Below are 56670 nucleotides of genomic sequence, written 5' to 3'. Positions count from 1 at the left end.
TTATTGAGCTGACCTTCTACTCCCATTTTCAACTCAGCAATATTCTTTGCGCCATTCTGTTTCACCACGACACCATCCATACGACTGGCAAAGTCATGGGTGTTATGCAGCCAGTTCACTTCCGCGAACGGTTGGAAGGTACTCTCCTTACCATCATCGATTTTTGTGGTATTGCTGATGTAAGTTTTCGCACCCAGACTGGTCTGGACATTACCATCCCCTTCTCCGGCGACTTCCGTACCGTTTAGCTCTGTGTGTTTATCGGCCTTCACGCCCATCCAGGTCAGCGCGGCTTTAGGCTGGATGAAGTACGACTGTAGGCCGTCTTCAGCCTGCCCCAAACGGAAGGTATAACCGCTTTCCACTGACGCGGTGAAACCCTGCGAGTCATAGGCTTCACTGCTCATCCCTTCACCAGTCACCCGGTTTTTAAACCAGCTGTACTGTGCCCAGGTGCCTACATACGCCCCGGTCTTGTCCGTTTTGTTGGCATACCAGGTACCGTACACGCCAGTGCTGTAGCCATTGATCGAACCATCTGCACGGTAGCCATTGGCATTCGATATCGTGTTACTTTTGCTGTTCGCATAGCCTGCCATAACCCCGAGATGGTAAAGGTCATCGCCGTTCGAGCTCCACTGGACAATCTCCCCTCCGATCTGCAGAACGTAGCGGTTAGCCTGCGTTTTCAGTTGACCACTGCTGTCCCGTGAACGGTTATGGCCTCCTTCATTGCGCAGCCACATGCTGGTCACTTTCTTCTCGCCAGTCAGGGCGTCGGTGTACTGCGTTTCCCCGATAAGGTCGTGAAGACGCGTGGTGAACAGGTTGTTGGCTGCCGCTAAATTGGCAGCATAGGCACCGGATTCCGGACGCAGCACCTGAGTAGTATTACCCTGATCTTGCCAGCTATTCAGGTACCAGTTGCTGGCGTTACTGCCCTTGCCGCGCACCAGTGAGTAATCGTAGGCCCCTGCTGCAATACGACCATCCTGGATAAAGACGCCGTCGGATTGACCATTGACCGAAATAATCTCGATACCATTCAGGGTCTGCGCTCCGCTGCCGCCGATATTGTTAAACAGGACAGAAGAGGTACCGGAGGTATTGCCGTTAACGATCAGCTTATCCGTTACCGAACTGTCGTCACCCAGTACGGTATCAAACGTCAGCGTGCCGCCATTGCCAACGTAGTTGCCGTTAATAACGGTGGTATCGCCGGCGCGTTCGTTCGCCATGGTCAGGCTACCGGAGTTAGTGAGCGTACCGACCTGGTTAAGCGTGGTGGTCTGCACGCCGTCACTGGAAGCGCCGCTGGCAGTCATCAGGATACCCGCGTTAACAAGGGCGTTAGCACCTGTACCGAAGTCGCTCGTGTCGCCTGACATGTCCCACGTACCTTCGATGGCATTGGTGACGGTATTTCCTTCGTTTCCGAGCTGAACTTTACCGGTAATGCGGCCAGCATTGGTGATGGTGCTGGTTCTACCCTGGGTAATAATGGCGTTGCCATAAGAGGGAGCTTCAATCTTGCCGGTGTTGGTGATGGAGGTCGGCCCGTCGCCATTGTTCTCAGCATAAATTCCGTTCCCCCAGCTTGCGATATCACCGCTGACGTTAATCGTCATATCCGTGGCGTTACTGCCATTAACGGCATAAATCCCATGCGCCCCGGAGACTGCGCCGGATGCGGTGATGTCGGTCATCCCGGTGCCATTATTCATGGTATTAATCCCGTCCCCTCCCACACCGATATTACCGCTGGCTTTAATCGTCATGTCCGTAGCGGTGGTATCGTTATTGGCATAAATCCCGTGCCTGCCGCTGCTGATATTGCCTAATGTGGTAATGGCGGTCACCCCGGTGCCATTGTTGGTGGCATTAATCCCGTCCGCCCCGACGCCGAACGTGGAATCAGCGGCAATCGTTAATCCCGTGGTGTTACTGCCATTAACGACATTAATCCCCACGTTTCCGCTGTTAATAGTGCCTGTTGTTGTAATGACGGTCGCCCCGGAGCCATTGTTCGCGGCATTAATCGCATCCTTCCCGACGCCGAACTCGTTATTGGTGGTAATCGTTAATCCCGTGGTGTTGCTGCCATTGACGACATTAAGCCCGACGTTTCCGCTGTTGATAGTGCCTGTTGTTGTGATGACGGTCGCCCCGGAGCCATTATTTTGGGCAGAAACCGCGTAGGACCCACCGTTGACATGACCACTGGTGCTAACCATCATGTTCGTGGCGCTATTATCATTAATGGCGCTAATCCCGATCTCACCGCCGACAATCTTCGACTGATTCTCATCCTTAAATATCAGGTCCCCCCCACTGTTGGTAAGCTCGAGAGCGTGCACATCCGTAGTATCGACACCAAATCCGGGCGTTGTGGAGACATTCAGCGATGACCCGGTCAGGTCTATACCATTCGCTTCACTCCCGGAGCAGACATAGGTCATCGCGTCGGCTGAATTACAGGGACCGGCTGCCTGAACGGAGGTAATAAGCCCGGTGATAATGACCGGCGTGGAGAGAATGGCAAGTCTTACAGAATTAGCTAATACGTTACGCTTCATAGGATAATCCACTCTGGTATGATTGTTATGGTCCAGGTTCCTGTAAATGCTGTGTTCATTGTTGTTGCGTCATGACGAGCTGAATATATCGCTCTCAATACCGCCACTTGCTCACAAATTGGTCCTGGTGTTTTTGGATAAAAAACAAATAAAAAAAATTAATAAACATTCATTCTTAACGGATAGTTTCCGGGATTAATCCATTACCAGCAGTGGCATTTTGTCGGTGTATTCCCCGCGGGAAATCTGTACACATACTTTTACCAGGCCGGAACGGCTATTCGCCAGAAGCACTTTAGCGGGCTATTATCCCAGCCATTTTGACACTGCCGCATGCTTTGCTTTATTGGGTAACGCCAGCTTGCGCGAATTTCACTGCGCACCTTTATTTGCACTGAGTTAATGGGATTGCAGCAGCTATACCAGTCGCGATATATCCTGCGATGTCGCACAAAAATTTTGCAGCGCATCGCAACCCGATGGCTACAGTTCATTTAGCAGATGCAAAGTCAGCATAATAACAATGACTGGAATTAAAACCGCAAAAGGCCTTGCAACTCCCTGAGGGCCTGCCCTGGTAGTTTTATCTTAAAAATCTTTTTCAGCCTGTGGCATCGTTCTTTCGCGTATATTAAGCAAATTAAAGCCGTGCTCCAGCCGAGATAAAGAGTACTGTTTGCCTTAGTTGGCGCCGGTGCCCACTGAAATAGATAGGGTTACCGGCCCTGAACTAATATTAAATGGCAGCATTCATGCTTCACGAAAACTTTCGTAAAATTCAGCCAGGTGCTGATAAATCGAAAAACCGTCTCGCCAGAAAATACCTTTCCTGAGGGATGACACCGCTACAACGATATCAAGTTTTTTTAACCTGCATACGTGTAAACACTCCGCCAGAACAGCAGGACATCATCTTGACCCTTTTACACGCACCTTCTTCCCTACTATTTGAAATAATATAAATCGATATCCCACCAAAGGAAATCGGTTTCACAAATAAAAATACATAATCGTGACGCGGATCACCATGATTATATTATATGTATAAATATCAATATCATATAAAAACAAGCGCACTGTATAGCAAGATAATTTCTACGATGAAATCGATTTCTTATGAATGCAACTAATACCGTACCGTGAAAGTGGCGCCGGCCTGCCACGTTCAATATGCACGTCACCGATACTCGGTAGCGCATAAGCTGGTTGGTCCGTGTCTGTTGCTAAAGGCAGGCCAGATGACGATCGCGCGCGGGCATCAGGGGCAGCATGTAACCCGGAAGCCATCAGTAAGATTTAAATGGCGCAGATCGTTTTTAATGAAGAGCGGATGGTTAGACAGGTTCTGAAGGCGTGGGCTGGCACTGAAGCCCGGCAGATTGAACGTTACCGACAAGGCTTTCACTACAGGGAGTATGGCGCCAGCGATCCCCAGGATCTGCGCGTTGTTTTAATCCCTGGAAAGCGGAATGAGCAGCAGAAGCCCTGCTACTCTCACCGCAGTATTGGTCGTAGATGGGAAGCCGCAGTAAAACGCGCTGGCATTCGGCGTCGGAATCCGTACCATACGCGACATACTTTTGCCTGTTGGTTGCTATCAGCCGGTGCTAACCCATCTTTTATTGCTAACCAGATGGGGCATGAAAACGCGAAAATGGTTTACGAAGTCTACAGTACATGAATTGAAGAAATGAATGGCGATCGGGTAACGATGCTCAACGCCAGGCTTGAACTGTGATTTAACCTTGCCCCTTATCTGCCCCTTTTTGTTTCAGAGAACGTTAATAATGCTTGATATTCAGCAAGTTACAAAGAAAGAGAAGTACAACATCGACAAGTTGCAGAAGCGCCTGCGCCGCAACGTCGGCGAAGCCATTGCCGATTTCAATATGATTGAAGACGGCGACCGGATTATGGTTTGCCTTTCCGGCGGGAAGGACAGCTACACCATGCTGGAAATCCTGCGCAGCTTACAAAAAAGCGCCCCCATCTCTTTCTCTCTGATCGCGGTAAACCTCGACCAGAAACAGCCCGGCTTCCCTGAGCACATTCTGCCTGAGTACCTGCAGCAGCTCGGCGTCGAGTATAAGATTGTCGAAGAGAACACCTACGGGATCGTCAAAGAGAAGATTCCTGAGGGCAAAACCACCTGTTCGCTCTGTTCGCGCCTGCGTCGCGGGATCCTCTATCGTACGGCCACCGAACTCGGCGCGACTAAAATCGCCCTCGGCCACCACCGCGACGACATCCTGCAGACGCTGTTCCTCAATATGTTCTACGGCGGCAAGATGAAAGGCATGCCGCCGAAGCTGATGAGCGACGACGGTAAGCATATCGTTATCCGCCCGCTGGCCTACTGCCGTGAAAAGGATATCGAGCGCTTCTCGCAGGCGAAGGGTTTCCCAATTATCCCATGCAACCTCTGCGGCTCTCAGCCTAACCTGCAGCGTCAGGTGATCGGCGACATGCTGCGCGACTGGGATAAACGCTATCCGGGGCGCATCGAGACCATGTTCAGCGCCATGCAGAACGTCGTGCCGTCGCACCTTAGCGACGTCAGCCTGTTTGACTTTAAAGGAATTACCCACGGTTCTGACGTGGTTGACGGCGGCGACCTCGCGTTCGATCGCGAAGAGATCCCGCTTCAGCCTGCCGGCTGGCAGCCGGAAGAGGATGATGCTCAGCTGGACGAGCTGCGGCTGAACGTGGTGGAAGTGAAGTAAACCGCCAACAGGCGTCTCAGCGCGGTGGCTGAGACGCTCTTGCCTACTCTATTTCAGCAAACGAACCCGGCAGTTCTTGCCCTTAATCTTGCCGTTCTGCAGCAGCTTAAACGCTTTGTTGGCCACGCCCTGGCGCAGCGCCACGTAGACGTGCGCCGGATGAACGTTGATCTTGCCGATATCGGCGCCATCGAATCCCAAATCTCCGGTCAGCGCACCCAGTACGTCCCCTGCGCGCATTTTGGCCTTCTTACCGCCGTCAATGCACAGGGTCGTCATTTCGGCTTCCAGCGGTACGATCGTGCCGCCGGTCGGCGCGTTCATCCAGTTCAGCTTCAGCTGCAGCATTTCCGCCAGAATATTGGCGCGCTGGGCCTCTTCCGGCGCGCAAAGGCTGATCGCCAGCCCGCTTGCGCCGGCGCGTGCGGTACGGCCGATGCGGTGAACGTGAACTTCCGGATCCCAGGCCAGCTCGTAGTTAATCACCAGCTCCAGGGATTTAATATCGAGACCGCGGGCCGCCACGTCGGTTGCGACCAGCACGCGCGAGCTGCCGTTCGCAAAGCGGATCAGGGTTTGGTCGCGATCGCGCTGCTCGAGATCGCCATGCAGCGACAGCGCGCTCTGCCCGGCAGCGTTGAGCGAATCGCAAACGGCCTGGCAATCCTTTTTGGTATTACAGAACACCACGCAGGAGGCCGGTTTGTGCTGGCTGAGCAGCTTTTGCAGCAGCGCGATTTTGCCTTTCTGCGAGGTTTCGAAGAACTGCTGTTCAATTGCCGGCAGCGCGTCAACGGAATCGATCTCGATGGTTTGCGGGTCGTTCTGCACGCGTCCGCTAATCGCCGCAATGGCCTCCGGCCAGGTCGCGGAGAACAGCAGCGTCTGCCGCTCGGCGGGCGCAAAGCGAATCGCTTCATCAATGGCGTCGCTGAAACCCATATCGAGCATTCGATCCGCTTCGTCCATCACCAGCGTCTGCAGCGCGTCCAGCGAGACGGTGCCCTTCTGCAGGTGATCGAGCAGGCGTCCCGGCGTGGCGACGATAATGTGCGGCGCGTGCTGGAGTGAATCACGCTGGGCGCCAAAGGGCTGGCCCCCGCAGAGGGTGAGAATTTTAATATTCGGCAGAAAGCGCGCCAGGCGACGCAGCTCACCGGCGACCTGATCCGCCAGCTCGCGCGTCGGGCACAGGACCAGAGACTGCGTCTTGTACAGCGTGGCGTCAACCTGCTGGAGCAGGCCGAGGCCGAATGCGGCCGTTTTTCCACTGCCGGTTTTTGCCTGCACGCGCACATCTTTACCGGCCAGAATCGCCGGCAAAGCCGCCGCCTGGACCGGGGTCATCGCAAGGTATCCCAGCTCGTTCAGGTTATCGAGCTGGGCGGCGGGCAAAACGTTCAGTGTTGAAAAAGCGGTCACAATTTTTTCTCGTGTTAAAGGGCGCGCAATTGGCAGGCGCGTATCCTCGCAGAATTGCGCCTCTGATGCGACAATTTAATCGGTTCGTCGTCCGGCGGCGGATCGGGTAAAGGATGCGGACGAGGCCGCGGGTCCGGCACCGGCGTCGGGTCGTTGGGTTCAGGTGAAATGGGTATTGAATTTAAAGGCTGGTATCGCATTTTGACTCTCCCGGTTATGAGCGGGTGTACCACCCATTAAGCGTAGAAGCTGGCCGCAGGAGAGCAAAAAAAAAGCCGACTCAATAAAGTCGGCATCGTACGAATCAATTGTGCTATGCAGTAATTCAAAAAAGGAAGTAAGACAATATGGAGCGCAACGCCCATCGCTTGACGTTGCATTCACCTGCGAGAGAGATATTGCCCCGAATGGGTAGATGGTTTATTGATTTCGCTCAAACATTGCCGGTTTTTCGCAATCGGACGCTGATAAAAGGCGATTATTTACAGCCATTTACTGCGATGTAACCACCACGCAACACCGCCAATCAGAACAACTAACATCACGCAAAAGATGGAGAAGCCCAGATGCCACTCATTGCCGGGGATCCCGCCGAGGTTGACGCCAAACAGGCCGGTCAGAAAGGTACTGGGCAGAAAGACCATTGCCATCAGCGACATGGTGTAGGTTCTGCGCGACATCGCCTCCTGCATAATTTGCGCGATCTCATCGCTCATTATCGCCGTGCGGGCAATGCAGCTATCGATCTCATCCAGGCCGCGGCCGAGGCGATCGGAGATATCCTGCATGCGCCGACGCTGGTCGTCATTCATCCACGGCAGACGTTCGCTGGCCAGCCGGGAGTAGGCATCGCGCTGCGGGGCCATATAGCGGCGCATCACTATCAGCTGCTTGCGCAGCAGGGCCAGGAAGCCGCGCGGAGGGACCTGCTGATCCAGCAGATTATCCTCAAGGTCGATTATCCGGTCGTGCAGCTGTTCGATAAATTCGCTGGCATGATCGGTCAGCGCGTCGCAGATATCCACCAGCCAGCTGCCGCAGTCCACCGGGCCGGTACCTTCGCGCAGGTCGCCGAGCACGTCGTCCAGCGCCAGCACCCGCCGCTGGCGAGTAGAAACGATTAAACGCTCGTCCATATATAAGCGCATCGCCACCAGCTGATCCGGCCGTTCGTCGGTGCTGCCGTTAATGCAGCGCAGCGTAATCAGCGTGCCGTCGCCGACCCGCGTCACCCGCGGCCGGGTGCTTTCGCCCGCCAGCGCATCCCGCACGCTGTTCGGCAGCAGCGGCGTTTCCGCCAGCCACTGTGCGCTATCGGCGTGGGTGTAGTTGAGATGCAGCCAGCAGGGATGCTCTTTATCGATAGTGTCGCTATCCGTCAGCGGTTTTACGCCGCCCTGTCCGTCAAACTGCCATGCAAAAACGGCATCCGGTACATTCAGTTCCGCACCTTTAATCGCCTCCACCAGACCTCCGTCAACTCAGGCTTAATTTTCGTAGTCTAGCCTGACGCCTCCGTTAAGCAAGGGCTAAAACAAGCAGGGTGCTGAATTCGCTGATAAAAGCCGCTGTCCGAGAATGCTGGCGCCGATAAGGCCGCCGTCGCTCGCGTGGCGGCCCGCAACGATCAGCGGCCGCGCTGTTTTCAGCAAAATCTTACGCCGCAGGGCCTCGTCAAGGCGGCTAATCAGCGCCGCCTCGCTCGCCATGCCCCCGCCGGCCACTATTCGGTGCGACCCGAGAATATTGACCGCATGGGCCAGCGGCTCGCTCACCACCTCCAGCCACGCGGCGAGGGTCAGTGCCTGGGGTTCGCGGCCCGCCAAACCCTGGGCAACAATCTCCCGACTGCTCAGCGCCTGGCCGCTCAGAATATGATGCAACCGCTCAATCCCCCTCGCCCCGCCTAAGGTGTCGAGGCACCCAGTCTGCCCGCAGCCGCAGGGCAGGCGCGGCAGGCTCAGGCTGTGCTCGCCGACCTTTAGCGCGGTCTGCACGATTGGCGCGTGGCCCCACTCGGCGCTGATCCCCTGATTACCGTAAAGAATATTGCCATGAATCGCGATGCCGCCGCCGATGCCGCTGCCGAGAATAATCCCCAGCACCACCGGGAACCCCTGCGCCGCGCCGCCGCTCGCTTCCGCGAGGGTAAAGCAGTCGGCGTCATTGGCCATCACCGCCGGACGCCGCAGCTCCGCGCTAAGGGTCCGGGTCACGCTGACGCCCTGAAAAGGCGGCACGTTGCTGGAGAGAATGCGATCGGTAGCGACATCCACCACCCCGGCGCAGGAGAGCGCCAGCGGGCTTTCTGCCGCTAGCCTGTCGCCGTAGCCGGCAATGATATCGCCAACGGCCGCCGAAAAATCGCCCCAGCTGCCGGTGGGAACGGGGCGCTGGCGGATATCGTCGATAGCGCCCGCGGTTTCGGAGATGGCGCTTTTGATAAACGAACCGCCAATATCGAGACAGAGCACCGGCGCGTTCACAGGCGAGTGTCCAGCAGGTCGCGCAGGCCGTCGCCGAGAATATTAAACCCGAGAACCGAAAGGACGATAGCCAGCCCCGGCCACAGCGAGATCCCAAGGCTGATCCCAAGGAAGTTGCGCCCATCGCTCATCATCGTGCCCCACTCCGGCATCGGCGGCTGCACCCCCATGCCCAAAAACGACAGCGAGGCGGCAGCCAGAATCACCGAACCGCCGGTCAGGGTGGCCTGCACGGTAATCGGCCCCAGCGTGTTGCGCAGAATATAGTGAATAATCTGCCGCCGGTAGCCGATCCCCAGCGCGCGCGCCGCTTCCATATACTCCATATTTTTAATACCCAGCGTCAGGTTGCGGCTCAGGCGGGCGTATACCGGCACCGAGAAAATGGCGATCGCCAGCAGCATGTTTATCAGCCCCGCCCCCAGTACGCTCACCAGCAAAATAGCCAGGACGATCCCGGGAAAGGCGAAAATTACATCCATAATCCACATAATGATGTGGTCGACGCTTTTGCCGCACAGCGCCGCCATAATCCCCAGCGGCAGCCCCATCGCCAGCGACAGCGCCACGCTGACCACCACCTCGATAAGGGAGATCCGCGCGCCGTATATGATGCGGGAAAAAATATCGCGCCCGTAGTCGTCGGTGCCCAGCCAGTGTTCCGCCGAAGGCGCAGAGAGAATATTGAGGAGATCCTGGTCATAGGGATCGTAGTGGCTCAGCCACGGCGCAAAGAGCGCGCCGAGAACAATTAAGGCCACGATAAAACCGCCAATGGCGATCGACGGATGGTCTATTCCCCAGCGCAGGCCGTTCATCAGGCCATTGCGCGATTTGGCGAGTGAGATTTCAGACATATTAATCAAACCTTATTTTCGGGTTGATCCTGGCGATAATCATTTCGCCCACCAGATTCATCACCACCACGCTGGCGACCGTTATCATCGTCACGCCCTGAATAACCGGATAATCGCGATAGCGCACGGAATCCACCAGGTAGCGCCCGATGCCCGGCCAGTTAAATACCGACTCCGTCACCACCGCTCCACCGATCAGGCTGCCAAAGTTGAGCGCAATAATGGTCACGATGGGGATGAGGGCATTGCGCAAGGCATGCTTAAAGTAGACGTAGAACGGCGCCAGCCCTTTGGCCCTGGCGGTGCGAATATAGTCTTCACCGAGCACGTCCACCATGCTCGAGCGGGTCATGCGCGACATCACCGCCATCGGGAAAATACCGAGGCACACCGAGGGCAGAATATAGCTTTTCCAGCCCTCGGCCCCCAGGAGCGGCAGCCAGCCCAGCTTCACCGAGAAGGTGTCCATCGCGATCAGGGCCAGCCAGAAGTTGGCGATTGAGGCGCCGGCAATAGCGATCAGCATCAGGGCGTGATCGGCGGCATGATTGCGATAAATCGCCGCGCACATCCCCATCGGAATGCCGAGCACCACCGCCATCAGCCACGCCAGCAGCGCGAGGCCGAGGGTATAGGGCGCCCGCTCGCCCAGCTCGGCGGAGACCGGCTGCCCCGATTTTAGCGAAATGCCGAAGTCGCCTTTGAGCATCCCAACCACAAAGTGCCCGTACTGCAGCGCCAGCGGATCGTCAAGCCCGAGGCGGGAGTGCATGCGGCTCACGTCGTCCTGGGTCGCCTGCGGGCCGGCCATCAGCCGCGCAGGATCGCCGGGGAGCATCCTGATCGCCAAAAAGACGATCAGCGATGCGCCGAGCAGGATAAGCGGCAAGGAAAGCAGTTTTTTGATGACGTAGGCTTTCATAACGACTCCAGTCAGGCCCCTGCTTTACGGCTTCTGGGCGTTGATAACGATAATTTCGCCGCCCGGCTCCATCCGCACGCCTTTGATATCCGCGCGGGTGGCGTAGAGATCGTCCTGGAAGTAGAGCATCACGTGCGGCGCATCCTGCATGATGACCTTCTGCGCCTGCACGTAATCGGCGATGCGCGCCTTGTCATCCATGGTGGTCGCCGCTTTGTCCAGCAGGTCGTCGAGAGTTGGGTTTTTATAGAAGCCGAGGTTGGCGCCAACCGGCGCGGCGCTCTGGGAGTAGTACAGCGGACGCAGCTGTAAATCGGATCCGTTGAGGCCGGAGGACCAGGAGGCAAGCACGGAATCGGTGCGGTTCGCCAGCTTTTCAGCCGCCGGTGCAAAGGCAGCCTTGCTCCAGACGCCGCTTTCCATCTGCTGAATATTCAGCTTAACCCCCACCTTGCCCCACATCGCCTGCAGGATTTGCGCGGTCCGGGCGTCTGGCCCCTGTACGGCGATATTGATGTCAAATCCCTGCGGATAGCCGGCATCCTTGAGCAGCGCTTTGGCTTTGTCGATGCTGTAAGCGTATTCGTTGAGCGACTTATCGTAGCCTTCATTCACCGGCGCCAGCGGCGAGTTAGCGGCGGAGGCGTAGCCAAACATCACCGCCTTCAGCAGCGCGTCTTTATCCGTCGCCAGATTCAGCGCCTGGCGCACGCGGACGTCGTTGAGCGGTTTCTGCTCAACGTTGAGCGCCACCCAGAATACCGACGCGCCCTCGCCCTGCTCCAGCTTCACCTGCGGATTGCTTTTCAGCTGCATACCGAACTGCGGCGGCACCGGGTTAATCACGTCAACCTGGCCGGAGAGCAGCGCCATATTCATCACCGAAGGCTCCGAGCTCCAGGTCCATTTGATTTGCTCCGGGCCGCCGTTTTCTCCCCAGTAATGCGGGTTCTTTTTCTCTAAAACATACTCCCCGGTTTTATATTCCTGCAGCATATAGGGGCCGGTGCCGTCCGCTTTGCGGCCAATGGTGCCGGCTTTGTCCGCCGCCGGACTGACCATTTTCGCCGCACCGCCGGTAAGTAAATTGAGGAACGAGGGGTAGACTTTTTTCAGCGTAATTTCGACGCTGCCGTCGTCAATTTTCTTCACCGACGCAATCACGTTGCGCATCCTCGAGCTGGCGGCCAGGCTGCCTTTGGGATCGATATGGCGCTGGATGTTCGCCACCACCGCGTCGGCGTTAAACGGCGTACCGTCATGGAAGGTGACGTTCTTGCGCAGCGTGAAGGTCCAGACCTTGCCGTCCTCGCTCACCTGCCAGGCCGTGGCCAGCGCGGGGGCGATTTTGTAATCGGGGGAGAGATCGACCAGCCCTTCATACATCGGCTTGAGGACCGTGTCGGTGAAGGTCGCCGTCTGGTCGCCGGGATCCATGCTGCGCGGCGCTTCATTTTGCATCACATTCAGCGTCGCCGCCTGCAGCGCCGTGATATTGCCTACCGCCAGAACGCCTGCCAGAACGGCAAGTCGATATTTGCTCATCAATACCTTCATCGCGTACCCCTGCCCGTATGTTATTTCGCCAGTTGTGGTCATTATGTTGCTATTAAGTTTTGTTTTTACACATAACAAAATTCTTTAAATGTGATATTAGCCACCATTAGCGCTTAATTAGGTAATAAATTTAACTTATATGCGATCAGTTAGTTATTTTTGTGAAGAAACTGATTGCTAAATCAGCAGGGCGCAATTATGTTCAGAAAAAAGCGAAGGGTCGGGGCACTATGCTGAACAAACTCCAACAACAACTGGTTCATCTGGTCTGCAGCGAAGAGGGGGCCAGCCGGGCCGACCTCGCCCGCCTGACCGGCATGAGCAAGCCGGCCATCGGCGCGCTGGTCAAAGAGCTGCTGGCCGCAGGCGTCCTGCAGGAGAGCGCGATGGCCGCCTCCAGCGGCCAGGGGCGGCCTTCGGTTACCCTGTCACTTTCCCCTGATGCCGCCTGTGCGATCGGCATCTCCCTGATCGACCATCAGCTGGTGGTGGTGCTGATGAACGGCATCGGCGAAAAGATGGTCGAGCGCCATCTCACTCCCGAGGTCGAGATCCCGGCGCTTATCCAGCAGCTGGCGGCGGAAATTGCCGACCTGCTCAGCAGCGCGGCCGTTAACCGCCAGCGCCTGGCCGGCATCGGCTTTGCGCTCTCCGCCTTCGTTGACGCCGCGCAGTCGGTTTGCGTACAGTCCGCGCTGATGGGCTGGCATCAGGTTCCGCTGGCAGAGCTGCTGAGCCGCGCCACCGGCGGGATCCCGGTGGTTATCGAAAACGATACCCGCGCCCTGGCGACCTACGAAAAGACCTTTGGCCATCTGCGCAAGTACCAAAGCGCGGTCGCTATCTCCCACGGCAGCGGCATCGGCAGCGCGGCGGTGATTTACGGGCGCATCTGGCGCGGCGCCCACGGCGGCGCCGGGGAAATCGCCCACTGCACAATCGTGCCGGCGGGTAAGCCCTGCCGCTGCGGGAAGCGCGGCTGCCTCGACACCGTGGCCTCCCTGACCGCCATCTTTGAACAGGCGCGCATGGAGGGCATCGAGGCCACCAGCCTCGCCGAGCTGGAGGCGCTGGCCCGCAAAGGACACTCCGGGGCGATCCATATTCTGCACCAGGCCGGCGACGCGCTCGGGATGGCTATCTCCCACCAAATTCAGACCCACGATCCGGCGGCGATCATGCTGGCGCATCAGCCCGATAGCTTTCAGGGGCTGCTCAATACCGTGATGCAGCAGGCCATCGAAACCTATCTGCTCCCCGGCATGGCGGGGAAAACGCCACTCATCTACCGGCCGCTCGAGCAGGACAGCTGGGCGCTTGCTGCCGCAAGCGTGGCCCTTACTCACGTTTTATTTCCTGAATATTAACGAGGTCCCTATGCGCATTGCCGTTGGCGGAATACACATTGAATGCAGCACCTTCAATCCCGTACTGACTCACGAGGACGAATTTCGCACGGTCGAAGGTGACGCGCTGCTGGCGGCGCCCTACTTTCAGTTTCTCAAGGACTATCCGGCGACCTTTCTGCCCACCCTGCACGCCCGCGCCATCCCCGGCGGCCCGGTCGCGCGTGCCGCCTATGAGAGCTTTAAGGCCGAGTTTCTGACCCGCCTGCAGGCGGCGCTGCCCGTTGACGGCCTCTATCTGGCGATGCACGGCGCGATGTACGTTGAAGGGCTGGAAGATGCCGAAGGCGACTGGATCGCCGCCGCCCGAGCCTGCGTCGGCGACGCCTGCCCGATAGCCGTTAGCTACGATCTGCACGGCAACGTGACCCAGCGCATTATTGACGCCATTGATATGTACTCAACCTACCGTACCGCGCCGCATATTGACGTTGAAGAGACCATGCGCCGCTCCGTCACCATGCTGGTCAACAGCATCACCACCGGCGTACGGCCCGGGGTGGTCTGGGCGCCGGTGCCGGTGATGCTCCCCGGCGAGCGCACCAGCACCGAAGATGAGCCGGCGAAAAGCCTCTACGCCACCCTGCCGGCAAGCGATCGCCTTCCCGGCGTGCTCGATAGCTCGCTGATGGTGGGCTACGTCTGGGCCGATGAACCGCGCGCCACCGCCGCCGCCATTTTTACCGGCACCGACCTGAAGGTGCTGAAACAGCAGGCGGAGAAGCTGGCGCAGTCCTACTGGGACGCGCGCGAGGCGTTTGCCTTCGGCTGCCGCACCGGCAGCGTGGCGGAGTGCGTGAAGGAGGCCATCGCCAGCCCGACGGCGCCGGTTATTCTGGCGGACTCCGGCGATAACCCCACCGGCGGCGGCGTGGGCGATCGCGGCGACGTGCTGGCCGAGCTTCTGCGCCAGCATGCCAGCAATACCCTGGTCGCCGGCATTGCCGATGCCCCGGCGACCCAGGCTGCCTTTCGCGCTGGCGTTGGCGCACAGCTTGAGCTGACCGTTGGCGCGCAGCTCGACCCGGCTGGCGAAAGCGTCAGCGCACGCTTTACCGTTAAGCATCTTCTGCCCGCGGGCGCGCACGGTAGCGCTAACCAGGCCGTGTTACAGGTCGCCGGCATCACCGTGGTGGTCGCCGACCGTCGTCGCCCCTATCACGATCTCGCTGATTTTAGCGCGCTCGGCTTAGATCCGCGCCGGGTGCAGATTCTGGTGGTCAAATCGGGCTACCTGTCGCCGGAGCTGGCGCCGCTGGCCAACCCCAACCTGATGGCCCTTTCCGAAGGGGTGGTCGATCAGGATATTGAGCGCGTGCCGCGCCGGCGGATGCTCACCCCGACCTGGCCGTTCACCGGCACGCTTGAGTTCACGCCGCGGGCGTTCGTTTCCGCCAGAGCCCCTTTTGCCGGGGAGTGCTGATTGATGAATACCCCGACGCCTTCTCCGGTGCTGAGTGTAGACAATCTGTCGGTCTCGTTTCGCCGCGGCGACAGCTGGCAGAAAGTGGTGCGTAATATCAGCTTTACCCTTAATCCGGGCGAAACGCTGGCCATTGTCGGCGAATCGGGTTCGGGGAAAAGTGTCACCGCGATGGCGATTATGCGCCTGCTGTCATCGCGCAATAGCCGCACGGAGGGCAGCGTGAGCCTCGGCGGCAGGTCGCTGCTGGCGCTGCCGGAGGAGGAGATGCGCCGCATCCGCGGCGCCGAGGTGGCGATGATTTTCCAGGAGCCGATGACCAGCCTCAATCCTGCCTTTACCATCGGGCATCAAATCGCTGAAGTCTTTATTCATCACCAGGGATTATCCAAACGCGAGGCGAAGCGCCAGGCCATTGCCCTGCTGGAGAAGGTCCGTATTCCCCACGCCGCGCAGCGCTATGACGAGTACCCGCATCAGTTTTCCGGCGGCATGCGCCAGCGCGCCATGATTGCGATGGCGCTGGCCCTCAGGCCTAAGCTGCTGATTGCCGACGAGCCCACCACCGCCCTCGACGTGACGATTCAGGGTCAGATTCTCGATCTGATTAAAACGCTGCAGGCGGAAAATAATACCGCGGTGCTGTTTATTACTCACGACATGGGCGTGGTGGCGGAAACCGCGGATCATACGCTGGTGATGTTCCGCGGCGATGCGGTGGAGTGCGCGCCAACGCCGGGGCTGTTTTCCGCCCCCCGGCAGCCCTACACCCGCGCGCTGCTGGCCTCGGTGCCGGCGGCCGGTGAAATGGCGGCCGTTAGCGCCCCGTGTCGGTTTCCGTCGGTGGATTTACAAACCGGCGAAACCCGGCGCTATCCGCCCGAGGCCGCGCTACCCGACCGCTCGCAGCCGCCTGTGCTGTCGGTAAAGAATCTGGTGACCCGCTTCCCGGTTAAGCGCGGTTTTTTCAATCAGCTAAGCGGCCATATTCACGCCGTGGAGAACGTCAGCTTCGATTTGTGGCCGGGAGAGACGCTCTCGCTGGTGGGCGAATCGGGCTGCGGAAAATCGACCACCGGGCGCAGCCTGATCCGCATGATTCAGGCGCAGTCCGGCGACGTGACGCTCAATGGCTACAGCGTCCTGCAGGCCGACCGCGCGCAGCAAAAGCGCCTGCGTCAGGATATGCAGATGATTTTTCAGGATCCCTTTGCCAGCCTCAACCCGCGGCTAAAGATCCAGGAAACGCTGATTGAGCCGCTGCTGGAAAACGGGCTGGCCACGCGCCAGCAGGCGCTCGCACGCTCGCAGGAGCTGATTGAAAAGGTTGGGATGAGCGTGTCGGTGCTGAACCGCTATCCGCACGAGTTCTCCGGCGGCCAGCGTCAGCGTATCTGCATCGCCCGGGCGCTGGCGATGAACCCGAAGGTGATTATTGCCGATGAGTCGGTGTCGGCGCTGGACGTATCGGTGAAGGCGCAGGTGGTCAACTTAATCATCGAACTGCAGCGCACCATGCAGATCGCCTTTCTGTTTATCTCGCACGACATGGCGGTTATCGAGCGCATCAGCCACCGGGTGGCGGTGATGTATCTCGGCGAAATCGTCGAGATTGGCCCGCGTCAGGCGATTTTCACCCACCCTCAGCACCCGTATACGCAAAAGCTGATCGCGGCAATTCCGAAGACCGATCCCGCGCGCCGCCATCTGCTGCGCGAAGGCAGTAACGACGAGCTGCCGACGCCGTTTCGCGATAAGGCCTGGCAGCCCCCCGCCCGCACCTATGAACAGGTTGGCCCCCAGCACTGGGTGATGCGCTAGCCTCCCCGCCCGCAGGCCCTCTTGCGAGGCGCCTGCGGGAGCGGTAATCAGAACCTGTAGTTCATGCTCAGCGAAACGCTGCGCGGCTCCCCGTACACTGCGGAATCATCGAGGCAGGAGTCATATTCACGATCGAAGAGGTTGTTGATATTGGCGTGAACAGGCTCACCAGCGGGTAGCTGCCCTGATACAGGCGCCGCGTTTCGCCGTCCGGCCCGCAGAGGTCTTTGTAGACCCGATTCTGCCAGGTTACCCCGCCGCCGACGGTTCGCACGGGCAGCGCCGGGATACGATAGCGCGTGAAGAGCTTGCGCTGGCGCGGGATTTCTTTTGCCGCAAAATGCTGTATTATGCGATTTATTGCAGCAATTTGCAGGATTGAAGACCGTGCACAAAACCGCCAGACAAAAATACCTCCTGGATATCATTAGCGAAAATGGCCAGGTCAGCATCAGCGAGCTGGTCGACAGGCTGCAGGTTTCCGCGGACACCGTTCGCCGCGACCTGACCGATCTGCAAAAGCAGGGGCTGGCGCAAAAGAATCACGGCGGCGCTATCGCCCTCGACCTGTCGGCGATGAACCGCCAGGGCAGAAACGCCCTGCTGCCGAAGACCAAACAGCGGCTGGGTAAAATGGTGGCGGAGAAAATTCCTGCCGGCTCGACGATCTTTTTAGATGCCGGCAGCACCGTGCTGGCCGTCGCCAGCCACATCAAAGAGCCGATGACCGTCATCACCCCCTCTTTAGACATCGCCCAGCACTTCAGCGACCGGGCGGATATTCAGCTGATCCTGCTCGGCGGCAGGTGGGATATGCAGCAGCGCCTGTTTGCCGGCAGCGCCACCCTCGCGCTGCTCGCGCGCTATCGGGCTGATATCGCTATTCTCGGCGCCTGCGCGCTGCATGCGCAGCTGGGCTTAAGCGCCAGCCAGGAGGCCGACGCCGAGATCAAGCGCGCCATGCTGGCGGCCAGCACCGAGTGCTGGCTGGTTGCCGACCATATGAAACTGAACCACTGCGAGCCCTATCTGGTCGCCGGATTAGCCGAAATTCATCAGCTATTTTTAGATACGGCCTGGGAAGAAGCCGGGGACGACATTTCAACGCACATCAACATTGCTGACGCTCAATAGCGTGGAGAGAATAATGAACAAAGTTATCGCCGGTGACGGTAAGAACATTAATATTGCGCTGATCGGTTATGGGTTCGTGGGCAAAACCTTCCATGCGCCGCTGATCCGCTCGATTGACGGCCTGAAGCTGGCCGTCGTCTCTTCTCGCGACGAGGAGAAAGTTAAGCGCGACATTCCCGATGTTACCGTCATCGCCTCACCCGAAGAGGCGATCCGGCATCCGGATATCGATCTCGTGGTGATCGCCTCCCCTAACGCCACCCACGCCCCGCTCGCCAAACTGGCGCTAAACGCCGGTAAGCACGTGGTGGTTGATAAACCTTTTACCCTCGATATGCAGGAAGCTCGCGAACTTATCGCCCTGGCGCAGGAGAAGCAGCTGCTGCTCTCGGTATTCCACAACCGCCGCTGGGACAGCGACTTCCTCGGGATCAAGCAGGTTATTGAGCAGGGGCTTATCGGCAACGTGAAGCACTTTGAGTCGCATTTCGACCGCTTCCGCCCGGAAGTTCGCGTGCGCTGGAGAGAACAGAACGTGCCGGGAAGCGGCCTGTGGTTTGATTTAGGCCCGCACCTGATCGATCAGGCCCTGCAGCTGTTTGGCCTGCCGCAGTCGGTGCAGGGCAACATCGCCACTCTGCGCCAGGGCGCGGAGATCAATGACTGGGCGCACGTGGTCTTAAATTACCCCCAGCACAAGGTCATTCTGCACTGCAGCATGCTGGTCGCCGGCGGCAGCGCACGCTTTACCGTTCACGGTGACCAGGGCAGCGCGGTCAAACAAAAAGCCGACCAGCAGGAGAGCCAGCTGCTGGCGGGCGTCATTCCCGGCAGCGCAGGCTGGGGCCAGGATGACGATAGCCTGAGCATTTTTGACGCGCAATCGCAGGTTCAGGAAGTGGGCGCGCCGCAGGGCGATCAGCGTCAGTACTACATCAACGTGCGCGATGCGCTCACCGGCAAGATTGAAAACCCGGTGCAGCCGCTGCAGGCGCTCGCCGTCATGGCCGTGCTGGAGGCCGCCGTTCTCTCCGCAGAAACCGGCACGCTGCAGACGTTAGCGCTCACCGCCGACGAGCTGGCCGCGCTGAAGTAATCGTCGTATAAACATGGCCTGCGGCTTCGCAGGTCATGTCCTTCCCCCGGCTTCAGCCCAGGGCTTCGTTTTCCGGCTCGATCCCCATCGTTTTCCAATAATGCGCGGTAAGCCGCGACGTCGCCAGCGCGACATTGCGATCCAGCGCGGCCTGCAGCAGCCGCTCGTTGGTCGCGCCGTGAATACCCCGGCGGCCTATTTGACGACGGGCAAATCGGCGTAGCGGGTCGTATAGCCGGGCGATAGCATCTCTCGCTTCATCGCCCAGCTTTTTTGAATGCCCTGCCCGGCAAACCACACGCTGCCGCGACCCGAGCGATTCAGTCTATCCACCACCTGCATCAGCGCGGCGCTGTTCGCCTGCGGCTGATACTCATCAAACAGGTTGAGCTGCGCCACGCCCTGACTGAAGAAATCACCCAGCATGATGCCGGCTTTCATATAGCGAAAGCCGTCCTTCCACACTCTGTCCAGCGCGTGGATAGCGACGCGAATAATGTCCCGGGTATCGTCGGAAGGCGTTGCCAGCCGACCGCTGGCCTGAGGAGCGTAGAAGGCTTCATTTTCGGCGTGCGGGCTGGTCCGCATAAAGACGCTAACCGCGCGGCAGTACTGCTTCTCTACCCTGAGCTTTTCCGCCGCGCGTTCAGCATAGGCGCAAACCGCCTGATGCATATCGCTATATTGGGTAATGCGGTGGCCAAACGAACGGCTACAGATAATCTGCTGTTTGGTCGGCGCAAACTCATCCGTCTGCAGGCAGGATTCCCCCCGCAGCTCGCGCACCGTGCGCTCCAGCACGACGTTAAAGTGCTTACGTATCACCCAGGTAGAGCTGTCGGCAAGCTGCAGCGCGTTTTCGATGCCCATCAGCTCCAGCTTTTTTGCGATCCGACGACCCACGCCCCAAACTTCATGCACCGGCACCAGAGCGAGCAGCTTACGCTGGCGATCGCGATTCGATAGTTCGACCACGCCGCCGGTTTTGCTCCACGTTTTAGCCGCGAAATTCGCCAGCTTGGCGAGCGTTTTAGTCGGCGCGATGCCAACCCCAACCGTGAGTCCGGTATGCTTCAGGACCCGAGCGCGCATTTGCTGGCCGAAGGTCTCAAGCGGCATATAGCTGGAGATACCGGCTAAATTAACGAAGGCCTCATCGATGGAGTAGATTTCAATCGCCGGCGCCATCTCCGTTAGCGTCATCATCACCCGGTGGCTGAGATCGGCATAGAGGGCATAGTTCGAGCTAAAAACGGCCACCTGCAAACGCTGCAGATCGTCTTTAATTTTGAAATAAGGCGCCGCCATGGGAATACCCAGCGCCTTTGCCTGCGCCGAGCGTGAAATAATACAGCCATCGTTATTTGACACCACCACCACCGCTTTTCCCTGCAGGTCTGGCCGGAAAACGGTTTCGCAGGAGGCATAGAAGCTGTTGACATCAACAAGCGCGAACATGTCGGTGTGATTTTAAGCTGAAGGTGACCACGCCGAATATTTGCAGCTCCTCTCCCGGCTGGCAGACAACGGGGGAATAGCTGAGGTTACGCGGTATGAGCTGAAGGACAGGCCGGGTTTGCAGCTCCTTGACGGTAAACTCGCCGGCGACGGCAGCAATCACAATATCGCCATGCTCCGCGGTTAGCGAACGGTCAACCACCAGCAGGTCGCCATCATCAATCCCGGCCCCCGTCATTGAATCACCGCTCACCCTGACAAAGTAGGTCGCGTTTGGGTGCCTGATGGCCAGCTTATTCAAATCAAGGGTATCTTCGACATAGTCCTGGGCCGGGCTGGGAAAGCCGCAGGGAACAAGATCGCGAAACAGCGGCACCAAAAACCGTGGCGACGACTCAACCGGCTTGTAGAACGTCAACATAAACTCACCTGGCATAATAACTGTGTTTATATACAGTATAAATAAATCATCAGGGTTAATCAAGCCACTCATGCTCCGTTATCGCGAAGGCCTTGAAGTTCGGCCATATTTAGGCGGATGCTGTGGCTCGTCGCGCCAGGCGGCGCTAAAAATAACGCGTCTCTGGCAATCTCACGCGATTCGTAGCAGGATAGATGCTTGCAAGCAACGCGTTATGGTGAGGTACCATAACCACAAACTATGGCGATTCGTCCGACATACTGAACGGGAGATTCTTATGTACTACACGTTAGGAGATACCACCCTCCACTTTTATCGCTATCAGTGCCGTTTCTACGTTGCCCACTGGGATGGCGGCAACGTAATGACCGACAAGTTTAAGCAGTTCATCGAGCTGATTACTGAAAAAACGGGAATTGACGCGAAGAACGTCGAGGCGGTTGCGCGAGACTATTTCAACAACGTCGATTAACGGTTGTTTAGTAGCTGAATAACCGACCACCGCTTATTACGTACAAGCCCTGTGCTGGCCGGCTGGCGAGGCGGAAAATGCGCGCTGTTCTCCCTCTCGCCTTGACACTGTACAAAAAAACAGTATAACTACTGCCTACCGTTACAGGAGCCAAAGCATGTTTGTAGAACTGGTTTATGACAAAAGAAATTTTGAAGGGTTAGCCGGGGCCAGAGAGACCATTATGGCTGAACTCACCAAACGTATTCACCGCATTTTTCCTGAAGCTGACGTTCGCGTTAAGCCGATGATGACGCTGCCCGCCATCAATACGGATGCCAGCAAGCATGAAAAGGAGCAGATCAGCCGCGCCGTTCAGGAGATGTTTGAAGAAGCGGATATGTGGATGACCGCAGACGAATAAGCCAGGCCGCTGCGTTGATATCAACAGCGTTTTTTCAGGGACCGGCGTTAGCATTCCCCAATACTGTTCCCTGGATATCAATTTGCCCTGCAAATATTTTCCCCGGCCACCGGCGCTGCTCGCCGGCCGTTTAAATACGCTCTCCTGTTCACCTGACTTAAATTTATCCGCGACCAGAGAAACAAGTAGCGGCATCAACACCAGACACAAACTGACTCCCTGAATATTACGTAATTTTATATTCACAATCTGAATATAATGAAACCCACTGCAGATTATCCTGACCATAGCGGCTGAGGAATAACTCCCGTCGTACCCATAGCCCTTTTTTCAGGCAACGTTGCCGCAAAATATTCTGGCAACGGCCGGCAGCTTACGCGGGCAACACCGATCGGCGGCATCCTTTTCCCTACGCATTCCCTCCACGGCGATTTTCGTCCGAGAGTGAGCCTATGTTTCTAAATTGTTTCAGTCAGTTAGTTCATGAAAACGGCACGGATGATGCTCACTTTTGGCCCTCACAGCCCAAATCCCCTCTAGCATCTTTAAACAAAATAGCGGCGATTAATTGAAATATTATGCTACACCGATGCGAAGGCATCGATATGAAAACCCAGCATTCATTCATAAACATCATTAAAAAATTTTTTTTGATAACTATGAAAAATATTTCATTAGGATTTTTCTTAAGGCGAGAGTAAATTTCTTCGCATAAAAGCAAGAATATCCATAAATTTCTCGGGGAATAAACGCGTATGGCGAATTTACTCTTTTTAGCACTGGCGGTCGCACTGCTCCTGGTCGCTGTTTTTTCTCTTATTTCGTATATAAGAGATCGCAAGAAACAAAAGTTTACCTTCAAAAAAAGACGCTAGCGGCAACAACGTTAGGGGGACGAGCACGCGTTGAGTCCCTTTAACCTACGCAGCCGGGCGCGCGCAGGGGCCATCTTTGAGGGTATCTCTTTGAAATAGCTTAAATAGCCCGAATTACTGCGCTGTACCCAGGCTTGGGGAAGCGAGAAATATATTATTGCATCACGTCAGGCCATCGCATCCCGAACGGGTTCTGTTTATTTTTATTTGCGGAACTATTGCTCAGGTACGCAGTCTGATTACTGTCTGTATAAAACTATCGAGACTGCTGTGACCACACTTATGATTGTTGTAACAACGCTTGCCGTGCTTAGTCTGTTCGTATTGAGTCTGGCAAAAGTTGGAATCGCTGTATCCAATAACCCCGACGAGTTCTGATTGCTCTTCGGGCCATCGTCGAATCACCAAACTCCCTGTCGCTGATCCTACATACCGCACGTCAGCGATTATCGTTTTTCCGTACCGCCGCCCTCTTCTTTTTTGCAGAACCCTCTCCTTTGCAGAAGCGCTTTACCACCGCGGGTGCTCGCCGCTTCCTTCCGCTGCCGTCACCTCTCTCCGATCCGTCACCCGGAGCCGCTGACGCACTGGCCGAGGAGACGGCCGGCAAACCTACTCCTTCGTTCGCTTACGCCGATATTTACGCTTAAATTTAATATCGATGGCAAAAATAACCACGATAACACCGACAAGCCATAACAAGGTGGCACCAGTTTCAGCAACGTTCACAACATCCCTTTACCCATCATTTAATGTTATGGGTAACATTAAGAACCATATAAAACCAGTAAGCAATCGTTTTCGTTACAATTGTATGGCAAATAAATGGCGGAATGTCGCATCCGCAAGCAACAGCTCAGAAATCCGCCGCCAGCGGATGGAATGAAGCTCCCAGGGCGGAGATTGACGGTTCGCATTCCCTCTTCCACCAGGCTATATCTTAGACACCTTTATACGTACAGGAGTGATGATGGTGAGCAAGAAGATTCTGATGCTGGTGGGCGACTACGCCGAAGATTACGAAACGATGGTGCCGTTTCAGGCATTGCAGATGATTGGTCATCAGGTTGACGCGGTGTGCCCCGATAAAACCAAAGGTGACTACATCATGACGGCGATCCACGATTTTGACGGTGCCCAGACCTATAGCGAAAAACCCGGCCACCGCTTTGTTCTTAACGCCGACTTTTCCGCAGTGAAAGAACAGGATTACGACGCGCTGCTGATCCCCGGCGGACGGGCGCCTGAATATCTGCGCCTGAATGAGGAGGTGCTCAAGCTGGTGCAGGCGTTTGACCGCGCGGGTAAGCCGATTGCCGCCGTTTGCCACGGCCCGCAGCTGCTGGCCGCGGCCGGCGTGCTAAAAGGACGTACCTGCAGCGCCTATCCGGCCTGTGCTCCGGAAGTCCGGCTCAGCGGCGGACACTATGCCGACATCGGTATCGATCAGGCGCACGTTGACGGCAACCTGGTCACCGCTCCCGCCTGGCCCGCGCACCCGCAGTGGCTGGCGAAATTTGCCGAAGTGCTGCAGCAGCAATAGGTTGAACCGACACGTCAAAGCGGGCGAAGGCCGCTGGCAGGCGGTAATGGCGTGGAGAACCGCGCCATTACCGAATCACGATGAGATAACGAACTACGGGTGCTTGGTTATGTACTCGTCCCATAACATTATGTCTGATAATGGTTTTTTCTTATCTGCAAAAACCGATACCGACATTATTACCGCAGGCAAAAAAGTTTTCTGTTTGCCGCTAATATCGCTCTCGCCTTAAGAGGCGCAAACGCATTTTGACTGGTTCGCGATGTTCGCCGCCATGAACCTGCGTGCATCATCGGTCTGGACGCGTCAGCAGTTGAATTGGCAACCCACCGGCCCCGGCCTGCTCGACGATTTGCAGAATATGGATTACGCCTCGCTATTATCGTCCCGATAGCCCCTTCCCGGCTCCACATTGCTGGAGCCGGGTAAAGCGGGTTTACCGGTTAAACTCCCAACTGGCAGAGGTTGCCAGCGCCCGTTCGAAAGCCTCTCGCCCGCTTCCCGCCAGCCACGACTCAAAGGATTGCAGCTGCGGATTCATTTGCCGCATCGTCTCCAGGGAGGCGTGCCCCGCCAGCCGTCCATCATCCACCAGCGCGGTCAGCTTTTGCAGAAAGGGATTGGCGGCCAGCACCTCATCGGAAAAACGAGAATAGGGAATCAGCCGCCCTGCTGCTGCGGAGAACCGTTCCTGAAGCTGCTGACCAGTGACGACATCGCTGGCGATGTCAAACGTTTTACCTTTAAACCGCTCTGGCCCAGCGTAAATCGCGGCGACAATTTTACCGATATCTTCAACCGCGATAACCTGCACGAAGCCTTCAGGCTGCATAAAAAAGGTAAAACGGCTTTCATCAAGCCCGAAACCGGGCATTACCAGCAGTTCCATAAACATGGCTGGTCGCACGATAGTCGAAATAATTGGCAGCGTACGAATATAGCGTTCGATTTCAGCTTTTGTGTCGAAATGCGCAAGACCCGTTGGTTTATCACCCACCGCGCTACCTGAAGAGTAGACCAGGTGCTGTACACCGTACTCGACGGCAAGACTGGCGATCGTCTTACCATAGCGAACTTCATCGTCGTCGGTTACCGTCCCTCCCGGTGAACTGGGCTGGACGCTGAAAACGCCGTATACGCCTTTCATCGCCTCTCTCATCGCGTCGACATCATCGAACGTCCCGGTCACCATTTCAGCACCCGAATCCCGAAGGGCGAGCGATACCTGAGAGGAGGGATTACGCACCATAACGCGTACCGGCCAGCCGTTATTGAGTAGCGCCCTTGCCACGGAGCCGCCCTGCTGACCCGTTGCGCCGAAAACCAATATGAAAGATCGGTTATTCATCATTATTGTCACTCGCCTCCATCCAGCCATAGTTCCCATACCCGTCGACGCTAAGCCAGCCGCAGGACTGTCCGGCGAGATGTGCGCTAAGCCACAGGGCATGATGTTCCGCACACCACGCCATCGCCCAATGTCGGGATTTTTCCGCCTGCTCGTGGTCGCCGCAAAACACCGAATTCCATGCCGGGTGGCTAAACTGCAACGGTGAATGCACAATATCTCCGGCAAAAAAGGCATATTCACCGCCGCAGGACAATATCAATGCCGCATGATCGGGGCTGTGCCCGGGCGTTGGCACATAGCATATTCGTCCGCCAAACAACGGCTGCGCAGCAACATCTATTGTTTCCAGCAGGCCCGCTTCAATCACCGGCAGCAGGCTGTCGAGCCATAAATTCCGGTAGCGTTCGCTGTCTTTTACCCGCATCAGCTCTTTCTCAGAGCAGATATATCGCGCATTAGGAAACAGCGGCACCCAACGATTTTCACGCCACACGGTATTCCAGCCGACATGGTCAGTATGCAGGTGCGTCATTAATACCAACGTCACCTCTTCCGGCTTGATACCTGTTGCCAGAAGGTTCTCCAGATAGGGCGTGTCTAACTGATGATAAAACGGATTATTCCCGCGATCGCGGTCGTTACCGGTCCCGGTATCAATCACAATAATATCGTCGGGGGTGCGGACGACCCAACTATGTATTGATAGTGAAACCGGTTGGTTAGCCTCATCAGAATCCGCTGACTGGAGAGAGTCTGGATATAAATCCGCTACCGAAATGTGAATTTCACGTTCCAGCACTTTAAAAATAACGCTGTCGCCTGTTCGATACTGTTGCATCAAGCCCTCCGCGCATGGTTGATTTTTCCGGGTGATGTTCACTATCCTTCTGGCAGGAATAACATTCAAATTGATTATTATGATGAAGAAAATCATTGAAAATGATTTCAGCCGAATAGATTTGAATCTGCTGACAGTCTTTCTGGTGCTATACCGGGAGGGCAGCGTCACCCGCAGCGCAGAGGTTCTGCATCTGGGGCAGCCCGCCATCAGCGGGGCGCTGAAACGGCTGCGCGAGATGTTCAACGACCCGCTGTTTGTACGCAGCGCCAAAGGGATGCTGCCGACACCGCGCGCTGAAGCGTTGATGGTCAATATGCAGCCGCTGATGGAAAACCTGCATACGGTGATGTTTGGTGCACAGGACTTCTCTCCCGCCACGGCAAAGCACACCTTTCGACTGGGCATGAGCGACTGGAGCGAGCACTGGCTGATGCCAGATTTATTGCCCGCCATCGCCCATGAAGCACCGGGCGTGGAGCTGCATATTGCCGCCGCCGATCCCTTTCAGGTTCGTCGATTACTGGAAGACGATGTTATTGATATTGCCGTTTCGCTGAATAAGCCGAGCACCGGTGAAGTCGTCAGCGAGCCGGTCATGACGATGGGGGTTTCCACGCTCTGGTCGCCACAACAAATCCCTTGTGATGGGCCATTGTCGATAAACGACTTTATCGCTTATGAGCACATCATGGTGTCGTATCGCGAATCAAACCACAGCGAAATTGACCGCCAGCTCGCCGATCAGGGGTTACAACGTCACGTGCATTATGTGACGGCGAATTTTTCTACCTTTCCTCTGCTGTTAACCACCATGCCGGTTTTCGCCACGGTTCCCGACGGGCTGGCCCAACGCTGGCAGCAGCATTTTGCTTTGCGCTCCAGCGAAACACCCGTGAATTATCCCACTTTTACGCTGTGCATTTTGCGCCACAAGCGCCGGGTACAGGATCCTGCGCTGAACTGGTTGATGGAAAAGTTAAAACAGGCCATGCAGAGCACTACATAACCGGCTGGTGCAAAACTGCACGGCTCCAGTCATAAAAAGCGCGAACCGAAGGCGGAAGATAGCGGTTTTGCGGATAGACAAGGGAAAGCGGCAGATCGAAAGTAAAATTGCCCATGCAGGAAACCAGCGCCCCACTCTTCAAATATGGCGCAACCAGATAGCTGGCAACACGAATGAGTCCAAGACCTTCGATACCAGCCTGGATGTAGGCATCCGTATCATCAACGACTAGCGTCTCTTTCATACGGATCGCACAATCGCCGTCATCACGTGTAAAAAACCACTCGGTGGTACGTCCGGTGCGGTGGTTCAGGTAGCCAACTGCATGATGCCTTTCCAGATCGTCAAACGTCACTGGCTTGCCATGGCGCTCAATGTACGTCGGCGACGCCAGAACTACCCACCTAAAATTCGCCAGAGGTCGCGCGACCAGCGTCGTTGAATCCTCGATCCTGCCGGTGCGGATCACGCAGTCATACCCTTCCTGAATGATGTCTTCCACGTTATCGCTGGAACAGAGTATCAACTCCAGCTCGGGATACTGGCGCAGAAATGCCGGGAGCCGGGGAAGAATGCAATGTCGGGCGAGAGACTGCGGCATCCCGACTTTAAAACGGCCTCTGGGCTGTGCAGTTCTGCCGGGAAATGAAGACTCCATTGTTGCAATATCCGCCAGGAGATTTTTGCACTCATCGTAGTAACGGCGGCCCTCTGCGGTCACGCTAAGTTTGCGGGTGGTACGCTGTAAAAGCTGAATCCCCAGGTATGCCTCCAGCGCCTTAACGACCCGCGATACCGTTGAACGCGGTAGCCCCAGCACTTCTGCCGCCCTGGCGAAGCTATGGGTATCTACCACGTGAACATAGACCTGCATTGATTCCAGCTTATCCATATTCCCACCGTGCCTGAACGCGTTGATTATCCCATTTTTACGAACAGTCTAACCTGTATTCATCGTCTTATCGAATGAGGCACGCTGACGTAACCTTTCTCTACTCGCAGAAAACAGGCGATTTAACAAAGTGAGGTTCCACATGAAAGAACGTAATATTAAGACGAGCGAGAGAGTATTAGTGCTGGGAGCGGGACAACTGGGGGCCGCCGTGCTGGACTCACTGATTCCGGCTGTCACGCAGCACAATGGCGCCGTCTCCGTTATCGTGTCGCCCGGTTCCTGGGATACACAAGGCAAACTGCAATCTGAAACTCATCAAAAACTGTCTGATGCGGGGGCAGAATTTATCGCTGTCGATGTCGCCGCTAGCGCGATTGAATCATTAAAAAACTACTTTGCGGATTTTGATACCGTAATTAACTGCATGGGGTTTGTCGCTGGCGCAGGTACCCAGATAAAAATTACCCGCGCGGTGCTGGAAGCTGGCGTTAGCCGCTATTTCCCCTGGCAGTTTGGCGTGAATTACGATGTGGTCGGCAAAGGGAGCGGTCAACCCGTCTGGGACGAGCAGTATGACGTCAGGACGCTGCTGCGGGAACAAAACACGACGCAATGGGTCATTGTTTCAACCGGCATGTTTACCTGTTTTCTCTTCGAACCGGCATTCGATGTGGTGAATTTATCCGAAAATACCATCAATGCGCTTGGGGGATGGAACACGCAGGTGACCGTCACCTCTCCTGCGGATATTGGCCGACTAACCACCGAAATTTATTTGCATCAGCCGCGAATCATAAATGAAGTGATATTTGTCGCGGGTGAAACAACCTCCTATGGAAAACTGGCGGAAACCGTTGAACGCGTGACAAATCAAACCTTTGCCAAAGACGTATTGACCCTACCCACGCTACTGGATGAACTGCATTTAAATCCGGGTGACCCGATGCTTCGCTATCGTGCAGCTTTCGCCAGGGGAGACGGCATGTGGTGGCCGATGATCAACACCTGGAATGTACAGAATAATATTCCGACTCAGGATATTGAATCCTGGCTAAAAACAGTCATTTAATTGAAACGCTGGCATCAGCGTGAAAGTATCTGTCGCAGCGCCAGACCCGCCAGGCGTACGGTTTCCCGTAGACGCTCCAGGCTATCCCCTGCCCGCGCTTTCGCGGAGAGACCAGACATCAGCGTACTCATAAAGTCGGTCAACCGAACGGCGTCCTGCGGATATTGCCTGGCAATATAGTCCCGAAGGCTATTTTCAGCGGCAGTATGCAGCGCGCACGCCGCCTCGCGAGCCTCGGGATCGTTGCAATGGGTGCCTTCCAGCACCAGGCACCCGGCAGCGGTCAAATCAGTAACGTAACGTCTCGCTGCCTCGTTCAGAACATCTATCAAACATTCAACTACTGGGCGATCGTTACGCAAAAGCGACGTAAAAGGGATCGCGCCGGTATGGCTATAGCGCTCCAATACGCGGGTATACAGCCCGAACTTACTGCCAAAGGCAGCATAGAAGCTGGGCGGATTGATGCCGAACGCTTTTGTCAGGTCAGCAACACTGACTGCGTCATAACCCCGTGAGTGAAAAAGGTATTGCGCGGTTTCAATGGCCTGCACGGGATCAAACTGGCGGGGGCGCCCCGGGGTGCGACTATTTTTTGTAGTGCTCACTACATTACTCCTTGACGGCATGATCTTTCGAAGCATATTGTAATCATCACTACAATATCATGAGGAACAGGTTTATGGCTGCATTACACAAGAAATCGGTACTGGTGTTGGGCGGGAGTCGTGGTATTGGCGCGGCTATCGTACGACGCTTTGCTTCAGATGGCGCTTCAGTCGTTTTCACCTACGCCGGATCGCCGGAAGCCGCAGCGAAACTGGCAACGGAAACCGGAAGTACCGCAGTTCAGACGGACAGCGCCGATCGTGACGCGGTGATAAAGCGGGTGCGTGACAGCGGGCCATGCACACCATCGACGGTGCGTTTGGCGCATAATTGTATGATGACCGGCACTTCCTTAAGCGGTAGAACGATTATCGGGTTACCGCTTTTACCCTCCATCAAATGAAAATCTCACATCACCATCCCAGCTTTGTTGCCCCTTTTGTCGTCTGAACGACCTCACCGGTTTTGATGACGCGATGATAACCATAAGCATCAGCGTATTTCGTCATGCCCGTCGCAGCATCCACCTCAGGCGCTCCCTGAGTTTCAATATGCTCTCCCGACCGGGTTGTCATCGTGTATGTCGTTGTGCATCCGGTCAACATCAGGACCACAAAACCCAATACTGTGGAAATAATAGGCTTTTTCATCTCAATATCCCGTAAATAATATAATTTTCTGTACATTACCGAAAATTAAGGGAGCGGGATGAATGATTGTTGCTTTATCAGCTTTTGACGACTCCCCGCTCAGATTGGGCGAGGGTCTGAAAGAGAACCTGGCGCAACAAGCCGCGCCAGTTCTGGGTTTAGCGATGGTTGTCTGACACCATCAGGCAACCGGTACTGATTAGTGCTTGACGATATACATTGTCCGGCTATAGGCGACATCTTCCGGGTTGGTAATCGGATAGCCCTTCAGCCACGGCTTAATCAAACGTCCGTTGGTGTATTGATAAATTGGCGCAATGGGCGCTTTGGCCATGATTATCTTTTCTGCCGCGTTGTAATCATCGTTACGCGCCTTATCCGACGTCTCCTGCGCCGCCTGGGCTAAGATCTTGTCATAGGTCGGATCGTTAAAGCGGGAGATATTGCCGCTATGGGTCGAGGTCAGCAGCGACAGGAAGGTGGAAGGCTCGTTGTAATCCCCCACCCACGAGGCGCGAATCACGTCGAAATTACCGGTGTTTCGGCTATCGATATACGTTTTCCACTCCTGATTCTGTAGCTTGACGTCGACGCCGAGGTTTTTCTTCCACATTGACGCCACCGCGATGGCAATCTTCTGGTGGTTTTCCGAGGTGTTATACAGCAGCGTCAGCTGCAGCGGACGGCCAGGGCCATAGCCCGCCGCCTGCAGCAGCGCCTTGGCCTGCGCGTTCAGCTCGGCCTGGCTCATGCTCTCCGCCTGCGAGGGCTGCGGCGTAAACCCTGCCGTCACGTCCGGGGTGAAGTGCCAGGCCGGTTTTTCGCCGGTTCCCAGCACTTTTTCCGCCATCAGGCGGCGGTCGATGGTCAGGCTCAGCGCCAGGCGCACGCGCTCGTCGGCGGTCGGCCCCTTCTGCGTGTTAAAGGCGTAGTAGTAGGTGCCCAGCTGCGGCGGGGTGTACACCTGCCCCGGAATATCTTTCAGCAATTTTTGGTACAGGTTTTTCGGGAAGGATTCGGTGATATCGATATCCCCAGCCAGGTAGCGCTTGGTCGCCGACGACTCCTGGTTAATCGGTACAAAGGTCACCTGCTGGATAACCGTTTTGCCATTATCCCAGTAGTGGCTGTTAGGGACGACAACCAGCTTTTCGTTAACCACCCGGTCTTTTAACACGTAGGCCCCGTTGCCGATAAGGTTGCCCGGACGCGTCCAGTTAGCGCCGCTCTCGACGTTCGCTTTCTGTACCGGATAAAACGCGAAGCTGGCCGTCAGATTGCTGAACCACGGCAGCGGCTTATCCAGCTGCACCCGCAGCGTGCGCGCATCTACGGCGGTAACCCCCAGCGTATCGACCGCGGCCTTACCGTCGATAATATTTTGCGCATTCGTTATGCCCGCCAGCGCGGCGAACCAGGCAAAGGGTGACGTCGTTTTCGGATCTACCAGGCGCTGCCAGCTGTAGACGAAGTCCTGCGCCGTAACCGGGGTACCGTCCGACCAGCGGGCGTCATCGCGCAGGGTAAAGGTCCAGACCCGGTTATCGTTGCTCTGCCAGCGGGTCGCCACGCCGGGAATCAGATTGCCCTTAGCGTCCTGGTTGACTAAACCTTCAAAAAGATCGCGGATCACCTGAATTTCCGGCAAGCCCACGGCTTTAGCGGGATCTAATGAGGCCGGCTCATCTTTAATATGCCGTACCAGTACCTGTTTCTCGGCTAAGACGGTACCCGGAGGGACATCCGCCGCCCAGGCCAGAGATGAAACGCTGGCTAACCACAGCGCGCCGCATGTCAATGTGACAGGATACTTCATAAGATCCCCTTTAAAATAAAAAAACCAGAGCTGGCAGAAGGATGATTATTTGTTTCATCACCTGAAATTGCAAACGGCTTGTGATAGAAAATTGACGCGTATTCTGATTTCATCGTCCAGGGAAACTATTTGATTCCGGGACGGTTTTACACAACACTGCTGAAAATAACCTGCTAACAGGATGCCCTATGCCCGTTTCTCGTCCTCGTACCCAGCGCGGCGCCTTTCCGCCCGGCACCCAGCGCTACGGCCAGTCACATCTTGGCGCACCGCTGCTGTGGTTCCCCGCGCCGCTGGCCGATAGCCGCAGCGGCCTGATCCTTGCCGGCACTCACGGCGATGAAAACTCGTCGGTGGTCACCCTCTCCTGCGCGCTTCGAACTCTGAAGCCCGAACTGCGTCGTCATCACGTCGTGCTGGCGGTCAACCCCGACGGCTGTCAGCTCGGGCTGCGCGCCAACGCGCGCGGCATCGATCTCAATCGCAATTTTCCCGCGGCAAACTGGAAAGAAGGGGAAACGGTCTATCGCTGGAACAGCGCGGCCGAGCAGCGCGACGTCGTGCTGCTGACCGGGGAAAAGCCCGGCTCGGAGCCGGAAACCCAGGCCCTGTGCCAGCTGATCCACCAGATCCACCCGGCGTGGGTGGTCTCGTTCCACGATCCGCTGGCCTGTATTGAGGATCCTGGCCATAGCGAGCTCGGCCGGTGGCTGGCCGACGCGTTCGCCCTGCCGCTGGTCGGCAGCGTCGGGTACGAAACGCCCGGCTCTTTCGGCAGCTGGTGCGCCGATATCGGCCTGCCGTGCATTACCGCAGAATTCCCGCCGATATCCGCCGACGAGGCCACGGAAACGTACCTGCCGGCGATGATCGACCTGCTACACTGGCACTCTCAAAGATGAAGAACGCCGGTGCTGAAATGCAGCGCCGGCTCCACGTCAACCGCCAGCCAGGTCGGGCCATCGAGATCGGCGAAACGCGCCAGCGGCGCCAGCGGCAGCGCCGCTGAAATCGCCCGCGAGGTGCAGAGCATACAGCCGAGCATGCGCTCAAAGCCCTGCTGCTCCGCCTCCTGTGCGAGAAACAGCGCTTCGGTCAGGCCTCCGGTTTTATCAAGCTTGATGTTCACCATCTCATAGCGCCCGCGCAGCCGCGGCAGGCTGTCGCGGGTGTGGCAGCTCTCGTCGGCGCAGACGGGCAGAGGATGAATAAAATTCTCCAGCGCCTCATCGGCGTCCGCCGGCAGCGGCTGCTCAAGCATCGCCACCCCGATATCGGCCAGCAGCTGGCAGCGCGCCGCCAGGCCATCGCTGTGCCAGGATTCATTGGCGTCAACAATCAGCGTGGCCTCCGGCACCGCGCTGCGAATGGCGATCAGCCGTTCGCTGATAAGGCGATCGTCAAGCTTGACCTTCAGCAGGCGCGCGCCCTTTTCCCACAGCGCCGCGGCGCTAGCCGCCATCTGCTCCGGGGTGCCGATCACCACCGTCTGCGCCGTCACCACCCGGTTCGGCAACGCAACCCCCAGCAGCTGCGGAATGCTTTTGCCCACGCTACGCGCCTGCAGATCCCACAATGCGCAGTCGACGGCGTTACGCGCCGCCCCCGCCGGCAGCAGATGCTGAAGCTGTTCGCGGGTCGCGCCGCTTTCCAGCTGCTCGCCAATCGTCAGAATTTGCGCCATAACCGAGGCAATGCTCTCCCCATAGCGAGGGTACGGCGTGCACTCGCCGACGCCCTTCACGCCATTCTCCTCCACCTCTACCACCACTACCTTCGCCTCGCTGCGGCTGCCGCGGGCAATCACAAACGGGGTATGTAGCGGCCAGGCTTCTTCGTACACTCGCAGGTTTCGCATTCCCAGGTTCCTCCAGGGGAAACGTTAAATAGGATTTGCCGTGCTGATAACGGATGTCATACACTACCCGTGACGTTAACTATATGTAAACAGGAAGATAAACATGTCACAAACCGTGCATTTCCAGGGCAACCCCGTTGCCGTTCAGGGCACCATTCCGCAGGCAGGCGCAGCCGCGCAGCCGTTTACGCTGGTCGCCAAAGATCTCTCCGACGTCGCGCTGAGCCAGTTCGCCGGCAAACGTAAAGTACTGAATATTTTCCCAAGCATCGATACCGGCGTGTGCGCGGCATCGGTACGTAAATTTAACCAACTGGCATCCGAGCTGAACAACACCGTTGTGCTGTGCATCTCCGCCGATCTGCCGTTCGCTCAGTCCCGCTTCTGCGGCGCTGAAGGCCTGAACAACGTCGTCACCCTGTCCACCCTGCGCGCGCCGCAGTTCCTGGCTGATTACGGCGTTGCCATTGCTGCTGGCCCGCTGGCCGGCCTGGCCGCTCGCGCAGTGGTCGTTGTTGATGAAAATGACCAGGTTGTTTACAGCCAGCTGGTGAATGAAATCACCGAAGAGCCGGACTACGATGCGGCCCTGGCTGCGCTGAAAGCGTAATCAGCCTCTGCCCCGGACCGCGCTTCACGCCCGGCCCGCATGTCCTAAGCCCTCGTTTATCGGGGGCTTTTTTCTTTTCGCGGCGCATAGCGGGAGATAAACCGCGCAATCGCCGGGCCGGTCAATAAGATGGTGAACAGGCGCAAGGTCTGCATCGCCATGATAAACGACATGTCGGCTCGCGTTCCCGCCGCAATAATCGCCACCGTATCCAGGCCCCCGGGGCTGGTCGCCAGATAGGCGGTCATAAAATCGAGCGGCAGCACCTGCGTCAGGCCAAACGCCATCAGCGAGCAGAGTAAAATCAGGCCGATGATGGAGGCGAGAATCTGCGGCAGAGTCTTTAGCGCCAGCAGAAAAATCTCCCGATTAAATTTTAGACCAACGCTCCAGCCAATGGCGGCATAAGCCAGCGCCAGCAGCCATTCCGGCAGCTCCAGCATCAGCCAGCCCTCTCCCTGCACCAGCGCCCCGGCCAGCATCGGCAGCAGCATCACGCCGGAAGGAAAGCGCATGCGCAGGCCCAGCCAGCCTGCGGCGGCGGTCAGCAGCAGCGTCAACGGCAGCTGCCCGCTGATGGCGGGAAACCAGACGATCTGCTGGTTCATCTCCTGCGCCTCGCCGCCAGAGGCAAAACGCACCACCAGCGCCGCCGCGCCGGCAACGAACAGCACCCGCAGATACTGCATTAAGGCCACCAGCCGCACGTCGGCGCCGTAATCCTGCGCCATGACCACCATCGCCGAAGCGCCACCCGGCGAGCTGCCCCACGCGCCGGTTGCCCCGGGTAGCGAGCTGTAGCGCACCAGCAGCCACCCGGCCAGCGCGCTGAAGGCCAGCGTAGCGAACAGAATAAACAGCACCAGCGGCCAGTGGCCGAGCAGCACGCCAAAAATTGAGGGCGTGAGGGTTTGGGCGATCATGCAGCCAATAATGGCCTGAGCGGCGATAAAAAAGGGTCGAGGTACGCTGATTGTCGTGCCGCGCAGGCTGAAGGTTATGCCGGCGATCATCGGCCCTAGCAGCAGCGCCGCGGGCAGATGTAGCCAGAACAGCACAAACGACAGCGCGGCGGAGAGGGTCAGGAGTTTCAGCCACGACAGCAGCGGGCCAGGCGACATTACCATCTGAATTCCTGGAAAATAAGTTTGCAGCACGTTGGCCGACGGTCAATCCCGCCGGCCAACGAGGCTACGCTATTCTTCACTCTTCTTCTGGCTGAGACCATACTCGCGCAGCTTATTGGCAATCGCGGTATGGGAAACCCCCAGACGCTTCGCCAGCTTACGGGTGCTCGGGAAGCTGCGGTAAAGCTGGGTCAGAACGGAACGCTCAAAGCGACGAGTAATATCGTCCAGCGAACCTTCCATCGCCTCTTCGCCTACCGGCAGCGAAGCGACGTCGCTATCCGGCAGCAGGATATCCTGGGGCCGCATTTCGTAGCCATCAAGCTGCGTCAGCGCACGATAAACCGCGTTCTTCAGCTGGCGAACGTTGCCAGGCCAGCTATAGCGGGTCAGCACCGTACTGAGATCGGCGGAAAGCTTCGGCCGCGGGATCCCCTGCTCGTCGGCAAACCGGGCGACGAACAGCTCGGTCAGCGGAATGATATCCTGCGGGCAGTCGCGCAGCGGCGGTAAATGCAGGGTCAGGACGTTGAGGCGGTAGTAAAGATCTTCGCGGAACAGACCCTTCTGTACCATCTCCACGAGGTTTTTCTGGGTGGCGCAAATCACCCGCACGTCAACGTGAACCTCGTGATCTTCCCCCACCCGGCGGAAGGTGCCGTCGTTAAGGAAGCGCAGCAGCTTCGTTTGCATCCGCGGCGACATTTCGCCGATCTCATCCAGCAGCACCGAGCCGCCGTTAGCCTGCTCAAAGAAGCCTTTTTTACCCTGAATAGCATCGCCAAACAGCTCGCTTTCCACCGCGTCTTCCGGGATAGAACCGCAGTTCAGCGCCAGATAGGGCTTGCTCGCCCGCGGGCTGGCGAGGTGGCAGGCGTGCGCCAGAAGATCTTTCCCGGTACCGGTATCGCCGACGATCAGCAGCGGCGCGCTGAGCATCGCCAGCTTGCGGGCCTGCTCAACTACGTGGCGCATTTTCGGGCCGACGGCGAGAATTTGGCTGAACGCGCTGGTATCCTGGGTCGTCATGGTCTGCAGCTGACGCCCCATACGCACGGTGGAACGCAGCATTGCCACCGCTCCGGTGAGCACGCGTTCGCCGTGCTCGCCTTCAAGGTAGACCGGCGTAATCTCCAGAACAAAGTTCTGTCCGCCAATCACCACATGCTCGCTGTGCGACTCCAGCGGGCTGCTTTCCAGCCAGCGCTGGATGTTAAAATCGGTAATCAGCTGGGCTACCGGGTGATTGCGCAGCCGCTCCTGGCTTTGCGCAAACAGCTGGCAGCTGGCCGGGTTCGCCAGCTCGACTTTCCCTTTGGTGTCCAGCGAGAGCACCGGTTCCGGCATCGCCACCAGCAGCGCCGACAGCGCAAGATGCTCACGCTCAGACGGCATCCACGGCACGGTGCGCACGTCGGTCACGCCGGCGATACGGCGGATTTCCGCCATCAGGCTGCTAAAATTAGCGAACTCCAGCTCGGCAAAATTGAGGTAGATCCGGCCAATAGGGTCGATGTCGATACCGCGGAGGTCGATCCCTCGCAGCACCAGCAAATCGAGCAATTCACGGGTCAGACCAAGACGGTCCTCACAAAAGACTTCAAGACGCATAGGAGTTTTCACCCTAAAAAGGCCAATGACGGATGAATAATAGGACAGTTATTTGCTGGCGTGAAGATAGCTGTCAACAAATATTGACAGTATGGCGGAAAAATGGCCGCTGTGGCGTAAAGGCGAGCGAAGAAAAGCGAGAATGCGCCGCTGGCCGCCGGGGAGCGACGGCCAGATCGGCTAAGAAGGTTATTCCGGGCGAGCTTTGCTTTTTTGCAACGTCTCTTTCAGCTGGCCGATCAGCTCCCGGCGGAAATCCCCCAGCCGTGGCTTATCGTCAGCGATCCACGGCAGCGGGCGGCACAGCTCCATCGCTTTGATCCCCAGCCGCGCGGTAAGCAGCCCGGCGCCGATGCCCTGCGCCGCACGGGCCGATAGCCTGGCCGCCAGATCCTGCGACATCCAGTCCATTCCGACCTCCCGCACCAGCTCGCTGGCGCCGGCGAAGGCGATATTCAGCAGCACCAGACGGAACAGGCGCAGTCGGCTGTAGTAGCCCAGCTCGATGCCGTACAGGGTGGCAATCCGGTTAATCAGGCGTAAATTACGCCAGGCGATAAACGCCATATCCACCAGCGCCAGCGGGCTGACGGCGATCATCAGCGTCGATTCCGCCGCCGAGCGGCTGATTTCGCGCCGCGCCTGGGCATCCAGCACCGGCTGAACCAGCTGTGCATACAGGCTTACGACTTCACGATCGCTTTGCGTTTCGTGGATCGCGGCATACCAGCGCTGGAGAGCCGGGTGCGCCTGATCGAGCCCGGCCTGCTGCGCAAGCTTTTCGCAAAACGCCCGCCCTTTTCCGACCGCATGGCTGTGCATCAGATCGCGGGCCTCGTCGCGCTCGTGGGCGCGCTGGCGCAGCCGCCACAGGCGCCGCCATTCGGTGGCAACGGAACCGACGCCCGCGCCAACGATCAGCGCCCCGGCCGCGCAGCCGCCGAGCGCAATCCAGTCCTGCGTCTGCCATGCGGTCATCGTCCACTGCACGCCCTGCGCCACCACGCTGACGCCAAATATCGCCAGCCCGGCGCTGACCATCCGCCGCCACAGGCTGCGCTTCGGCCGCAGAACCGACTCTACCACCGCTTCCGCCGTGCCCTCTTCGTCCTCTGTCAGCAGGTCAACCCGCGCCGGGGCGAACTTTTCTGCGTCAGCGCCGGCAAACGCGCGGGCAGACTTTAGCGCCTCGGCAGGCTCCGCCTGCAGCGGTCCGTTGAAATCAACGCGTGGTTTTAACGGTTCGCTCATCGCAATTTATCTCCAATCAAAAACTCAAGCGCCGCGTCCAGGCGAATATGCGGCAGCGGCTTATCGACATCCATCACCCGCGGGCGGAAATTCTCAAACTGAAAGCCCTGCTGCTGCCAGAACGCCTGGCCCGGCAGGCGCGACGGCACTTCGCCGGGATAGATGGTCAGCGGCTGGCCATCGCTGAGCCGATCGCCGCGCAGCGCGGGAATGTTCTCGCCGTTGACCGCAATCAGCCCGCCCTGGGTGGCCTGAATCGACGCCAGCCCCAGGCAGTCCATGCTAATCCCTTCGAAGGCTGCATTTTGCCACGCATCCTGAATCAGCTGCTGCAGCAGCGACACCATGTTGGCATGCTGATCGACGGTCACGTGATCGGCCTTGGTCGCCGCAAACAGCAGCTTATCAATCACCGGGGAGAACAGGCGGCGGAACAGCGTCCGCTGGCCGTAGTGAAAGCTTTGCATCAGCTGGGTCAGCGCGAGGCGCATATCGTTGAAGGCCTGCGGCCCGCTGTTCAGCGGCTGCAGGCAGTCCACCAGCACAATCTGGCGGTCAAAGCGCAGAAAATGGTCTTTGTAGAAGCCCTTAACCACCTTCTCGCAGTAATATCTGAAGCGCTCGCGCAGCATCCCGGCGTTGGTATGCTTGTCCGCCTGGGCCAGCCGGGCTTCGCCGACGGCGTCCACGTCCGGCCAGGGGAAGAACTGCAGCGCCGGCGCGCCGGCCATATCTCCGGGCAGCACGAAGCGGCCCGGCTGAATAAAGTGCAGCCCTTCGCGCTTGCAGGCGTGCAGATAGTCGGTCCAGGCGGCGGCAATTTCCGCCAGCCGGTTTTCATCGGCCGGCGCCAGCGGATCCAACCCTTCGCACAGCTGGCGCCAGCGCGCCGACCACTCCGCGCGCTGGCCCTGCAGCAGCCCGGTCATTTGCCGCGACCAGCCGAGGTAGTCCTGCGCCAGCATGGGTAAATCCAGCAGCCATTCGCCGGGATAATCGACGATTTCCAGATACAGGGTGGAGGTGTCCTTGAAGTGGCGCAGCAGCGATTCGCCGGAGCGGTAGCGCAGCGCCAGGCGGATCTCGCTGACGCCGCGGGTCGGCGTCGGCCACATCGGGGGTGAGCCGTAGAGCTGAGCCAGCCCTTCATCATAGGTAAATCGCGGAATGCCGAAGTCGCGCTGCGGGACGCGCTTGACGCCCAGCAGGCGCTCTTCCCTGACCGCGCTGAGCAGCGGCAGGCGCGCGCCGGAGTGGATGTTCAGCAGCTGGTTGACCAGCGCGGTGATAAATGCGGTCTTGCCGCTGCGGCTAAGGCCGGTTACGGCCAGACGCAGGTGCCGGTCAACGCCACGGTTGACCAGCGCATTGAATTCAGTTTTAAGTCGCTTCATTGCCATCCCATGCTATCCGTAATATTTCAGGCTAGTGCTTTGAAGAAAGTGCTTTAATCATAAGCCATTAGGTGGGGATAAGCCGAGAAGTTATAAAGTGCGGCACTGCGATCCCCGCCCGCTACTTCATGTTGCGAGTTAAGCGATTTGCCAGGCGGCTGAGCAGCGGCTCGAGAGCAACCGCCAGCAGCATTTTCACCGGCCGACGCGCAACCGACTTGATTGCCCAGCCGGCAACGCCCGCCGGGCCATAGCGCAACGCGGTCAGCAGCACCAGCCGGCCGGCGATTTTCAGCCCGGGTTTCATTTTTTGTCCTGCCTGCTGCCATTTGATGTTCATAGGTGACCTCAGTTTAAGCTACAGCTGACGAAAGCGGCTGCGCAGGGTAAAGGTGTCGGAGGTGACGTAGCGCTCCATTTCCCGCAGGCGCCGTTCGCTGGCCGCCAGCTCGCGATCCGCCTCGGCGAGCAGCTCGCCGCTGGCCGGCACTTTCTCGCCGTTCAGCTCGCTTTCCGGTATCGGATCGAGGGCAAACGTCAGGATAATATATGCCACCAGCACAAAGAAAAAGAGACCAAAAATCATCGCCAGGACGGTTATCAAACGCACCAGCTTAACCGGCACATCAAGGTAGTGCGCGATCCCGGCGCAAACGCCCTTCACCATACCGCGCTGGGGAATTCGCCACAGTTTTTTACTCAAATCGAGTCCGGCCATTATTTGTCTCTCCAGTTTGGATGCTCGGCATCAAGAATGTCTTCCAGCGTCTGAATCCGTTCGCGCATGCGCTTCGCGTCATCGGTCAGCTGCAGCAGGCGCTGCTGTTCATTCTGTGACAGACTGCCGCTGGCAGAACGATTGTTGTAGTGCAGCCAGAGCCACACCGGCAAAACGAACAGCACAAATAACGTCAGGGGTATGGCAATAAAAAGCGTACTCATGTGTACTCCTTACAGTGAGTGAGCGGCGGCGCGTCACGGCGCCGCGACGCTTGATCCTTCAGGCTGGCGGCATCGCCTGCCCCGGTCTTTCGACCGGCAGCGCGGCCTGAAGGATTTTGCGAATGTCATCAGTTATTTTGATTCATTTTGCTTTTCAACGCCGCCAGCTGTTCGCTGATTTCGTCGTCGGCCTTCAGGTCAGCAAACTGCTGGTCCAGCGATTTTTGCTTGCCGAAGCCGTGGCTTTCCGCTTCCGCTTCCATCTGATCGATGCGGCGTTCGAAGGATTCAAAACGCGCCATCGCTTCATCAATTTTACCGCTGTCCAGCTGACGACGCACGTCGCGGGACGAGCTGGCCGCCTGGTGACGCAGGGTCAGAGCCTGCTGACGAGCGCGCGTTTCGCTGAGCTTGTTCTCCAGCTCGCCGATCTCTTTTTTCATCCGCGCCAGGGTTTCATCAACCAGCTGCGCCTCATTTTCCAGGCTGCCGATAAGGTCGGTGAGCTTCTGTTTTTCCATCAGCGCGGCGCGGGCGAGATCGTCTTTATCTTTGCGCAACGCCAGCTCGGCTTTTTCCTGCCATTCGGCCTGCTGCGCGAGCGCCTGCTCAATGCGGCGACTCAGCTGTTTCTTTTCAGCCAGCGCGCGTGCCGAAGTCGAGCGGACTTCAACCAGCGTATCCTCCATCTCCTGGATCATCAGGCGAACCAGCTTCTGCGGGTCCTCCGCTTTCTCCAGCAGAGAGTTAATGTTGGCGTTCACGATGTCGGCAAAACGAGAAAAAATACCCATAATTTCAATCCTCATAGTTCTGTTATCAGGCAACGGCCTGTGCAGAGACTAATACAAATAGCGTGCCAATTTTTTATCTTATTGATTTTAAAAGGCATGGTTGTTATATGCGCAGCGGGTTGCTAAAGTAACCTGGTGAATCACACGACTAAATGGCGAATTTCATCATGGCGGAATACAAGGACAACCTGCTCGGCGAAGCCAACAGCTTTCTTGAGGTGCTGGAGCAGGTCTCACGGCTGGCGCCGCTGGATAAGCCGGTGCTGGTGATTGGCGAACGCGGGACGGGTAAAGAGCTGATCGCTAACCGTCTGCACTTTCTCTCATCCCGCTGGCAGGGGCCGTTTATCTCCCTCAACTGCGCCGCGCTGAATGAGAACCTGCTGGATTCCGAGCTATTTGGCCACGAAGCCGGCGCCTTTACCGGCGCCAGCAAGCGCCATCCGGGACGCTTTGAACGCGCCGATGGCGGGACCCTCTTTCTTGATGAGCTGGCAACCGCCCCGATGCTGGTACAGGAAAAGCTGCTGCGGGTAATTGAGTACGGGGAGCTGGAGCGCGTGGGCGGCAGCCAGCCGCTGCAGGTCAACGTGCGGCTGGTGTGCGCCACCAACGCCGATCTGCCGCAGATGGTGGAGAGCGGCCATTTCCGCGCCGATCTCCTCGACCGCCTGGCCTTCGACGTGGTGCAGCTGCCGCCGCTGCGCCAAAGGCAGAGCGACATTATGCTGCTGGCAAACCAGTTCGCCATTCAGATGTGCCGCGAGCTGGGGCTGCCGCTGTTCCCCGGCTTTAGCGAGCGGGCGACCGCAACGCTGCTGGGCTACCGCTGGCCAGGCAATATCCGCGAGCTGAAAAACGTGGTGGAGCGCTCGGTGTATCGCCACGGCACCAGCGACAGCGAGCTGGATAACATTATTATCAATCCCTTTCAGCCGCAGCAGCCTCTGCCAGCCGTCGTCGAGCAAACCCCGGACGGCCCCGCGCTGCCGCTGGATCTGCGCGCTTTTCAGCAGGAGCAGGAAAAAAGCCTGCTGCAGTCCAGCCTGCTGCAGGCAAAGTACAATCAGAAGCAGGCGGCGGATCTGCTAGGACTCACCTACCACCAGCTGCGGGCGCTGCTCAAAAAGCATCAGCTCTGAACCGTTCTCGGCAGCATCAGCGCGCTGACCGCCGTCGACCCCAGGCACAGCGCCGCGTTGAACCACAGCGCGTACTGCGCGGCGCTGGCCATGCCGAGGGGCAGAAACAGCGCGAAAAGTGACGCCGTCACGGCTATCCCCATCGCGCCGCCCAGCGAGCTGCCCATTTTGTAAATACCGGAGGCCACCCCGACTTTGTTCTCCGGCGCATTAACCACCGCGGTGTCCGTCGACGGCGTCGCGTAGCAGCCAAGCCCGAGGCCAAACAGCACGTTGCTAAAAAAGACGGTCACGATATAGAGCGATTTATCGAGAAAGGTGCAGGAGATAAGCAGGATCCCAACGGCGGTGAAAATAGGGCCGGTCATCATCGGCAGCCGCGCGCCGTAGCGCTGCAGCAGCTTCTCCCCGACGCGAATCATGACCAGCACGGTGACCAGATAGCCCAGCGTCATCATTCCGGTCTCCAGCGGGGTCATGTTGTGGCCCTTCTGTAGCCAGATGCTGGTAATCATCATGGTGCCGATAGCGCCGTTGAGCATAAAGTTCGACAGCACCGCCGCCCCGTAGGCGCGATTGCGAAACAGCGCAAAATCGATCAGCGCCGCGTCGCCCTTGCGCCGTCCGCTGAGGATAAAATAGCCGCCCGAGAGCAGCGAACCGGCCAGCAGCGCCAGCGACAGCCCGCTGCTCCAGCCCCAGCTATGCCCTTTGCTGATAAACAAATTCAGCAGCACCAGCGAGACAATCAGCGTTAACAGGCCGCTGACATCCAGCTTCTGCCGCTCCGCGCTTTGGCTGCGGCTTTCCGGCGTACCGCGGAGCAGCAGCAGAGCCGCCAGCGCCACGACGATGGAAAAGACGAAAATCCAGCGCCAGCCAAGACCGGTGGCAATCGCGCCGCCGACGAATGAACACAGGCCGCTGCCGCCCCAGGATCCAATCACCCAGAAGCTCACCGCCCGCTGGCGCGCCTTGCCTTCGTACCAGGTTTTGATCAGCGCCAGGGTCGCCGGCATGATGCAGGCCGCCGATAGCCCCTGCAGCACGCGGCCCGTCAGAAACAGCCCCGGGCCCTGGGCCACCACCAGCAGCGCGCTGCCGACAATACTCAGCCCCAGGCCCAGATGGGTCATGCGCATGCGGCCAAACTTATCCGCCAGCCCGCCGCTGGCTACTACGAAACAGCCGCTGAACAGGGCGCTGAGGCTGACCGCGAGGGTCAGGGTTTCGAGGGAAATGTCGAGACTGCTTTTCATCGCCGGCACGACGTTAATCACCGACTGGGCAAACAGCCAGAACGTCAGCACGCTGAGTACGATACCCGCCAGCAGGCGATCGGTACCGACGAACGACGTGGCGCTCAAAGATACGGAACTCATAATTGGGATCTCCCGTCGCAGGTGGTTAACGCAGATAGTCTTCCGTCAGGCCGCACCACAGCGCCGCGCCCTTGAGGAGGATCTCGTCGTTGAAGTCGTAGCCGGGGTTATGCACCATGCAGCGTTCCGCTTCATCCCCGGCGCCGATGGTGAAGTAGCAGCCGTGCGGATTGTGCTCGAGCATAAAGGCAAAATCCTCGCTGCCCATAAACGGCTTCACCTCCCCGACCAGCCCGGCGCCGAACAGCGACGTCGCCACCGCGCGCACTCTGTCGTTGGCGGCAGGATCGTTTCTGAGCACCGGACTGCCGTTGACGTGGGTCAGCGTGGCGGTGGCATTGAAGCTTTCCGCCTGCGCGACGGCAATATCGTGGATCCGCTGCAGCACGGTTTCACGCACCTCTTCATTCAGCGTGCGTACCGTCAGCTTCATCAGCACTTTGTCGTTGATAATATTCGGCGCATGCCCGGCCTGAATGCTGCCGACGGTCACCACCGCCGGCTCAAACGGCGTGATGTTGCGCGACACGATGGACTGCAGCGCCAGCGTGATGTGGCAGGCCACCAGCGTCGCGTCGACGGTATGCTCCGGCACCGCGCCGTGGCCGCCAACGCCTTTTACCTCGATATGCAGCGTGTCAGAAGAGGCCATCATCGCGCCGTCGCGCAGGCCGATTTTCCCCAGCATTTGCCCCGGCATGTTGTGCAGGCCAAAAATGGTGTCGCAGGGAAACTTATCGAACAGCCCGTCCTCAACCATTACCCGACCACCGTACAGCAGCTCCTCCGCCGGCTGGAAAATCAGGTGCAGCGTGCCGTTGAACCGACGGGTGCGCGCCAGATACTCGGCGGCGTAGAGTAAGGTGGTGGTGTGCCCGTCATGGCCGCAGCCATGAAAGCGGCCGTCGACCTGGCTGGCCCACGCTTTCCCGCTGGCCTCCTGCATCGGCAGCGCGTCCATATCCGCCCGCAGGCCAAGGCGACGCTCGCCGCTGCCGACTTTTAGCGTCCCGACCACGCCGGTCCCGGCCAGGCCGCGGTGCACCTCATAGCCCCACTGGCCAAGCAGCCGGGCGACCTCATCGCTGGTTTTATGCTCTTCAAAACCAATTTCCGGCTGCTGGTGAAAGCGACGGCGGAGGGCAATAAACTGCGCTTCATTAACCTGTAGTGCTTCAATAAGGGGATGTGTCATTTTTATTATTCCTGTTGTGGTGTTTGCGCGACACTTTCGAGTTTATGCTGCCGGACCGGCTTTAATACGCCGTTTTTTGTTTTATATTGACGGGATATTGAGAAGTGTTTTTCATATAAATCGGTTATGACAAAAAATAACACGCTGTTTTTTGTCTTTACCAGGAGGCGACGGTGGAACATCATTCAGGCGACTTTAGCGTCGCGGTTCGCGATATTCGTCAGCTCAGCCAGCCGGAGAGCGACGCGCTAACGCTGCTATGGACGCTGCAGGGCAGCGTCAGCCTGCATGACGGTGAGGGGCATCAGCTGCTGGATGTCGATCGGCTGAAAATAGTGAACCGCAACCGCCCCTGGCGTCTGAGCAGCCGCGAGCCCAACGCGGTGATGGTTCTGACGCTCTCCGGCAGCTGGCTGACGCGCCTCGACGGTGATTTTTTTACCTTCGACTACCAAACTTCCCTCGACACCCGCGACGCCGACGATAGCCTGCGCCGCCTGATGCGCCAGCTGCTGGTGATTGAGCTGGTGAACCACCAGCCCCGCTATCGCCTCGAGGCCAACCGCTGGCTGAGCGAAATCGTCCTGCTGCTGGCCACCCGTTTTACGCAGCCGATCGCCGCCGGCACGAGGCGCGGGACGGAGAACTGGAGCCGGCGGATTGCCCGGGTCGTCGCGCGCATAGAGGCCAGCTACCGGCAACGGCTATCGCTGCACGAGGTCGCCGCCGCCGAGTTTGTCTCCGAAGCCTGGCTGTCGCGTCTGTTTCACAAAGAGGTCGGCATGAGCTTTGTGCAGTACATCACCACGCTGCGCCTGAACAAAGCCGCCGAGCAGCTTATCGGCACCCGTAAAACGGTGCAGCAGGTCGCTCAGGAGCACGGTTTTGCCAGCACCCGCATGATGAGCGATCTCTTTAAACGCCAGCACGGCCTGACGCCGCGACAGTATCGCCAGCAGCGCCCGCAGCCGACGGCGGATGCAGCCCGCCCGCGCGCCGGAGCCGGCGACGACTGGCAGCCGGTGGCCGTCGAGCGGCTCTACGCCCGGCTAAACGAGCCGGAGATAAAAGGCTGGGACAGCCCGCCGCTGCTGCTCAATCCCCAGCAGACGCGCCAGATTGATCTCCGCCAGTTTCCCGAACGCACGGCGCCGCTGCGCCATACCCGGATGGTCGTCACCGTTCGCGAGCTCGACGATTTACTGCGCGAAGACGTGCGCCGCGAGCTCGAGCAGCTGCACGGCAGCCTGCCGATTTACGCCATCGATATTAACGACCCTTTTCTCAGCAGCCGGCTGTTCGGCACCGGCTGGGACGACCCGCAGATGGCGGGCTACGCCTGCTGGTATAATCTGCAGCGAATTTTCAGCTGGCTGGCAAAAATGGGCTGGGGAGTGATTTTGCATACCGGACTGACCACCCGCTGCGACCTGCTCCAGCGCTTCTTACGCCTCGCCGCTAACCATTTCTCCCCCGCCACGCTCGCCAGCTGGCGCTTTGTCTGGCACTGGTCGCCCCAGGCCAGCGAAGAGGCGCGCCTGCACGCCTGGCGTCAGCAGCGTGAAACGCTGCAGGCTTTACTGCCGCAGCCGCAGCTGGGCGTCTGGCACCGCTTTAGCGAAGAGGCGATGAGCGACGATCCTTTTCTTGCTTCGCCGATCCTCGCCGAAGCCGATTTTCTCGCCTGCCAGGCCGACGCCAACGAGCTGCTGGATCTGGCGCAGCTGGATAGCAGCAGGCTGGCCTCCAGCGAGAGCTATCCGGTGCACAAGCTGCGGCAGATCCAGGCTGCCCTGCGCCAGCACCAGCTCGCGCTTCCCCTGTGGCTGCTGTCGTGGAATACGCTAACCGGTAACACCCGCGACACCAACGGCCGCTTCTTTCGCGGCGCGCTGCTGATGGATAATCTGCTGGGGCTGGCCGATCGGGTATGGCTGGCGGGATTCTGGCTCAATTCAGGCCTGCAGGGAGAGGCGCGCGCCAACGGCAGGCTGGATACCTCCAGCCTCGCCCTGCACTACCTTCACGGTCTGCCGCGTCCGGTGTACTGGGTTCTGTGGCTGTGGCGGCGCCTGCGCGGCGAAGTGCTGATGGCGGATAAAAACCTGCTGCTGCTGCGCCACAACGGGCACTATCAGCTGCTGCTGCGCAATACGGTCGTGTTCAACCCCTGGCTCTCCAGCGAAGAGACCTTTACCCAGCGCTTCAGCCAGCCCTACAGCATTCAGCTGCTTGGCCTGACCGGGCGCTGGCGGATTAAACAACATCTTTTCGACCAGCATCACGGGGCGCTGTTTCCGCTGTTTGAAGCGTTTCGCAGCCGCAGCGGGCCGGATGACGAAGACTACGGCTGGCTGATGCACCAGGCGCGCCCGGCGCTGAGCGTCGCCGAGGAGAGCCCGCAGTCTGGCTGGCATCGCGTTGATTCTCTGCAAAGCAACGCGCTGGTGCTGTATGAATTCTCGCCGCTGAATGAAGAGCCTATCGGGTTTCCACCTGCGGCTTCTGTTCCCTGATCCGGGCGGCGATTTTAATCCGACTCTCTTCGCTGGCCGGATTGAACACCATCATGTTCAGATCCGCGCGCCCCTCGACGCTAAAGGTCGAGAATTCCAGCTCAATCATCCCTATCTGCGGGTGGTGCATGCGCTTAAACCCTTCCCCGTGCCCGGCGACATCGTTACTCCGCCAGTAGGCGTCAAACTCCGGGCTTTGGCGGGAAAGTTCGGCAATCAGCCGATCGGTGTCTGGGGAAGCGCCCACCCGCGCGACGTCGGCGCGAAAGGCGCTGACGATAAGCCGGGCAACGGCATGCCACTCCTCCAGCGCGCCGCGGGCCTGGGGGTTGGTAAACAGCCGGCGCAGAATGTTACGCTCGGCCAGCGGCAGCTGCCCGTAGTCGGTCAGAATGCAGGCCGCAGCGTGGTTCCACGCAATAACGTCCCAGGTCGCCGTTTTGATAATCGCCGGCACCTGAAGGACATCAAGCACGCGCTGCAGGCGCGGAGTGATATCGTCGCTGACGATGAGTCGGGACTCCGGCAAATGCCCGAACGCCAGGATAAACAGATGGTCGCGCTCCGGCGTCGTCAGCCTTAGCCCGCCGGCAATGCGGCTAAGCACCTCCCGGGAGGGCGCGCCTCCGCGCCCCTGCTCCAGCCAGGTGTACCAGGTCGGGCTGATACTGGCGAGCTGGGCGACCTCTTCCCGCCGCAGCCCGGGCGTGCGCCGTCGGCCGGCCTGAAAGCCAAACGCGGTCGGATCGAGGCGTAACCGTCGCGCCCGCAAAAATTCACCAAGTGCATGGGTTGAGGAGTCGGTCATCGTTAGCCTGTTAGTTTTTATACCCTGATAATGTCTCTACTTTTATAGTATCGCGTTAAGACTACCATAGCCTGGATACTCATTCTGGAGGTAGATCATGCGCATTTTTCTCACCGGCGCGACCGGTTTTATCGGCTCGCGTATTCTCACGGAACTGCAGGCCGCCGGACATCAGGTCATCGGCCTCGCGCGCTCTGACGCCAGCGCCGCTGCCCTGACGGCCGCCGGCGCTGAAGTGCAGCCCGGCACGCTGGACAGTCCCGAAACGCTGCTGGCGGCGGTTAGCGCTGCCGATGCGGTGATCCACACCGCCTTCGATCATGATTTCAGCCGCTTTGTCGCCAATTGCGAAAAAGACCATCGGGTCATTCTCGCCATCGGTAACGCGCTGGCGGGCCGGCGTTGCCCCCTGATTATCACTTCAGGCACCGCCATGGGCGACGCCGACGACGGAGAGCCGGCGAGCGAGTTAAACTTCAATCCCGCCCACCCAAACCCGCGCGTGGCCTCAGAACTTGCCGGCAACCAGCTGCTGGACGCCGGCGTGGACGTGCGGGTGGTGCGCCTGCCTCAGGTTCATGACACCGTCCGCCAGGGGCTGCTGACGTACTATATTCAGCAGGCCGCCGAAAAAGGGGTCGCGGCGATCGTCGGCGAGGGCAATAACTGCTGGTCGGCCGGGCATATCAACGATGTGGCCCGGCTGTATCTGCGGGTGCTGGAACGAGGTGAGAAAGGTCGGCGCTATCATGCCGTTGACGAGGAAGCGGTGCCCTCAAGGCTGGTTGCTAACGTGGTGGCAGAAAAGCTCGGCATTCCGCTTAAATCGTTAAGCACCGAACAATCTGTGGCGCATTTCGGCTGGTTTGCCGCCTTTGCCAATATGGATTTACGCGCCACATCCGCCCTGACCCGCCAGCAGCTCGACTGGCAGCCGCAGGGCCCAACGCTGCTCGACGATTTGAGTAATATGGATTACCGAGGCGTGACAACGTCACGATAAGCGCGGGCGAGCTGCCGTCGCCTTCCCGCTTTACCGCGCTCCGAGGCCTCTCCCGGCCGCCGGAGCGCGCACTCCCGCAGACCTGCCCGGTGCGGTTAAAGATTTGTAACTGGTAAGATGTGCGAATGTGAATTATCATCTGCGCTATCATCTTTCAATGGACTGAAAACGCACATGATTCCGGTTAACATTCATACTCTTAGTCGCTATGCGGCGCATGTCAGCTTAACCCATACGATGAAAAGCCATCGCTCGCCGGCGCTCTCCGTGATGATGATATTTTCCGATCTGTGTATTCGCTCAACCCGCGACGCCTATCTCCAGCAGGGCTGGGAAATTACCGAGAAAAGAAGCGGACTGGTGCTGCGCACTTTTGTCGCCGTTCATCACGACGGCGCCGAGTTAGAAATCACCCCTAAAGACTATATCGGACGCTATAATCGGCTGTTGCCACTGGACTAACCCCACTCTTTTTACCCCCTTCTGACCTCGCGCCTGCCGGCAAAAATCGCCTAAAAAAAAGACAAATAAAAAAGTCGATTGTCGTATGTTTGTAAGCTTAAGGGTGTATAACAGGGCTCGGACGCCACCAAAGCTAAGACGAGGTGCAGTTGTGGGAATCATTAAAGCCAGCAGTTTAGAACAAGCAGAAGCGCTCCTGAAGTCCGGTGAACCCATTAAGATCGAGCTTGATTTTGAGCTCGACTCTGATGCGTTTTTTAACTTTGCTATGGAATATTGCACAAACGGAACCAAACTCACCCGTAACGACGATCGTTTCGTGGTTTCACGTAAGAAAGTCGCTTCCTGAATGAGCCACCCTGCGCCATTTTTAGCCTCCGTGCGGCGCAGCCTGCGGGATCCACAAAAGAGAACAAGCGTTAGCCAAAAAATTGATGGCTAACGCATTTTCACCGCTAACAGCGTAATAAGGTAAACACGGGACTTCATAGAGGGTTAAACCGTGAAAAAGTTACTGATATGTTGCTTGTTTGGTGAAACCGCCGGTATTTTAGCGAAAAGAATGCAAAAAATAGCCGATGCGCAGGATCTGGATCTGTTAATTAGCGCCGTGGGTATTGAGAACTACCCGAGCGTGGCCCCCGCGTATGACTGCGTGCTGGTCGCGCCTCACATTCAATATAAAATAAATGAATTCACTCACGCGCTGAACCATCATCAGGAGATTGCCGTTATCGAGAGCTTACCTTATGCATCTTTCGATGGTGAAAAGGTGCTGAAGTTTGCCATCGCCCATATGCCGCAATCACTATTCTAATATCGCCGTAGCCTTATATACGCGACGCCGTGCGGATTGACAGTGGATATGCGATCCGCACCGATTGAGCATCACACCACGCTTTGTGCCTTCGGCATAACCTCGCGCCTTCCCTGCTCGCCAGCCTTATCTGGGGCAGGAGCTCGGTGGTCACCGGCTCTTCATACAACCCGACAGCGCAGCACCGCGGCCACCCGCCGTTCGCCCCTGATAAAAAGGGAGGTGCCTTTCACCGCCATTGGCAATTATACTCATAGCGCCTGCCGCATATTTCAGGGAACCTGGCACAACATCGCACGGTGGAAAAATGAGCATAAAAGAAAAAAAGATCGCCATTATGTGCATTGTCTCTTGTTTATTTATTGGCTATCTCTGCGCAAAAATGGCGCTTTATACTTTTGATAAAAATAAAACCGAACAATATTCTAAAACCCTATTAACCAGAACCATTTTAGTCATAAAACAAATCGATGAGATTTATGCGGATGCGGTTCGAATATCGCCAAGCCAGCCCTGCTCAGCTGATTATCTCAGCAGCATCCGGGCGCTTTTATGGTCTAAATCGCTGCTGAAAGATATTGCCTATATCGATGGAAAAAGCATGCGCTGTTCGGCGCTGTGGGGAACCTTCTCGCCGCCAGAAAATATTACCCACACGCCTGCCGATATTATCTATCGCGGCGGAACGTGGTATCTCGATAAAGCGATAAATCAGGAATTCAAAGCCAGCATTTATGCCAAAGGCAACCTCGCCATCACCGTTTCTCCGTTCCTCTTCAATCGCTTCACCTCTGACCCGGAAAACAAAAGCGTCAGCGCCATCGTGGGTAACTACGATCACAGCCAGCATATCTTTTTTATCGGCAACGAGACCGCTGCGGTGTATCACACCGAGCACGGCGGCGAGCGTTATAAAAAATACGCCTTAACCAGAGCCTGCAGCAGGGAGTACGACCTTTGCGTGGTCTCCGGCATGTCTCCACAGGGTATTAAAGATATTCCGTGGGCAATAAAGGCCGCCGCGCTCATGCTCTCGACGCTGATTGGCGTCCTGCTCTCGATCAGCATCAACCTCTACATTCGCAAAAAAAGCTCGATTCTCACCCGACTCCAGTACGCGCTGCGTAACGATCGGTTCAGCATCGTCTATCAGCCGATCGTCTCGCTGGATCGCGGAGAAACGGTGGGCGTTGAAGCGCTAATACGCTGGAAAGATAATGAGCTGGGCATTATTCCCCCGGACGTCTTTATTCCCCTGGCGGAGAAGCGCGGGGTGATTAACCAAATCAGCCACTACGTTGTCAAAAAATCAATTAATGAGCTGCATGACGTTATAAATAACCACAAAATATACCTGAGTATTAACGTCAATTCCTCCGACCTGTTCTCTAAAGCCTTTAAAGACCATCTCGATACCGTCAGCAACAAGTTTAATATTCCGCCGCGGCTGATCGCCCTCGAGTTAACCGAGAGGCAGACGGCAAACCTTGCCAGCCTCGGTGAGAAAATAGCCCGCTTCCGCGCGGCAGGCTATCAGATTGCGCTTGACGACTTTGGTACCGGTTATTCCAACCTCGACTGGTTATCAAAACTGGCGGTGGATAAAATAAAAGTCGACCGCACCATTACGGAGTCAATTGGTACGGACTCAATTAATTCCGCCCTGCTCAATAACATCATCACGCTGCTGAGCAATATGCACAGTCAGGTTATCTTTGAGGGCGTAGAGAAAGCGCATCAGAAGCGTTTTCTTGAACAGCGAATACCGCAGGCCAACGTTCAGGGATGGTATTACGCCAAACCCATGAGCGCCGGCGAGCTGAAGAAATATCTCTTAGCCGCCAGCAGTCCGGCAGCCAGCGATCCGCCGCCATAACATCCCGCCGGCGGCCGGTGATCAAAGCCCTAAGTCGTTGCTAACTGGAGAAGTTAGCCAGAAAAAGATACCATGTCTCACCAGACAAGGCTGCGCCCGGCGCACCCAAACTCAAGCGCCTTATATTTTGCGGCATTTGCCGCTGGCGCAACCAGAGCGGATGACCCGCCGTGCCGTACATGAAAATTTAAAAGAATCTGAATGTGTCCAAAAATACGCCAGCCCTCTGCCTTTTGACCCGTAGCTGGCCTGCAACAGAGCGAAAGATGAATCCGAACGCCTTACCTGGCCAGGCGCACCTCCGCCTGCCGGGCGCTTTGCTGCTGATGCGGAACCCTTTTTTATCGTCGTCCTGCCCCGGAATGAGAATGCCTGGGTGGTTTACGGGATATACTCAAGGTGAAACCCGGCGCGGTCAGGATCGGGCCAGAGCGTTGAGCGGTTCACCGCCAGGCACCGCGGCTAACGACGTCTCAGGACGATAAAGGGGATGAGAAATGTCATTGAATATTAATAAGACAGAGCGTTGCTCTGGAATCATAAAACCACTATGCGCCTGAAACTATGCTCTCTACTGGCAGCCGTATCGATGCTGTGCGGGCAGGCCGTTGCCGCCCCCGCGCTGCCTGCTCACGCCGATATTCGCGATAGCGGCTTTGTCTACTGCGTTAGCGGCCAGGTTAATACCTTTAACCCGCAGAAAGTCAGCAGCGGCCTGATTGTCGATACCCTGGCCGCCCAGCTCTACGATCGTCTGCTCGACGTTGACCCTTATACCTACCGTCTGGTGCCCGAGCTGGCCGAAAGCTGGGAGGTGCTGGACAATGGCGCCACCTACCGCTTCCATCTGCGCAGCCACGTGCCTTTCCAGACGACGTCGTGGTTTAAGCCCAGTCGCGCCTTTAATGCCGATGACGTCATTTTCACCTTTAGCCGTATCTTTAATCGCGACCACCCGTGGCACAACGTTAACGGCAGCAGCTTCCCCTATTTCGACAGCCTTCAGTTCGCCGACAGCGTGGAGAGCTTGCGCAAGCTCGATAACCAGACCGTCGAATTCCGCCTGAAGCGCCCGGACGCTTCGTTCCTCTGGCACCTGGCGACCCACTACGCATCCGTTATGTCCGCAGAGTATGCCGCCCAGTTAACCAAAAGCGATCGTCAGGAGCAGCTCGACCGCCAGCCGGTGGGCACCGGCCCGTTCCAGCTGGAAGAGTATCGCTCGGGCCAGTACGTTCGCCTGCAGCGTCACCCCGGCTACTGGCGCGGCAAACCGCTGATGCCGCAGGTGGTGGTCGATCTGGGCTCCGGCGGCACCGGCCGCCTGTCGAAGCTGCTGACCGGCGAGTGCGACGTGCTGGCCTGGCCCGCCGCCAGCCAGCTGACTATTTTGCGCGACGACCCGCGCCTGCGCCTGACCCTGCGTCCTGGGATGAATATCGCCTGGCTGGCGTTCAATACCGCCAAGCCGCCGCTGGATAATCCGCAGGTTCGCCACGCCCTGGCGCTGGCAATCAATAACCAGCGTCTGATGCAGTCTATCTATTATGGCACCGCGGAAACCGCCGCCTCGATGCTGCCCCGCGCCTCCTGGGCCTACGATAACGAAGCGAAGATAACCGAGTACAATCCGAGCGCCGCCCGCGCCCAGCTCAAAGCGCTGGGGCTGGAAAACCTCACGCTTCGGCTGTGGGTGCCCACCAGCTCGCAGGCCTGGAACCCCAGCCCGCTAAAAACCGCCGAGCTAATTCAGGCCGATATGGCGCAGATTGGGGTAAAGGTGATTATTGTTCCGGTTGAGGGTCGTTTTCAGGAGGCGAGGCTGATGGATATGAACCACGACCTGACCCTTTCCGGCTGGGCCACGGACAGTAATGACCCGGACAGCTTTTTCCGCCCGCTGCTGAGCTGCGCGGCGATTGCCTCGCAGACCAACTTCGCCCACTGGTGCAACCGCGAGTTCGACGAGGTGCTGCAAAAGGCGTTAACCTCGCAGCAGCTGGCTTCGCGCATTGAGGCCTATAAAGAGGCGCAGCATATTCTCGCCCGCGAGCTGCCGGTGCTGCCGCTCGCCTCGTCGCTGCGTTTACAGGCCTACCGCTATGATATGAAAGGTTTGATCCTGAGCCCGTTCGGTAACGCCTCCTTTGCCGGCGTTTCGCGGGAGAAAAAAGACGATGTGAAAAAAGACGACGTCAAAAAAGATGAGGTGAAAAAACCATGATCATTTTTACCCTGCGGCGCCTGCTGTTACTGCTGGTCACGCTCTTTTTTCTGACTTTCGTCGGCTTCAGCCTGAGCTACTTTACGCCGCACGCTCCGCTACAGGGCGCGTCGCTGTGGAACGCCTGGCAGTTCTGGTTCACCGGGCTGCTGCACTGGGATTTCGGGGTCTCCAGCATCAACGGCCAGCTGATTTCACAGCAGCTAAAAGAGGTCTTCCCGGCCACCATGGAGCTGTGCATTCTCGCCTTTGGCTTTGCCCTGCTGGTGGGGATTCCCGTCGGTATGCTGGCCGGCATTATGCGTAACAAGTGGCCCGACACCCTGATTAGCGCCCTGGCGCTGCTCGGCTTTTCGATTCCCGTTTTCTGGCTGGCGCTGCTGCTGACGCTGTTCTTCTCCCTGACGCTAGGCTGGTTCCCGGTCTCCGGGCGTTTCGATCTGCTCTACGAGGTCAAAACGGTAACCGGGTTTGCGCTGATCGACGCCTGGCTGTCCGATTCGCCGTGGCGTCATGAAATGATCGTCAGCGCCGCACGCCATATGGTGCTGCCGGTTCTGACCCTTGCCGTGGCGCCAACCACCGAAGTGATTCGCCTGATGCGCATCAGCACCAGCGAAGTGTACGACACCAACTACGTGAAGGCCGCCGCCACCCGCGGCGTGTCGCGGCGGACGATCCTGCACCGTCACGTGCTGCATAACGCCCTGCCGCCGGTTATTCCGCGCCTGGGGCTGCAGTTTGCCACCATGCTGACGCTGGCGATGATCACCGAAATGGTCTTCAGCTGGCCGGGGCTGGGCCGCTGGCTGATCAACGCGATTCG

53 protein-coding genes and 4 pseudogenes (2 of these 57 running past the window's edge) are annotated in these 56670 nt (G+C 57.8%); 28 read left to right on the top strand and 29 right to left on the bottom strand.

Going from position 1 to position 56670, the window contains the following annotated elements; translation table 11 throughout:
- A protein-coding gene (locus RTE01_RS14045) for an autotransporter outer membrane beta-barrel domain-containing protein (RefSeq protein WP_134525741.1) crosses the window boundary here: on the bottom strand, positions 1–2576 show its 5' portion. 94 nt of this gene lie to the left of the window's left edge; only the first 2576 of its 2670 coding nucleotides appear in the window; it begins with the start codon at positions 2574–2576; its stop codon lies off the left edge, out of view.
- Positions 2577–3715: 1139 nt separating this feature from the next.
- Here RTE01_RS14045 and RTE01_RS26620 point away from each other — a divergent pair.
- The 3 genes and pseudogenes from RTE01_RS26620 to ttcA all read left to right on the top strand — a co-directional run bounded on the left by RTE01_RS26620 (position 3716) and on the right by ttcA (position 5299).
- Positions 3716–3925 (top strand): hypothetical protein, encoded by a 210-nt coding sequence (locus RTE01_RS26620; RefSeq protein WP_409372338.1) that lies wholly within the window; start codon positions 3716–3718, stop codon positions 3923–3925.
- Between the two features lie 50 nt (positions 3926–3975).
- Positions 3976–4257, top strand: a pseudogene (locus RTE01_RS14040) (tyrosine-type recombinase/integrase); the annotation flags it as partial.
- A gap of 106 nt (positions 4258–4363) precedes the next feature.
- Positions 4364–5299: a tRNA 2-thiocytidine(32) synthetase TtcA gene (gene ttcA / locus RTE01_RS14035; RefSeq protein ID WP_041145244.1), complete on the top strand. Its 936-nt coding sequence runs from the start codon at positions 4364–4366 to the stop codon at positions 5297–5299.
- Between the two features lie 48 nt (positions 5300–5347).
- Here the strand turns inward: ttcA and dbpA are convergent, their stop codons facing one another.
- The 7 genes from dbpA to RTE01_RS14005 form a co-directional block, all read right to left on the bottom strand.
- Positions 5348–6721 carry an ATP-dependent RNA helicase DbpA gene (dbpA, locus tag RTE01_RS14030; protein WP_041145243.1) on the bottom strand — a complete coding sequence of 458 codons (1374 nt, stop codon included), beginning with the start codon at positions 6719–6721 and terminating at the stop codon, positions 5348–5350.
- A 14-nt stretch (positions 6722–6735) separates the two neighbouring features.
- On the bottom strand, positions 6736–6921 hold the full coding sequence (ynaL, locus tag RTE01_RS26615; protein ID WP_071844916.1) for a proline-rich small protein YnaL: 186 nt from the start codon (positions 6919–6921) through the stop codon (positions 6736–6738).
- A gap of 282 nt (positions 6922–7203) precedes the next feature.
- Entirely contained in the window at positions 7204–8187 is a 984-nt protein-coding gene (gene zntB, locus RTE01_RS14025) for a zinc transporter ZntB (protein ID WP_041145242.1), read from the bottom strand.
- Positions 8188–8250: 63 nt separating this feature from the next.
- Entirely contained in the window at positions 8251–9207 is a 957-nt protein-coding gene (locus RTE01_RS14020) for an ROK family protein (RefSeq protein ID WP_134525739.1), read from the bottom strand.
- Positions 9204–10064, bottom strand: coding sequence for an ABC transporter permease (locus tag RTE01_RS14015; RefSeq protein WP_041145240.1), 861 nt, complete (start codon positions 10062–10064; stop codon positions 9204–9206). The genes RTE01_RS14020 and RTE01_RS14015 overlap by 4 nt, the downstream gene beginning before the upstream one ends.
- Position 10065: 1 nt before the next feature.
- Positions 10066–10986 carry an ABC transporter permease gene (locus RTE01_RS14010; RefSeq protein ID WP_045855111.1) on the bottom strand — a complete coding sequence of 307 codons (921 nt, stop codon included), beginning with the start codon at positions 10984–10986 and terminating at the stop codon, positions 10066–10068.
- Positions 10987–11010: 24 nt separating this feature from the next.
- Entirely contained in the window at positions 11011–12543 is a 1533-nt protein-coding gene (locus RTE01_RS14005; protein WP_041145238.1) for an ABC transporter substrate-binding protein, read from the bottom strand.
- Between the two features lie 230 nt (positions 12544–12773).
- On the opposite strand from RTE01_RS14005, the gene RTE01_RS14000 reads away from it, so the two are divergent.
- Genes RTE01_RS14000 through RTE01_RS13990 form a run of 3 tightly spaced genes read left to right on the top strand, consistent with a single transcriptional unit; the run spans position 12774 to position 17193 of the window.
- On the top strand, positions 12774–13910 hold the full coding sequence (locus RTE01_RS14000) for an ROK family transcriptional regulator (protein WP_134525738.1): 1137 nt from the start codon (positions 12774–12776) through the stop codon (positions 13908–13910).
- 10 nt (positions 13911–13920) lie between these two features.
- Entirely contained in the window at positions 13921–15372 is a 1452-nt protein-coding gene (locus RTE01_RS13995; RefSeq protein WP_123551349.1) for a M81 family metallopeptidase, read from the top strand.
- A 3-nt stretch (positions 15373–15375) separates the two neighbouring features.
- Positions 15376–17193, top strand: coding sequence for an ABC transporter ATP-binding protein (locus tag RTE01_RS13990; RefSeq protein ID WP_041145235.1), 1818 nt, complete (start codon positions 15376–15378; stop codon positions 17191–17193).
- A gap of 47 nt (positions 17194–17240) precedes the next feature.
- Here RTE01_RS13990 and RTE01_RS13985 read toward each other — a convergent pair.
- Positions 17241–17503: pseudogene (locus RTE01_RS13985) on the bottom strand (ferric-rhodotorulic acid/ferric-coprogen receptor FhuE); the annotation flags it as partial.
- A gap of 77 nt (positions 17504–17580) precedes the next feature.
- Here RTE01_RS13985 and RTE01_RS13980 point away from each other — a divergent pair.
- Complete coding sequence (locus RTE01_RS13980; protein WP_123551347.1) at positions 17581–18327, top strand: DeoR/GlpR family DNA-binding transcription regulator; 747 nt, start codon at positions 17581–17583, stop codon at positions 18325–18327.
- Between the two features lie 13 nt (positions 18328–18340).
- Positions 18341–19423: an oxidoreductase gene (locus RTE01_RS13975; RefSeq protein WP_123551346.1), complete on the top strand. Its 1083-nt coding sequence runs from the start codon at positions 18341–18343 to the stop codon at positions 19421–19423.
- A gap of 195 nt (positions 19424–19618) precedes the next feature.
- Here the strand turns inward: RTE01_RS13975 and umuC are convergent, their stop codons facing one another.
- On the bottom strand, positions 19619–20881 hold the full coding sequence (umuC, locus tag RTE01_RS13970) for a translesion error-prone DNA polymerase V subunit UmuC (protein ID WP_115192943.1): 1263 nt from the start codon (positions 20879–20881) through the stop codon (positions 19619–19621).
- Entirely contained in the window at positions 20865–21302 is a 438-nt protein-coding gene (gene umuD / locus RTE01_RS13965) for a translesion error-prone DNA polymerase V autoproteolytic subunit (RefSeq protein ID WP_052474614.1), read from the bottom strand. The genes umuC and umuD overlap by 17 nt, the downstream gene beginning before the upstream one ends.
- A 277-nt stretch (positions 21303–21579) precedes the next feature.
- Between umuD and RTE01_RS13960 the strand changes: the two genes are divergently transcribed.
- The 6 genes and pseudogenes from RTE01_RS13960 to RTE01_RS26410 all read left to right on the top strand — a co-directional run.
- A complete protein-coding gene (locus tag RTE01_RS13960) occupies positions 21580–21774 on the top strand; it encodes a hypothetical protein (RefSeq protein ID WP_041145231.1) in 195 nt (64 codons plus the stop codon).
- Positions 21775–21931: 157 nt separating this feature from the next.
- Complete coding sequence (locus RTE01_RS13955) at positions 21932–22177, top strand: DinI family protein (RefSeq protein ID WP_041145229.1); 246 nt, start codon at positions 21932–21934, stop codon at positions 22175–22177.
- A 755-nt stretch (positions 22178–22932) separates the two neighbouring features.
- Positions 22933–23052 carry a small membrane protein gene (locus tag RTE01_RS13950; RefSeq protein ID WP_139339383.1) on the top strand — a complete coding sequence of 40 codons (120 nt, stop codon included), beginning with the start codon at positions 22933–22935 and terminating at the stop codon, positions 23050–23052.
- A gap of 282 nt (positions 23053–23334) precedes the next feature.
- Entirely contained in the window at positions 23335–23430 is a 96-nt protein-coding gene (locus tag RTE01_RS26610; protein WP_353853576.1) for a YnaM/YnfT family protein, read from the top strand.
- Positions 23431–24022: 592 nt separating this feature from the next.
- Positions 24023–24595, top strand: a complete 573-nt coding sequence (locus RTE01_RS13945) for a DJ-1/PfpI family protein (protein WP_041145228.1) — start codon at positions 24023–24025, stop codon at positions 24593–24595.
- A 247-nt stretch (positions 24596–24842) separates the two neighbouring features.
- A pseudogene (locus RTE01_RS26410) lies at positions 24843–24989 on the top strand (hypothetical protein); the annotation flags it as partial.
- A gap of 42 nt (positions 24990–25031) precedes the next feature.
- On the opposite strand, the gene RTE01_RS13940 reads toward RTE01_RS26410, so the two are convergent.
- Positions 25032–25943 (bottom strand): NmrA/HSCARG family protein, encoded by a 912-nt coding sequence (locus RTE01_RS13940; protein WP_141335118.1) that lies wholly within the window; start codon positions 25941–25943, stop codon positions 25032–25034.
- A complete protein-coding gene (locus RTE01_RS13935) occupies positions 25936–26784 on the bottom strand; it encodes an MBL fold metallo-hydrolase (protein WP_141335104.1) in 849 nt (282 codons plus the stop codon). Before RTE01_RS13935 ends, RTE01_RS13940 begins: the two co-directional genes overlap by 8 nt.
- Before the next feature lie 82 nt (positions 26785–26866).
- Here RTE01_RS13935 and RTE01_RS26405 point away from each other — a divergent pair, with 82 nt between their 5' ends.
- Positions 26867–27793, top strand: coding sequence for a LysR family transcriptional regulator (locus tag RTE01_RS26405; protein WP_141335116.1), 927 nt, complete (start codon positions 26867–26869; stop codon positions 27791–27793).
- Here the strand turns inward: RTE01_RS26405 and RTE01_RS13925 are convergent.
- Complete coding sequence (locus tag RTE01_RS13925; RefSeq protein ID WP_141335102.1) at positions 27786–28685, bottom strand: LysR family transcriptional regulator; 900 nt, start codon at positions 28683–28685, stop codon at positions 27786–27788. The genes RTE01_RS26405 and RTE01_RS13925 overlap by 8 nt on opposite strands.
- 142 nt (positions 28686–28827) lie before the next feature.
- On the opposite strand from RTE01_RS13925, the gene RTE01_RS13920 reads away from it, so the two are divergent.
- Entirely contained in the window at positions 28828–29757 is a 930-nt protein-coding gene (locus RTE01_RS13920) for an aromatic alcohol reductase (protein WP_141335100.1), read from the top strand.
- A gap of 14 nt (positions 29758–29771) precedes the next feature.
- On the opposite strand, the gene RTE01_RS13915 is transcribed toward RTE01_RS13920, so the two are convergent.
- Positions 29772–30365 (bottom strand): TetR/AcrR family transcriptional regulator, encoded by a 594-nt coding sequence (locus RTE01_RS13915; RefSeq protein ID WP_255313529.1) that lies wholly within the window; start codon positions 30363–30365, stop codon positions 29772–29774.
- A 74-nt stretch (positions 30366–30439) separates the two neighbouring features.
- Between RTE01_RS13915 and RTE01_RS13910 the strand changes: the two are divergent.
- Positions 30440–30664: pseudogene (locus RTE01_RS13910) on the top strand (SDR family NAD(P)-dependent oxidoreductase); the annotation flags it as partial.
- Between the two features lie 115 nt (positions 30665–30779).
- Here RTE01_RS13910 and RTE01_RS13905 read toward each other — a convergent pair.
- Together RTE01_RS13905 and RTE01_RS13900 are read right to left on the bottom strand one after the other, a co-directional pair.
- Positions 30780–31016, bottom strand: coding sequence for a YgdI/YgdR family lipoprotein (locus tag RTE01_RS13905; RefSeq protein ID WP_134525736.1), 237 nt, complete (start codon positions 31014–31016; stop codon positions 30780–30782).
- Positions 31017–31215: 199 nt separating this feature from the next.
- Complete coding sequence (locus RTE01_RS13900) at positions 31216–32832, bottom strand: peptide ABC transporter substrate-binding protein (protein ID WP_134525734.1); 1617 nt, start codon at positions 32830–32832, stop codon at positions 31216–31218.
- 188 nt (positions 32833–33020) lie between these two features.
- On the opposite strand from RTE01_RS13900, the gene mpaA reads away from it, so the two are divergent.
- Positions 33021–33734 carry a murein tripeptide amidase MpaA gene (gene mpaA / locus RTE01_RS13895; RefSeq protein WP_123551344.1) on the top strand — a complete coding sequence of 238 codons (714 nt, stop codon included), beginning with the start codon at positions 33021–33023 and terminating at the stop codon, positions 33732–33734.
- Here the strand turns inward: mpaA and ycjG are convergent.
- A complete protein-coding gene (gene ycjG, locus RTE01_RS13890; protein ID WP_041145225.1) occupies positions 33725–34690 on the bottom strand; it encodes an L-Ala-D/L-Glu epimerase in 966 nt (321 codons plus the stop codon). The genes mpaA and ycjG overlap by 10 nt on opposite strands.
- Positions 34691–34793: 103 nt before the next feature.
- On the opposite strand from ycjG, the gene tpx reads away from it, so the two are divergent.
- On the top strand, positions 34794–35300 hold the full coding sequence (gene tpx / locus RTE01_RS13885; protein ID WP_041145224.1) for a thiol peroxidase: 507 nt from the start codon (positions 34794–34796) through the stop codon (positions 35298–35300).
- Positions 35301–35356: 56 nt separating this feature from the next.
- On the opposite strand, the gene RTE01_RS13880 is transcribed toward tpx, so the two are convergent.
- The 8 genes from RTE01_RS13880 to pspA all read right to left on the bottom strand — a co-directional run bounded on the left by RTE01_RS13880 (position 35357) and on the right by pspA (position 42419).
- Complete coding sequence (locus RTE01_RS13880; RefSeq protein WP_170197854.1) at positions 35357–36427, bottom strand: AbrB family transcriptional regulator; 1071 nt, start codon at positions 36425–36427, stop codon at positions 35357–35359.
- A 69-nt stretch (positions 36428–36496) separates the two neighbouring features.
- Complete coding sequence (gene tyrR, locus RTE01_RS13875) at positions 36497–38038, bottom strand: transcriptional regulator TyrR (protein ID WP_115193003.1); 1542 nt, start codon at positions 38036–38038, stop codon at positions 36497–36499.
- A gap of 189 nt (positions 38039–38227) precedes the next feature.
- The gene (locus tag RTE01_RS13870; protein WP_076945408.1) at positions 38228–39289 is read right to left on the bottom strand and encodes a YcjF family protein; all 1062 of its coding nucleotides are present in this window, start codon (positions 39287–39289) and stop codon (positions 38228–38230) included.
- Positions 39286–40683: a YcjX family GTP-binding protein gene (locus RTE01_RS13865; RefSeq protein WP_041147595.1), complete on the bottom strand. Its 1398-nt coding sequence runs from the start codon at positions 40681–40683 to the stop codon at positions 39286–39288. Before RTE01_RS13865 ends, RTE01_RS13870 begins: the two co-directional genes overlap by 4 nt.
- A 121-nt stretch (positions 40684–40804) precedes the next feature.
- The gene (pspD, locus tag RTE01_RS13860) at positions 40805–41023 is read right to left on the bottom strand and encodes a phage shock protein PspD (RefSeq protein WP_041145220.1); all 219 of its coding nucleotides are present in this window, start codon (positions 41021–41023) and stop codon (positions 40805–40807) included.
- 18 nt (positions 41024–41041) lie between these two features.
- On the bottom strand, positions 41042–41401 hold the full coding sequence (gene pspC / locus RTE01_RS13855) for an envelope stress response membrane protein PspC (protein WP_041145219.1): 360 nt from the start codon (positions 41399–41401) through the stop codon (positions 41042–41044).
- Positions 41401–41625 carry an envelope stress response membrane protein PspB gene (pspB, locus tag RTE01_RS13850; RefSeq protein ID WP_041145218.1) on the bottom strand — a complete coding sequence of 75 codons (225 nt, stop codon included), beginning with the start codon at positions 41623–41625 and terminating at the stop codon, positions 41401–41403. The genes pspC and pspB overlap by 1 nt, the downstream gene beginning before the upstream one ends.
- Before the next feature lie 128 nt (positions 41626–41753).
- Complete coding sequence (gene pspA, locus RTE01_RS13845) at positions 41754–42419, bottom strand: phage shock protein PspA (RefSeq protein WP_041147594.1); 666 nt, start codon at positions 42417–42419, stop codon at positions 41754–41756.
- Between the two features lie 152 nt (positions 42420–42571).
- Between pspA and pspF the strand changes: the two genes are divergently transcribed.
- Positions 42572–43561, top strand: coding sequence for a phage shock protein operon transcriptional activator (pspF, locus tag RTE01_RS13840; RefSeq protein ID WP_166793725.1), 990 nt, complete (start codon positions 42572–42574; stop codon positions 43559–43561).
- Here the strand turns inward: pspF and RTE01_RS13835 are convergent.
- Positions 43552–44943 (bottom strand): MFS transporter, encoded by a 1392-nt coding sequence (locus RTE01_RS13835; protein WP_041145217.1) that lies wholly within the window; start codon positions 44941–44943, stop codon positions 43552–43554. The two genes, pspF and RTE01_RS13835, sit on opposite strands and share 10 nt — an antisense overlap.
- A gap of 25 nt (positions 44944–44968) precedes the next feature.
- Positions 44969–46138 (bottom strand): M20 aminoacylase family protein, encoded by a 1170-nt coding sequence (locus RTE01_RS13830; RefSeq protein WP_134525732.1) that lies wholly within the window; start codon positions 46136–46138, stop codon positions 44969–44971.
- A 173-nt stretch (positions 46139–46311) separates the two neighbouring features.
- On the opposite strand from RTE01_RS13830, the gene RTE01_RS13825 reads away from it, so the two are divergent.
- Positions 46312–48654 carry a helix-turn-helix domain-containing protein gene (locus RTE01_RS13825; RefSeq protein ID WP_134525730.1) on the top strand — a complete coding sequence of 781 codons (2343 nt, stop codon included), beginning with the start codon at positions 46312–46314 and terminating at the stop codon, positions 48652–48654.
- Here RTE01_RS13825 and RTE01_RS13820 read toward each other — a convergent pair.
- On the bottom strand, positions 48620–49462 hold the full coding sequence (locus RTE01_RS13820; protein WP_134525728.1) for a helix-turn-helix transcriptional regulator: 843 nt from the start codon (positions 49460–49462) through the stop codon (positions 48620–48622). The two genes, RTE01_RS13825 and RTE01_RS13820, sit on opposite strands and share 35 nt — an antisense overlap.
- 97 nt (positions 49463–49559) lie before the next feature.
- Between RTE01_RS13820 and RTE01_RS13815 the strand changes: the two genes are divergently transcribed.
- From RTE01_RS13815 to sapB, 7 genes are all read left to right on the top strand, one after another.
- Positions 49560–50465, top strand: a complete 906-nt coding sequence (locus RTE01_RS13815; protein ID WP_134525726.1) for an SDR family oxidoreductase — start codon at positions 49560–49562, stop codon at positions 50463–50465.
- A gap of 174 nt (positions 50466–50639) precedes the next feature.
- A complete protein-coding gene (locus tag RTE01_RS13810) occupies positions 50640–50927 on the top strand; it encodes a hypothetical protein (RefSeq protein ID WP_115193009.1) in 288 nt (95 codons plus the stop codon).
- A gap of 151 nt (positions 50928–51078) precedes the next feature.
- On the top strand, positions 51079–51276 hold the full coding sequence (locus RTE01_RS13805) for a hypothetical protein (RefSeq protein WP_041145211.1): 198 nt from the start codon (positions 51079–51081) through the stop codon (positions 51274–51276).
- 153 nt (positions 51277–51429) lie between these two features.
- Positions 51430–51744: a PTS sugar transporter subunit IIB gene (locus tag RTE01_RS13800; RefSeq protein ID WP_041145210.1), complete on the top strand. Its 315-nt coding sequence runs from the start codon at positions 51430–51432 to the stop codon at positions 51742–51744.
- A 307-nt stretch (positions 51745–52051) separates the two neighbouring features.
- Positions 52052–53620 (top strand): EAL domain-containing protein, encoded by a 1569-nt coding sequence (locus tag RTE01_RS13795; protein ID WP_134525724.1) that lies wholly within the window; start codon positions 52052–52054, stop codon positions 53618–53620.
- Positions 53621–54170: 550 nt separating this feature from the next.
- Positions 54171–55844: an ABC transporter substrate-binding protein SapA gene (gene sapA, locus RTE01_RS13790; RefSeq protein WP_052474495.1), complete on the top strand. Its 1674-nt coding sequence runs from the start codon at positions 54171–54173 to the stop codon at positions 55842–55844.
- Positions 55841–56670, top strand: partial view of a putrescine export ABC transporter permease SapB gene (gene sapB, locus RTE01_RS13785; RefSeq protein ID WP_041145208.1) — the 5' portion only. It continues 136 nt past the right edge of the window; only the first 830 of its 966 coding nucleotides appear in the window; its start codon is at positions 55841–55843; its stop codon lies off the right edge, out of view. Before sapA ends, sapB begins: the two co-directional genes overlap by 4 nt.

This window comes from Klebsiella terrigena (assembly GCF_006539725.1).
Lineage (GTDB): Bacteria > Pseudomonadota > Gammaproteobacteria > Enterobacterales > Enterobacteriaceae > Klebsiella > Klebsiella terrigena.
This window is presented reverse-complemented; position numbering and strand designations above follow the sequence as displayed.

Bases quoted from the DNA above. Each gene is read 5' to 3' on its own strand.
- RTE01_RS13815 (WP_134525726.1), top strand. From the start codon at position 49,560: ATGCGCATTTTTCTCACCGGCGCGACCGGTTTTATCGGCTCGCGTATT.
- RTE01_RS13880 (WP_170197854.1), bottom strand. From the start codon at position 36,427: ATGGTAATGTCGCCTGGCCCGCTGCTGTCGTGGCTGAAACTCCTGACC.
- RTE01_RS13870 (WP_076945408.1), bottom strand. From the start codon at position 39,289: ATGAGCGAACCGTTAAAACCACGCGTTGATTTCAACGGACCGCTGCAG.
- RTE01_RS26610 (WP_353853576.1), top strand. From the start codon at position 23,335: ATGATTGTTGTAACAACGCTTGCCGTGCTTAGTCTGTTCGTATTGAGT.
- RTE01_RS13995 (WP_123551349.1), top strand. From the start codon at position 13,921: ATGCGCATTGCCGTTGGCGGAATACACATTGAATGCAGCACCTTCAAT.
- ttcA (WP_041145244.1), top strand. From the start codon at position 4,364: ATGCTTGATATTCAGCAAGTTACAAAGAAAGAGAAGTACAACATCGAC.
- RTE01_RS14015 (WP_041145240.1), bottom strand. From the start codon at position 10,064: ATGTCTGAAATCTCACTCGCCAAATCGCGCAATGGCCTGATGAACGGC.
- ynaL (WP_071844916.1), bottom strand. From the start codon at position 6,921: ATGCGATACCAGCCTTTAAATTCAATACCCATTTCACCTGAACCCAAC.
- RTE01_RS13920 (WP_141335100.1), top strand. From the start codon at position 28,828: ATGAAAGAACGTAATATTAAGACGAGCGAGAGAGTATTAGTGCTGGGA.
- pspA (WP_041147594.1), bottom strand. From the start codon at position 42,419: ATGGGTATTTTTTCTCGTTTTGCCGACATCGTGAACGCCAACATTAAC.
- pspD (WP_041145220.1), bottom strand. From the start codon at position 41,023: ATGAACATCAAATGGCAGCAGGCAGGACAAAAAATGAAACCCGGGCTG.
- RTE01_RS14005 (WP_041145238.1), bottom strand. From the start codon at position 12,543: ATGAAGGTATTGATGAGCAAATATCGACTTGCCGTTCTGGCAGGCGTT.
- RTE01_RS13935 (WP_141335104.1), bottom strand. From the start codon at position 26,784: ATGCAACAGTATCGAACAGGCGACAGCGTTATTTTTAAAGTGCTGGAA.
- ycjG (WP_041145225.1), bottom strand. From the start codon at position 34,690: ATGCGAAACCTGCGAGTGTACGAAGAAGCCTGGCCGCTACATACCCCG.
- tyrR (WP_115193003.1), bottom strand. From the start codon at position 38,038: ATGCGTCTTGAAGTCTTTTGTGAGGACCGTCTTGGTCTGACCCGTGAA.
- RTE01_RS13830 (WP_134525732.1), bottom strand. From the start codon at position 46,138: ATGACACATCCCCTTATTGAAGCACTACAGGTTAATGAAGCGCAGTTT.
- RTE01_RS13990 (WP_041145235.1), top strand. From the start codon at position 15,376: ATGAATACCCCGACGCCTTCTCCGGTGCTGAGTGTAGACAATCTGTCG.
- RTE01_RS13795 (WP_134525724.1), top strand. From the start codon at position 52,052: ATGAGCATAAAAGAAAAAAAGATCGCCATTATGTGCATTGTCTCTTGT.
- RTE01_RS13835 (WP_041145217.1), bottom strand. From the start codon at position 44,943: ATGAGTTCCGTATCTTTGAGCGCCACGTCGTTCGTCGGTACCGATCGC.
- RTE01_RS13865 (WP_041147595.1), bottom strand. From the start codon at position 40,683: ATGAAGCGACTTAAAACTGAATTCAATGCGCTGGTCAACCGTGGCGTT.
- pspC (WP_041145219.1), bottom strand. From the start codon at position 41,401: ATGGCCGGACTCGATTTGAGTAAAAAACTGTGGCGAATTCCCCAGCGC.
- RTE01_RS13820 (WP_134525728.1), bottom strand. From the start codon at position 49,462: ATGACCGACTCCTCAACCCATGCACTTGGTGAATTTTTGCGGGCGCGA.
- RTE01_RS13950 (WP_139339383.1), top strand. From the start codon at position 22,933: ATGGCGAATTTACTCTTTTTAGCACTGGCGGTCGCACTGCTCCTGGTC.
- RTE01_RS13960 (WP_041145231.1), top strand. From the start codon at position 21,580: ATGTACTACACGTTAGGAGATACCACCCTCCACTTTTATCGCTATCAG.
- RTE01_RS14000 (WP_134525738.1), top strand. From the start codon at position 12,774: ATGCTGAACAAACTCCAACAACAACTGGTTCATCTGGTCTGCAGCGAA.
- umuD (WP_052474614.1), bottom strand. From the start codon at position 21,302: ATGTTGACGTTCTACAAGCCGGTTGAGTCGTCGCCACGGTTTTTGGTG.
- RTE01_RS13945 (WP_041145228.1), top strand. From the start codon at position 24,023: ATGGTGAGCAAGAAGATTCTGATGCTGGTGGGCGACTACGCCGAAGAT.
- umuC (WP_115192943.1), bottom strand. From the start codon at position 20,881: ATGTTCGCGCTTGTTGATGTCAACAGCTTCTATGCCTCCTGCGAAACC.
- RTE01_RS13955 (WP_041145229.1), top strand. From the start codon at position 21,932: ATGTTTGTAGAACTGGTTTATGACAAAAGAAATTTTGAAGGGTTAGCC.
- RTE01_RS26405 (WP_141335116.1), top strand. From the start codon at position 26,867: ATGAAGAAAATCATTGAAAATGATTTCAGCCGAATAGATTTGAATCTG.
- RTE01_RS14010 (WP_045855111.1), bottom strand. From the start codon at position 10,986: ATGAAAGCCTACGTCATCAAAAAACTGCTTTCCTTGCCGCTTATCCTG.
- pspB (WP_041145218.1), bottom strand. From the start codon at position 41,625: ATGAGTACGCTTTTTATTGCCATACCCCTGACGTTATTTGTGCTGTTC.
- mpaA (WP_123551344.1), top strand. From the start codon at position 33,021: ATGCCCGTTTCTCGTCCTCGTACCCAGCGCGGCGCCTTTCCGCCCGGC.
- RTE01_RS13940 (WP_141335118.1), bottom strand. From the start codon at position 25,943: ATGAATAACCGATCTTTCATATTGGTTTTCGGCGCAACGGGTCAGCAG.
- RTE01_RS13905 (WP_134525736.1), bottom strand. From the start codon at position 31,016: ATGAAAAAGCCTATTATTTCCACAGTATTGGGTTTTGTGGTCCTGATG.
- RTE01_RS13925 (WP_141335102.1), bottom strand. From the start codon at position 28,685: ATGGATAAGCTGGAATCAATGCAGGTCTATGTTCACGTGGTAGATACC.
- pspF (WP_166793725.1), top strand. From the start codon at position 42,572: ATGGCGAATTTCATCATGGCGGAATACAAGGACAACCTGCTCGGCGAA.
- sapA (WP_052474495.1), top strand. From the start codon at position 54,171: ATGCGCCTGAAACTATGCTCTCTACTGGCAGCCGTATCGATGCTGTGC.
- RTE01_RS13900 (WP_134525734.1), bottom strand. From the start codon at position 32,832: ATGAAGTATCCTGTCACATTGACATGCGGCGCGCTGTGGTTAGCCAGC.
- RTE01_RS13975 (WP_123551346.1), top strand. From the start codon at position 18,341: ATGAACAAAGTTATCGCCGGTGACGGTAAGAACATTAATATTGCGCTG.
- tpx (WP_041145224.1), top strand. From the start codon at position 34,794: ATGTCACAAACCGTGCATTTCCAGGGCAACCCCGTTGCCGTTCAGGGC.
- RTE01_RS13810 (WP_115193009.1), top strand. From the start codon at position 50,640: ATGATTCCGGTTAACATTCATACTCTTAGTCGCTATGCGGCGCATGTC.